This is a genomic window from Yoonia sp. 72 (assembly GCF_034652275.1).
GTDB lineage: Bacteria > Pseudomonadota > Alphaproteobacteria > Rhodobacterales > Rhodobacteraceae > Yoonia.
Map to the genome: position 1 here is coordinate 574,689 of NZ_JAXIWG010000002.1, position 56,520 is coordinate 631,208.

The following is a 56,520-nucleotide window of genomic DNA, read 5'->3' on the forward strand; positions in this document are numbered from 1 at the left end:
CTGTGCGGCATTGATAAAAGCCGCACCCGATACGCCGGGGTCCGGTGCCATGGCGGACTTGCTGGCAGCATAATTCTGGGCGACGAGCGCGCTGAGTTCCATTCTGAATCTCCTTATTTCCGAAGCAGGTCCATCAGGGCCGATGACATCTGTCTGACCTGATCGAACATCTTGAGGTTGGCTTCATAGCTGCGCTGGGCTTCGCGGGCGTCTGCAATTTCCAGCAACAGATTGACGTTGGATCCCTGAAAGTACCCGCTGTCATCCGCAAGCGGATGTGTAGGGTCGTAGATCCGCGCAAGATCGGTCTGGTCGAGCCGCAGCGGGCCGGTCGTGACCGATCCCGTCTGCTGGCCCAAGCGGACCTGTTCCTCGAACGAAATGATCTTGCGGCGAAAACCGGGTGTGTCGGTGTTGGCGATGTTTTCGGACACATGCCGCAAACGGTTCGCCTGTGCCTTCATGCCGCTGGTGGCGACGGACATGGCGTCGGAAAAATCATTCATCTACGTCACCCCCGGCCAAGCGCTGTGCGTAGCACCGTCATGCCGTGCCGATAGATCGCAAGGGCGCGGCTGTGTTCGCGTGCCGCGGCGACCGATGCCAGCAACTCGTCTTCCAGCGACACAGTGTTGCCATTCGGTGATGGCTCACTGTCTGTTGCGACTGGCCGGGCGGCGACTTGTGCCGGGGTTGTTGTCAGATGGCCGGGCCGTGTCTGGCGCAAGGTGGATGCTGGCGCCGAGCCATAAACTTCCTGAAAAGGCGCGATCTGTTGTGCGCGATATCCGGGTGTGTCGGCATGCGCGATATTGCGCGTGACAACGGCCTGCCGCGCCCCTGCGTGGCGGGCCATATCGCCGGCGGTCTGGAACAGCTCCAGTGATTGATACATCGAGGATTCTCCTCTGCTGGTTTCAATCATTGATTAAGGGCGATTCCTTAAGATCAGGTGAGCAGCTCAGCCAAAGGACGCCATTATGCCCCACTCTCTTCTCGATCGGGTCCGCGACGCCGTCCGACGGCTTGATCCGGTTCATGCGGGTGGCCGCGTCTGCGGTGTCGCCGGGGGGAGCGTCCAGATCGGCACCCTGCCGTCACATGTGCAGATCGGCGACCGCGTCCGCATCCTGTCGCGCCAAACCCACGTGACGGGCGAAATTGTGAGGCTTGATCTGCAATCTGCGCATGTCTTGGCCGATGGTGTGGTCGATGGTGTGTCAATCGGTGATCGCGTCATTATCGATCCGCCCACCAGTTTCGCGCCTGATGACAGCTGGGTCGGGCGCGTCATTGACCCAGATGGGCAGCCGCTGGATCAGCGCGCCCTTTTACCGGGGCCCTTGGCGCGGCCGTTGCGGTCTGCACCGCCTGCGCCACACGGTCGCCGTGGGCTTGGGGTGCGTCTGGAAACGGGCCTTGCCGTTTTCAACACGCTTTTGCCAATCGTCAAAGGGCAGCGTATCGGGCTTTTCGCGGGGTCAGGCGTCGGCAAATCGACGCTTTTGGGCGATCTGGCGCGCGGGACTGCGGCGGATGTCATCGTGATCGGCCTTGTGGGCGAACGGGGCCGCGAACTGCGGCATTTCATCGACGATGTTCTGGGCCCTGACGGGATGGCGAAGTCGGTTATCATCGCCGCCACGTCGGACCGCGCGCCCCAAGTGAGGCGCCGCTGTGCATGGGCTGCCATGACGGTGGCAGAGCATTTTCGTGATGCAGGCAAGCAGGTCTTGCTGATCGTTGATTCGGTGACCCGCTTCTGCGAGGCGCATCGCGAAGTCGCCGTCGCCGGAGGCGAACCGGCCACTCTGCGTGGCTATCCGGTATCGACGGGTGCCGCGATCGCCAGTCTTTGCGAACGCGCCGGGCCGGGGGCAGGCGACATGGGCGACATCACCGCAGTGTTTTCGGTGCTGGTCGCCGGATCAGACATGGAAGAACCCGTAGCCGACATGTTGCGGGGGGTCCTTGACGGGCATGTGGTGCTGGACCGCGAAATCGCCGAACGCGGTCGTTTTCCTGCGATTGACGTTCTTCGGTCGGTATCTCGCGCCTTGCCTGCGGCTGCGACGGCGCAGGAAAACACCATGATCGCGCAAGCTCGGTCGCATCTGGCAGTCTACGAACGGTCGGCGCTGATGATCCAGACCGGCCTTTATGCGCAGGGGTCAGACAAATCGATTGATGCCGCGATGGCTTGCTATCCTGCGCTGGATGAATTTCTGACCATTAAGGACCGTCGCGGAACGCTGGCGCATTTTGCGAAACTGCGTCAGGCGATGGCAGGTGGGGTTGGTGAAATGAAGACAACGTTCGTGGATAGTGGCAAACGCGGCTGACGGGTCGATGCATTTTTTCCGTCAGGCGCTGCCCGTCAAAACCACGCCGATGCCGACCCTGCGACCGCTGGCGTACGTCCCTCAGCCCAAGTAATTTATGCCGAACGCCTGGAGTGTGAGTCCTGCACGCAGCCTCGCAATGTAACCTGAGCGGTTTCGCTTGGAAGGGGCGCGCCCTATGCCGCACGTGTGTTTGGTGGCAAAAGTGCGACTGCGCCCCTAACCGAACTGTCGCAGACCCGGCGCAGAAAGAGTATTGGGGCGCGATCCTACACGAGGCGACTCATGCGTGGCATTGACTGCAGCAAGCTTAAGGCTGCGGCAGCGCCTGAGATCGCTACGGATTGTGAAGCCTCGGACCTCACGAGAAACAGGCGTATCAGCTTTTCCTGCTGGGCCGGATCTGCAAAGTCGGCCAACCTGTTCGTCCCGAAAGTGGCCTGCGCTCGCGATTTAAAAATGTCGCGCTGTTTGTCGATGTCGATGCTCGCGATGCTTGCCGGAAGGCCAAGCGCGGTCTCGAAGACTTTGCGCAGGGGCGCATTGCCCATCATCGCAAACCATTGCGCTCCATCGCGCGAATTGCCGGTAAGGACATCCGCTATGCCAGATTGCAAGTTTAAAGCCAGACGCAGATCGTTGTTTTGAACGCCGACCGCTTTTTCGAATTGGCGTTTTTCATAGCGTGCTATCAGGTCCGATGCGAACCCGGTCAAAATGGTCCGGGGAATCGGGCGATCCCCGAAGCCGAAGGCGCGGCTGAATTCGGCATAGCGGTTGTCTGCCAGACGGTTGGCAAGGGCATCGTCGTTGATCGTGCCTTCCTCCAGGATTTTGCGGATGAAGAATCTGTTGTTGATGTCGTCATCCAGGCCAAAGGCGCCAAGAGCGACGGACAAAAGCCTCCGGTCGTTCACAAGGTCGCTTGCTGTCGTGACTTTGCCAATGTTTTCACGGAAATAGTCGGTGGCGCGCTGGACAGGTTGGCTTTTTGCGAATGCTGCCTGTTGCGGCTCCAGCGTGCGTTCGAGAAACCGCCAACCGACATATCCAGCTAATGGAACAATCGGTTGAAAGGTCATTGTGTCGAGGCCGCAAAAAGGCGTGCTTCACGCGGGAGCAAGGTGCGCAGCGACTTGAGGGTGCGATAGAAGTCGTTTTCCATCACCGCGACGGTCGCAGCGTTCAGATTCGCGCGACTGTCATCGTCGCGCAGGGCCTGACTCAGTTGTTCGATCCCTAGAAGTAGTTGCCGTCGCGCATCGGCAGGAGCGGCGTCACCGGACAGCGCGAGTTGTGCGATATAACAAACCCGCCGCACAGGTGTATTGACCTCGTCGGGACGGATCGCATCGCGCAGGCGCAAGATGTTCGCATTTGGCGTCAAAATCGACAAACGCGCCCGCCGATCACCGTTTTCGATCACCGCGCCGTTGACCAGAACCCGTTCGCGCGGACTGAGTTTCAAAACAAGGCCCGACATCAAGGGGCAACCTGACCGTTCAGACCGCGCATCACGGCCGTATTGATATCGACCAGCGCTTGTGCATCTGCAGCCCCGGCCAACACTTTTGCGCTGTGATGATCCGTGAATTCCGCAAGGTAGAATAGTTTTGCCCGTAGATCGTCGGGTAGGTTGTTTTCTTGATCAGCGACACTTGCTGCCAGCGTCGTCCAGATCCGCCGGTTGTCGTGTATGGCAGAGGCAAGTGCGGGAAAGTTGACGACATTTCCGGTCAGGCTGTGGCGCAGCCGGGCAGTCACTTGGCTGAGCAATTGTGATTCGATTGCGCGGTCAGTGCGAATCGCCATCTGGGTCGGGGCATAGGCTTGCCGGGCTTGTTCAATAACATTCACGGGGAGGGTCCTTTCAGGACTTTGTCGAACAATCTGCTGTGGTTAAGCAGTGGCGGGGGTGGCGGTGCCGCTTTCGCAGCACCGCCTTTCGCTCGACCTTACCGGAAGAGTGACAGGATCGTTTGCGGTGCTTGGTTCGCGATCGACAAGGATTGTACGCCAAGCTGCTGCTGGACTTGCAGCGCCTGCAACCGTGCTGACGCCTCTTCCATGTTGGCGTCGACGAGAGCGCCGATCCCGGAGCGGAGCGAATCTGTCAGCTGAGAGATGAAGTTCGACTGGGTTTCGATACGACCCTGGCTTGAACCGAAGGCAGCTGCGGCGTCGATCGATGTGTTGATCATCGTCTCGATATTGGCGAGTGCCGCGGTGACCTGATTTTCGTTCGTGACATCCAGCTTATCCAGTCCGACGAGACCACCTGTCGCCTGACCGCCTGCAGCACCTGCGTCGGTCAGCGTCAGTGCGGCACCATCATTGTCGATCTGGAGCGACCATGCACCGGTTGTCGCGTCTCGGCGCACATTTGTGCTGATGTTTGCAAGACCGGCGCCGTCGATGATCGTCTTGAGGCCGCGCGCCACGTCTTCGAATGTCTCGCCTTTTCCGGCGATGTAGTCGAAGTTCATCCCGCCGACAGTCGCCCGGTAACCGTCGCCTTCGGATACGCCAGCAGTCGTAGAGAACGTCAATTCGGACGCCCGAGCCGCGATGGTCTGCGTGTTCGTCGTCGCGGCTGCTGCTGTGACACCGTTTGCCTGCAAGGCAAATGTCGCCCCGCCGCTGCCGCTTGTGTTGACTGTCACTGCGTCGAATCTCGATGTCGAATTGATCGTGATCACATCGGCCGTGACCTCAGCGCTGATACCTTCGATCCCGGCAGCGTTGATCGCGGCTGTGAGACCACCGGCAAGATCTGCGGCCACGTTGCTGGTCGCTACAAAAGTAGCTGTCCTGCCTGCGATCTGGAATGTATATGTCTCGCCCGCGACGATCGTGCCAGCGACTGTTGCTGCCAACTGGTTCGCACCGTTGGAGAAAGCAGTCCCTGTGGTATCAGTCGGTGCGCGGTTCCCTCCGATGACGGTCGTCACATTGGCGCTGAGGTCGGCACCGGTGCCATAGACGCCGGCATCAAAGCTCAGGTCCTGCCGCGCCACGGTGATATTGTTTGCCGTCACAGTCCCGTCGCTGGCGCGATCAAGCGATGACAGCACATTGACATCCTCGCTGCCCTTCAACAGGTTCAGCCCGTTGAACTGCGCAGCACCGACCACGGATTTGATCTGGTCGGACAGGGCCGAAATATCGGCCTGCAACTTGGTCCGGTCGACGTTCTTTCCTTGGGCCGCGACGATTTTCTCTTTCATGGAAGTGAGCAGGTCGGTGACGGTTTCGGCACCGTTTCGCGCAACGGCCACCGACGACTGGCCCAGCGAGAGGCTTTCGGAAATGGCCTTGAAACCACGCACGTCGGATTCCATCACTTTGGAAATTGCCCAGACGGCGGAATTGTCTTTCGCCGATCCCACCTCTTTACCTGTCGAGATCATCGACTGGGTTTTGGAAAGGTCGTTGTTGATGGATTTGAGAGTTTGCAGCGCGACCATGGCGCCGTTGTTGGTCAGAATACTGGACATGAATGTCGGTCCTTCAGGGGGCGCTTCGCGCCTGATTGGTTCAGAAATCTGCAAGGTGCAGGTTGACGCGCCATTCTGACGTTGATGCGGTCACCGTGGTGGCCCGCCCCTGCCGTTTTGGCAGTGCTTCGACTTAATCGCCGTACCCTGAACAACGGATTAATACGCCAGGGGCCAATTCAGCGAATTTGACACAAATCAGGCTTTCTTGACGAGATCGGGGCGGGTGACTGGCATTGCCGCAAAACGCCCCGATTGGTCATAGACCTGCAATCCGTCACGCACCGCACGCAACGCCTCCAGTCGCACGCGTGCTGCGCTAATGCCCCTGATCGCCGCCGCAAGCATCGCCTGATTTCGTACAAGCAGTTCGGATATTTTGCGAAGATCGTCGGCCGGAGGCGGCACACGTTGCAATGCGCTGAACAGGTCAGCCTTGCGCGCGGCCAGATCGTCGATCACGGTGTATTTCCCTGCGAGAATGGCGTCTGCCTCAGTCTCGAGCAATGCCAGAACATCTGTGACCAAGGATTCACCCATCGACGGTCAGTTTCATCGCGTTGAACAGCGATTCGGCAAGGCCGATGCCGCCTGATCTGGCCATTTCCATCGCTTGGGCATCGCGCAGGAAGGATGAAAACTGATCTTCGCCGATACCACCGCCGAACGCGGAACGGCTTGTTCCCAGACCGGCAGATTTCAGCATTTCCGCCAGAAAAGTCGCTTCCAGTTTCTGTGCGGCCTCGCGCAGACGTGTATCGCTGTTCAGCTGTTCGGGCAAGGCAACCGGCCAACGAGGCGGTGGCAATACAGGTACGATTGTCATGTCAGTCTCCGTCAGGATTTTTTTCATCCTGCCCCAGAGCCGTAAACATTCAGTAAGTTTCTTCTGTCACAAAGCCAGCGTACCGCACTGGACAGGACATTGCATGCTATTGCCGCCTTTAACTGCCGCCTCGGGCGCCCCGCCTTCGCCATCGGCAGGCGCTGTTGTACTGACCGGCCAAGCCGATTTTGGGGTCGCCTATGACGCGTCTGCCGCATTGGCTGCACTGGAACAGGCCAACTGGCCCGAGGTGGCGATTGTTCTTCCTGACATGGCTGATGCGGTGATCCCTGAAATGCCGGCGCCGGCTGCTGTCGAAACGAACGGGGATGAAAAGGTAGCCGTGTCGGGGCTGACCACCCTGGCAGAACCAGTGAGGGTCGTTATTGACCCCGAGCCGAAGGCTGCGCAAGCCGTTCAGCCAGCGGATGATCATCGTCCGCCGCTAAAGTTGGCGCCGCATGTTCTGGTCCAGATGCAGATTGGGAGGCCAGCGGTACCTGCCGGTTGGCCCGTTGCGGATCTTGCCAAGCCGCTGATGCCTGCGCCTGTGCTGCCTGGCCAGCGGGATGGGCTGCCCGGCTTGGTGACCGAACGTGCAACTGTACCTGACCTCACTGGCGGCACCATTTTGCGCGACATAGGGCTGGCCAAGGATGTCCCCCCGTTTGCGCGATCTGACAAAGCTGCGGTCGTGATGCCACCCGTCAGTCAGGTCGCGGTTGCCGCGCCGGTATTGCCCCCTGCGCCGCTATCGGCGGTCGCAATCCCCGCGCCGACACCACCTTCTGTCGCCATGGAACATCCACTGCAACCTTCGACCAGTGCTGCGGTGGCCAAGCGGCCCGAGCTTGTTGTCCCCGCGATCAAATTGCAGGACCCCAAATCTGGCGCCATGGCCGGTGGTGGCCTGCCTGATACGCCAGTCGCCCTGTCGTCGGATACGGCATCTGTCAGCGGAACGTCACGGCCAGCAGATATCCAATCCGCGCCGGGCCTCGCCCGCCATGCAGCCCAGCAGTTGGCCGTCACCGTGACCCAAGCGGCCGGTCAGCCCACCGAAATCGCGCTCAATCCCGAAGAACTGGGGCGCGTCCGGATGAGCATGTCGATGACGGACGGCATCCTGATGCTGCAGATCAATGCCGAACGCCCCGAGACGACCGAGCTTTTGCGCCGCCATATCGACACGCTGGCACAGGAATTCCGCAACCTTGGCTATAGCGACATTTCTTTCGATTTCGGTGAAGGGCGGGCGCAGGACCAGGATGGTCACAAGGCAGGTCCTTTGGCCGACCATATTGATGAAACTGCCGAAAATCACACAACAGACCATGTCGTCGCGCGGTCAGCGCATGGCGGCCTTGACCTGCGCCTGTAAGGAGAGATGATGGATATCGCACAAGCCAACCGTCCTGTTGCATTTGATCTGCCTCCAACGCCGATTGCGCAACCCAGGATCAGTTCCGATTTCGAAACCTTTCTGCGGATGCTGACGGCCCAGATGAAAAATCAGGACCCTCTCAACCCGGTGGAATCGTCCGATTTTGCAACACAGCTTGCGACTTTCTCTGGTGTCGAGCAGGCCGTGCTGACAAATGACCTGCTGCGGGCGCTTTCGGCGCAGATGGGGGTTGCGGGCATGGCCGATCTGGCAAGCTGGGTCGGTAAGGAGGTGCGCGCGCCCGCACCCGCCTACTTTGATGGTGCGCCTGTTACACTGCACCCCAATCCCATGGCGATTGCCAACGCCGGTGAAATCATCGTGCGCGATGCCGGCGGTGCAGTTGTCCAGCGTTTCGCGTCCCCCGCGACGACTGATCCGGTGCAATGGAACGGCATTGGCAGTAACGGAGTAAGGTTGCCGAATGGTGTCTATAGTTTCGCCTTCGCAAGCCTGAACGATGGCCAGCTTTTGGGTGAGGCACCTGTCGAAACATACAACAAGGTGACCGAGGTGCGGTCCGATGCCGGTCAGGCTAGCCTGATCGTCATCGGCGGCATCACCATTCCGGCACGCGACGTCAAAGCGCTGCGAGCCTCGCCATAAGGCTTTGGACGGCAGCACTATGCGCCGAACGGGCCATCGCCTGTTGCGCCCAGACTGAGGCAATGGCGCAGTCAAACCCCTGCCAAAGCGGTTGCCTTTGCTTGACGGTATGCGGTCTTGCGTGCTCGAGGTGGCGCGCGGCCAACTAACCGTGCCACCGCTCAGAAGGAATGTGTCGCGTCACGCAATTCTCGTGACCAGGATGGCGATGTGGTCCGGTGCCGCGCGCACGAAAGGACTGCCTTTCAGAAAGATCCCCGTGACCGCCATGCCGTTTACCCGAAACTCGGGCTGGCAGCAAAACTGGTGCGATCCTGGGGTTACCCGAACTGGCGGCACCGTTTTGCGAAACCTCGGACCACTGCCTTGCTATTTCTCTTCGTGGGCAAAAGGTTGTGGCATCGGGATCAAGCAAGACCACATCGCGGCTGGGCAAGATGCAGGTCGAGCGAACGCCCGCGTCACATGATCTGGCCAAGCCACATCGCGCCGCCAACCAACACTCCTCCCAGCGCCATCCACGACAGGCGTGCGATACGGCGTTGCGGCTTCGGTTCTGGCGGGGGGTTGTTCAGGCGGATCAGTGCCTGTTCGGCAAGGCGCGGCAGTTGGGGACCAAAGCGCGACAGGATCATCGCCGTGCGGCCAAGGTCGCGCAGCAGCGCCTTGGGCCCGATGCTTTGTTTGATGTAATCCTCGACCACAGGCTTCGCGACTTCCCAGATGTTCATGCGCAGGTCCAAAGACCGCGCCACACCTTCGACCACGACCATCGTGCGTTGCAGGTGGATCAGCTCTGTGCGGGTTTCCATGCCGAACCTTTCGGTCACCTCGAACAGATAGGACAAGAGCCGCGCCATCGAAATGCGGCTGGCATCCATGCCAAAAATCGGTTCACCCACCGCGCGCAAGGCGCGGGCGAATTCATCGACATCGCGGTTTGCAGGGACATAGCCCGCCTCGAAATGGACTTCGGCCACACGCTGGTAATCCTTGCGGATGAACCCGAACAGGATCTCGGCATAGACGCGGCGGGTGTATTCGTCGATCCGGCCCATGATTCCGAAATCATAGGCGATGATATCGCCATTCGCGCTGACCTTCAGGTTGCCCTGATGCATGTCGCCGTGGAAATAGCCGTCGCGCAAAGCATGGTTCAGGAACAGTCCCAGCACACGGTTCGCCAGCACGCGCCGGTCGTGGCCTGCGGCATCCAGCGCCGGATTGTCGCCGATGTTGGTGCCTTCGGCCCAATCAAGCGTCATCACCCGCCGCCCCGACAGGTGCCAGCGCACCTGCGGCACGGTAAAACCGGCATCATCCTTTGTGTTGGCGGCGAATTCCGCTGCGGCAGAGCTTTCGAGCCGCAGGTCAAGTTCGCCCATGACCACGCCTTCGAAATGCGCGATCACATCCATCGGGCGCAACCGGCGCGACGATGGCGACAGAACCTCGATCGTGCGGGCGACGAAATAGAAGGCGTCGATGTCGCGGCGAAACGCGCGTTCGATTCCGGGGCGCAGGATCTTGACGGCGACAGCCTCGCCCGTGTCGGCAAGATGCGCTTTGTGGACCTGCGCCAGCGATGCGGCGGCGACAGGGGCGGAAAAGGTGGAAAACAGCTTTTCCACGGGCATTCCCAGCTCTCGCTGGATTTCGGCCTTGGCCTCGGCCATCGAAAAGGGCGGCATCTTGTCCTGCAACACGCGCAGCTGCACGGCCATGTCGTCGCCGACGACATCGGGACGGGTCGACAGGATTTGCCCGAATTTGATGTAGGCGGGGCCAAGGGCCGTCAGCGCGCGGGGCGCGGGCGGCATCAAAGGGTCGCCCTTGTAGCCCAGCCATTGAAACGGCCAGACCAGCGTTCGCAGCGCGATACGTGGCACAGGGCCCACGTCGAAGGCGTCCAAAATCACCTTCATCGCGCCTGTGCGTTCCAGCGTCGCCCCGGTGCGGATCAGCCGGATGATGTTGTGAGGTCCACGCACCCTAGAGTTTCCACCCCGAATGCAGGGCGGCCACACCCATCGTCAGGTTGCGATACTTCGCATTGCCGAAGCCCGCGTCGCGGACCATGCCAAGGAACGTGTCCTGATCGGGGAATTGCCGGATCGATTCGACCAGATATTGGTAACTGTCACGGTCGCCCGCGATGATCTGGCCCATGCGCGGGATCACGTTGAAGGAATAGGCGTCATAGGCGGCCTGCAACATCGGGTTGGGGATCTGGCTGAATTCCAGCACCATCAGCCGCCCGCCGGGTTTGAGCACGCGAAACGCCTCGGCCAATGCGTCCTGCGGGCGGGTCACGTTCCGGATGCCGAAGGAAATTGTGTAGACGTCGAATGTGTTCGCCTCGAACGGCAGCGCCATCGCATCGCCCACCACCCAGTCAAGGCTGTCGGAAAGGCGTGCAGCCTCGGCGCGTTTGCGGCCTTCGACCAGCATGGATTCGGTCAGATCAAGCACGGTCGCATGCCCGCGCCCTGCGCGTTTGAGGAACCGGAACGACACATCGCCGGTCCCGCCTGCGACATCCAGCAACCGCTGGCCGGGCCGCGGGGCCAGCCAGTCCATCATCGCGTCTTTCCAGATCCGGTGAATCCCGCCGGACATCACGTCGTTCATGATGTCGTATTTGCTGGCGACAGAGGAAAACACGCCCTGCACACGGCCTGCCTTTTCATCTTCGCGGACGGTGTCGAAACCGAAATGGGTCGTCTTGTCTGTATCGTCGGTCATCGGGGCTTGTGGTCCTTTGCGCTCGTCCCAACTATAGGGCGCAGAGAGAGGCTTACAACGCCGACCCGCCGATAGAAAGTGCGCCATGCCCGAATTGCCCGAGGTCGAAACCGTCAAGGCCGGAATAGCCCCCGTCATGACAGGGCAGATGATTGCGCTGGCCGAGGTGAACCGGCCCGATCTGCGCTGGCCTTTCCCCGAGAACATGGCAGGCAGGCTGACGGGGCGGCGCGTGCTGGGTCTGCGGCGGCGGTCAAAATACATTCTTGTCGATCTCGACAGCGGCGAGACGTTGCTGATCCATCTGGGCATGTCTGGGCGGATGCTGGTGTCGGGGGCGGCGCAGGGCGCGTTCTATCACCCCCATCCCGCACCCGCGAAACACGACCACGTTGTGTTGCACATGGACGGCGGCGCGCGCATCACCTTCAACGATGCCCGCCGCTTTGGTGCGATGGACCTGATGCCGACGGCGGCGCAGGACGATCACTGGCTGATCCGCGATCTGGGGCCGGAGCCTTTGGGCAATGCGTTCGACGAATCCTACCTGATCGCACGGCTGAAAGGGCGCAATACGCCGATCAAATCGGCCTTGCTCGACCAGCGGATCGTGGCGGGGCTGGGCAATATCTACGTCTGCGAGGTGCTGTTCCGCGCGGGAATCAACCCGCGGCGCAAGGCGGGCCAGATTGCTGCGCGGCGGGTCGCAACGCTTGTGCCGCTGATCCGCGATGTGTTGAACGAGGCGATCGCGGCGGGCGGATCGAGCCTGCGGGACTACCGGCAAAGCGATGGCGAACTGGGCTATTTCCAGCATGGATTTCAAGTCTATGACCGCGAAGGCGCCCCCTGCGTCACCCCCGATTGCGGCCAGCCGATCAGCCGAATCGTGCAGTCAGGCAGGTCATCTTTCTTTTGCGCGCAATGCCAAAGATAACTTGAACCATGCGCTGCCTTTGTTAAGCACTAGGGTCTGACCATCAGCAAAAGGACGGCAGCATGGCATTCGAGAACATCATCGTCGACACCCGCGACGACGTGGCGACCATCACGCTGAACCGGCCCGATGCGCTGAATGCGCTGAACGGCGATCTGCTGCGCGAGCTTTGTACAGCGCTGGAAGAGGCCGACGCCAGCGACAAGGTGCGCTGCATCATCATCACCGGATCGGACAAAGCCTTTGCCGCCGGTGCGGATATCGCTGAAATGGCGGACAAGACCTTTGTCGATCTCTACACTACGCGGTTCTTCGAGAATGAGACCGACCGGTTCAACCGCACACGCAAGCCGATCATCGCTGCTGTTGCGGGCTATGCGCTGGGCGGGGGATGCGAATTGGCGATGATGTGCGATTTCATCATCGCCGCCGATACCGCCAAATTCGGCCAGCCCGAGATCAACCTTGGCGTGATCGCGGGCCTTGGCGGCACGCAGCGCCTGACCCGTTTCGTGGGCAAGGCCAAGTCGATGGACATGCATCTGACAGGCCGTTTCATGGATGCTGCCGAGGCCGAACGCAGCGGGCTGGTCAGCCGCGTTGTCCCTGCCAAGGATCTTCTGGCCGAGGCGCGTAAATCCGCGGGCAAGATCGCCGCAAAATCACAGATTGCGGCGATGGCCGCCAAGGATGCCGTCAACCGCGCCTATGAAACCACGCTGGCCGAAGGGCTGCAGTACGAACGACGTCTGTTCCAGTCCATGTTCGCCACCGACGACCAGACCGAAGGCATGACCGCCTTTCTGGAAAAGCGCGAGGCGCAGTTCCGCGACCGCTAAGATTTCGGGTTTCCTTCGGGGAAAAACTGCACTAAGGCGGACCCCACATGCGCGAGAGGCCCGCCTAGGCCAGAATCACCGGTACTGAACCCGGTCGGGGCTTTTTGCGCTTAACAGATCAATTTGACCCGACGAAGGGAAAGACCCATGGCAAACTCACCACAGTCCAAAAAGCGGGCCCGTCAGAACGACGCCCGTTTCCAGGTTAACAAGATGCGCCGTTCGCGTATCCGCACGTTCCTGCGCAAAGTCGAAGAGGCGATCACCTCTGGCGATCAAGCCGCAGCGATCGCAGCCCTGCGCGCCGCCCAGCCCGAGCTGATGCGCGGCGTGACCAAAGGCGTTGTGCATAAGAACACCGCCGCCCGGAAAATGTCGCGCCTGTCCGCCCGCGTGAAAGCGATCGGCTGAGCCACCGGCGACAACCGGCCGGATTCGACAAAGACGCGTCCTTTTGGGGCGCGTCTTTTTTTGTGCAAGTGTTGCAGCCCTGCCGAGATTTCGGCGCAAAACAAAGGCCCCGAAGATTCTTTTCGGGCAAAGTCAGAGTCAAGCGCGTTGTTGTGTTGAAGCAGCCCCAAACCCCTTGCTAGCTTGATGCTGCGATTCACATCGTTCCGGGGGGACATGGGGGGATCGGTCCGGTTTGACATGTTGAAACCTGCCTTTGCGGGGGACTTGTCGGGCATCACGGGATCGGGCTCCATGCAAATGTGACAGGGAAAACTGCGCAAGCAGGGGCGCCCGACATTTGTGTCTGCTTGGACGCCAAGGTCTGCTCCTTGGTGTCTGTGGCTGTCATGTCACCGTTCGTCTGCCGTTTTGGCCGCGACCTCCTGTCGTTGCCGTGAATGGACCGTAGTTTGGCAAAGCGTCTTCCGGCCGGAGAGGGACACTCCGGGCTGTGTGATCGCTGTTGTCGGGTGCGATGTGTGACCGCGTGAAGGTGTGCGGCTCTGCGGTGGGGTTGTGCGGGGTTTAGGGTAAAGAAGAGAATGACGAACGATATCTGGGCAAAGGTGCTGCTTTCACTGAAAGGGGCCCTTGGGGTCAACAATTTTTCCAACTGGATCGAACCTCTCGAGTTTTCCCGACTGGCGGATGGTGTCGCCGTTTTTCATGTCCCCACCAATTTCATCGGCAACTATGTGTCCCAGAATTTCGGCGACCAGATCATCTATCATCTGGGCCAGCAGGGCGAAGACGTGCAACGCCTGCAGTTCAAGGTGCCTGCCATGGCGCAGGCCGCGCCGAAACCCGCGCCCAAGCCTGCGACGCGGACTGTCGGCGTTGACGAAATCTCCGGCTCTCCGCTGGATGCGCGGTTTACGTTTGACACTTTTGTCGTGGGCAAGCCCAACGAACTGGCTCATGCCGCTGCGCGCCGTGTCGCCGATGGCGGGCCTGTGACCTTTAACCCGCTGTTTCTTTATGGCGGGGTCGGTCTGGGCAAGACGCACCTGATGCACGCGATCGCGCATGAATTGCAGCGCCGGTCGCCGGAACTGAACGTGCTGTATCTGTCCGCCGAACAATTCATGTACCGGTTCATCACCGCGCTGCGCGAACGCAAGATGATGGATTTCAAGCAGTTGTTCCGGTCCGTCGATGTGCTGATGGTCGATGACGTGCAGTTTATCGCGGGCAAAGACAGCACGCAGGAAGAATTCTTCCACACCTTCAACGCGCTGGTGGACGGCCAAAAACAGATTATCATTTCCGCCGACCGCGCCCCGGGCGAGATCAAGGACCTTGAGGACCGTATCCGGTCGCGCCTGCAATGCGGGCTGGTCGTCGACCTGCACCCGACCGATTACGAACTGCGCCTTGGTATCCTGCAGTCCAAGGTCGATGCATTTTCGGCGCAATACCCCGGTCTGGCGGTTGCCCCGGGTGTGCTCGAATTTCTGGCGCATCGCATCTCGACAAACGTCCGTGTTCTTGAGGGCGCGTTGACCCGTCTTTTTGCTTTCGCCTCGCTTGTCGGGCGCGAAATCAATCTGGAACTGACACAGGATTGCCTGTCCGACATTCTCAAGGCGTCGGATCGCAAGGTCACGGTCGAGGAAATCCAGCGCAAGGTGTCCGAACATTACAACATCCGCCTGTCCGACATGATCGGCCCAAAGCGCGTGCGCAACTATGCCCGCCCGCGCCAGATGGCGATGTATCTGGCCAAGCAGATGACCAACCGGTCCCTGCCGGAAATCGGGCGGCGGTTCGGTGGGCGCGACCACACGACGGTCATGCACGGCGTGCGCAAGATCGAGGAACTCAAACAGCTGGACAGCCAGATCGCGGATGATCTGGAGCTGCTGCGCCGCGCACTGGAAGCATAGCCGCGCTTGACGCTGGGCCTTGCATCAGAAACAAAACACTTGAGGCCGCGCCGGAATGCAGTAGATTTCGCGTCCCGGCCACGTCCGGCAACAAGATAGGCGGAGATTGGGACATGAAATTCAGCATCGAACGCGCGGTATTGCTCAAGGCGGTCGCGCAGGCCCAATCCGTCGTGGAACGGCGCAACACGATCCCGATCCTTGCCAACGTCCTGATTGAGGCGCTGGGCGATGAGGTGCATTTCCGCGCCACCGACCTTGATATCGAAATCGTTGACAAGGCTCCCGCCAAGGTTGAACGCGCGGGTGCAACAACCGTGTCGGCCGTGACCCTGAACGAGATCGTGCGCAAACTGCCCGATGGTGCGCTGGTCACCCTGACCGAGGAAAGCGCCACAGGCCGCCTGACGATCGAGGCGGGGCGGTCCAACTTTTCGCTCGCGACGCTGCCCAAGGAAGATTTCCCTGTGATGGCCTCGTCCGATTACGCGGCGAATTTTTCGGCCAAGGCACCCGTGCTGCGGCGTCTGTTCGACAAATCCAAATTCGCGATCTCGACGGAAGAAACGCGGTATTACCTCAACGGCGTCTACATGCACGTTGCCGATGGCGAAAACGGCAAGGTGCTGCGCTGTGTGGCGACAGACGGTCACCGTCTGGCACGGATCGATGCGGAACTGCCGATGGGTGCCGAAAGCATGGCCGGCGTGATCGTGCCGCGCAAGACCGTGGGCGAATTGCGCAAGCTGCTGGACGATGACGACATGAAGATTGCCGTGTCGGTCTCCGAAACCAAGATCCGCTTTGCCACGCCCGATATCACCCTGACGTCCAAGGTGATCGACGGCACCTTCCCCGATTACACCCGCGTTATACCGCAGGGCAACACCCGCAGGCTCGAAGTCGATGCCAGCGAATTCGCCCGCGCCGTGGACCGTGTAGCGACCGTGTCGTCGGAACGGTCGCGCGCCGTGAAGCTGTCGCTGGACGAGGACCGGCTGATCCTGTCGGTCAATTCGCCGGATTCTGGTGCCGCCGAGGAAGAACTGGCCGTCGCCTATTCCGACGAACGGCTGGAAATCGGGTTCAACGCGAAATACCTGCTCGAAATCGCAAGCCAGGTTGACCGCGAGAACGCCGTTTTCATGTTCAATTCCTCGGGCGATCCGACGCTGATGCGCGAAGGCAACGACATGTCGGCGATCTATGTCGTCATGCCGATGCGCGTGTGACGGGGCAAAACACGGCTGGCGGCATGACCCGGCGGTGCCTATGACCGGGCTTGCCCTTTCGCAACTCACCCTGTCGCATTTCCGGTCGCATAAACGGGCGGTGCTGGACCTCGATCCGCGCCCGCTGGCGATCTACGGGCCGAACGGCGCAGGCAAGACCAACATCCTTGAGGCTGTGTCGCTGTTGTCGCCGGGGCGCGGGTTGCGCCGTGCGGGGGCCGACGATCTGGCGCGCCGGCCAGAGGCGCTGGGCTGGAAGATCACCGGCCTCCTGCAATCGCTGTATCAGGTCCATGAAATCGAAACCTGGGCCGAAACAGGCCAGCCGCGCCAGTTGCGCATCGACGGCAAGACAGCGCCACAGGTCGCCTTGGGCCGGATCGCGCGGGTGCTGTGGCTGGTGCCCGCGATGGACCGGCTGTGGATCGAAGGGGCGGACGGGCGGCGGCGCTTTCTTGACCGCGCGACGCTAAGTTTTGAGCCCAGCCATGCCGATTCCGTCCTGACCTATGAAAAGGCGATGCGCGAACGCAACCGCCTGCTCAAAGACATGGTGCGCGACCCGCATTGGTATGCCGCGATCGAAGGCCAGATGGCCGAGGCCGCAAGCCAGATCACCGCGAACCGCACGCAGGCCATTGCGGCGCTGACGGCGGCACAGGCCGAGGCGGTCAGCGCCTTTCCCACCGCGCTGCTGTCACTGACCTATGCGGACCCGCTGCCTGATGATCTGCAATCCGCATTGGCCGATCATCGCAGCCGCGACATGGCGGCGGGGCGCACGTTGCTGGGGCCGCACCGCGCCGATCTTGACGCCGTCTTTGCCGACAAGAACGTGCCCGCCCGCGACTGTTCCACCGGAGAGCAGAAAGCCCTGCTGATTAGCCTGATCCTCGCCAATGCGCGCGCGCTGGCGCAGGATTTCGGCGCGCCGCCGATCCTTTTGCTGGACGAGGTCGCAGCCCATCTTGACGCCACCCGCCGCGCAGCACTTTATGACGAAATCTGCGCGCTGGGCGCACAGGCGTTCATGACAGGCACGGGGCCTGAACTGTTCGCCGAACTGGGGTCCCGCGCGCAATACGCCGAAGTCACCGAAACGCACGGCCAGTCGGCAGTGGAGCGCAAAGACGCAATATGACCGTTACCGCCTCGGGCCTTGTGCTGTATGCCGGTGCCTTGCTGATCCTGTTCGTCACACCCGGTCCGGTCTGGGTCGCGCTGCTGGCGCGGTCGCTATCGGGCGGGTTTCCGGCCGCCTGGCCCTTGGCTGTTGGAGTAGCGTTGGGCGATATCTTCTGGCCGCTTGTCGCAATCCTAGGCGTGACATGGCTGGTCTCTGCCTTTGCCGAGGTCATGCTGGTCATGAAATGGATCGCCGTAGCCGTGTTCATCGTCATGGGGGTCGGGCTGATCCGGTCGGGGGGGCACACGCTGCGCGCGGACAGCCGCCTGACACGTCCGGGGCGCTGGGCGGGGTTTGTTGCAGGCGTCGCGGTGATCCTTGGCAACCCCAAGGCGGTGCTGTTCTACATGGGCGTGCTGCCGGGGTTTTTCGATCTGACGCGGGTCACGGTGGCAGACATCGTCGCGATCTGCACGCTGAGTTTCGTGATCCCGCTTGTCGGCAATCTGCTGCTGGCGGGGTTCATCGGGCGGATGCGCGGCGCGCTGAAATCGCCTGAAACGCTGCGCCGGATCAATCTCGTGGCGGGCTGGCTGTTGATCGCTGTCGGGATCGTTATTGCTGTGACCTGACCGGCCCAAGCCAAGCCACCAGATAGGGCAATAGCCTGTCGGTCGTGGAAACGCTGTTGTGCAAGGCACAAAACCGCAGGGCGATCACCTGAATCATGAATGCCTGTATCCCCTCGGCCAGCAGGCCAGGATCGACATCGCCGCGGATCTGGTCTGGTGGCATCGCGACCAGCCAGCGGGCGTAGAGATGCACTTGCTTTAGAAAATTGACGGAAATCTTCTCTGTTGTTTCGATGGCGGCTGCGCCTGAAAACCGCAGCACTACGTCGAATACGATGCGGTCCTGCCCGATATAATCCATCAGCGGGATGATCGCTTGCGCGAGCTCCGCAATCGTCTGGGGTGGGGGCGCATCGTCAATCTTTTGCAAGACGGCGTCCATTTCCTGCCCGATGAGCAGGGCCATCAAACGGTCCTTGTCTTCGAAATGGGCAAAGAAAGTGCCCTTGGCGACCTTCGCGCGGGCCACGATGTCTTCTACCCGCAACGCGCCAAAGCCGTTCTCAGCCACGATATCGCAGGCCGCAGCGATGAGGCTGTTGCGTGTCACGGTCCGGCGTTTCTGGGGGCTTCGGGTCTGCATGTGCTGAAGATAGCTATTTTTTGACCAAGGTCAAATTCCTGTATTGACCGCGGTCAATTTAGGGGGTTATGAAATTGACTATGGTCATTTTAAGGAGATTCCCGTGAATACGAAACGCATCCTTGTCCTGAACGGGCACCCCGGCGACACGTCGCTGTCCCGCCAATTTGCAGATACCTATGCCAGTGCAGCCCGACGGGCCGGCCACGATGTGCGCATCCACCATCTTCCCGAAATGGGGTTTGATATGGATTTCGGTCGCGGGGATTATCATCAGTTCAAACCGCTGGAGCCAGTGCTCGAAACCTTCCTGTCCGATCTGGAATGGGCCGGTCATTTTGTCATCACCACGCCGATGTGGTGGGGTGGGCTGCCTGCCAAACTGAAGGGGCTGTTCGACCGCGCATTCCTGCCCGGCCGGACCTTTGACACGAAGGTCAAGAAACTGGGGATGCCCGCGCCGATGCTGACCGGCAAGACCGCCCGCGTGATCATGACATCCGACACGCCGATGTGGTTTGAAAGACTGGTCTACAAGCGCGCGTTCATGCACCAGCTCAGCGGTCAGATTCTTGGCTTTGTCGGGATCAAGCCGACGCGCTACAGCTATTTTTCTGGAGCCAGCGACGCCAAGCCAGCAAAGGTGAACCACTGGTTGCGGACGGTCGAAAACATCGGACAAAAGGCGGCATAGGTGCCGTCGCCGTGGGGCAGGCGAAACCCACAAAATATGGTGCCATTCGCGTGACATCCCCGCACATTCCGCATATATTTTGCGGGTAGATGAACAGGACTGACCCAATGGCCGATGACGACAAAAAACAAGAAGAATATGGTGCGGATTCGATCAAGGTTCTCAAAGGGTTAGAGGCTGTTCGCAAGCGTCCCGGCATGTATATCGGTGACACTGACGACGGGTCCGGTCTGCACCACATGGTCTATGAGGTCGTGGACAACGGCATTGACGAGGCTTTGGCCGGTCATGCCGACCATGTCTATGTGCGGATCAACGCCGACAGCTCTGTCACTGTGGGTGATAACGGGCGCGGTATTCCTGTCGGTATCCACGAAGGCGAAGGCGTTTCTGCAGCCGAGGTCATCATGACCCAGCTGCACGCAGGCGGCAAATTCGACAGCAATTCCTACAAGGTCTCGGGCGGTCTGCATGGCGTGGGCGTGTCGGTTGTGAACGCCCTGTCCGATTTTCTGGAACTGCGCATCTGGCGCGAGGGCAAGGAACATTACGCCCGTTTTGAAGGCGGCTTTACAGTGGAATCCCTGCGTGTGGTTGGTGATGCGGGTGGCCGCAAAGGGACAGAGGTGACGTTCCTTGCCGCGTTGGCGACCTTCAGCAACCGCGATTTCGATTTCCACATTCTGGAAAAGCGCCTGCGCGAACTGGCGTTCCTGAACTCCGGCGTGCGGATCATATTGGAAGATTTGCGCCCTGCCGAGCCTTTGCGCAACGAATTGTTCTATGAAGGCGGCGTGCGCGAATTCGTCAAATATCTGGACCGCTCGAAAACCCCGCTGATGGAAACGCCGATCTATGTGGTGGGCGAACGCGACGACATCGGGGTCGAGGTCGCGATGTGGTGGAACGACAGCTATAACGAAATGGTGCTGCCCTTCACCAACAATATCCCCCAGCGCGATGGCGGCACGCATCTGGCGGGTTTCCGTGGTGCGCTGACCCGCGCGATCATCAAATACGCGACCGAAACCGGCATCACCAAAAAGGAAAAGATCGCCCTGACAGGCGACGACGCCCGCGAAGGGCTGACCTGTGTCTTGTCGGTCAAGGTGCCCGATCCGAAGTTTTCCAGCCAGACCAAGGATAAACTGGTCAGCTCCGAAGTGCGCCCTGCCGTCGAAAACCTGATGGGCGAAAAGCTGAACGAATGGTTTGAGGAAAACCCTGCGACCGCGAAATCCATCATCTCCAAGATCGTCGAGGCCGCCGCTGCCCGTGAAGCCGCTCGCAAGGCCCGCGAGATCCGCCGCAAATCGGCGATGGATGTCAATTTCAACGCCTCAAAGCTCAAGGATTGTTCTGAAAAAGACCCGTCCAAGACCGAAGTCTTTTTGGTCGAGGGTGACAGCGCCGGTGGGTCCGCCCAAACAGGCCGCGACCGTGGCACGCAGGCGATCCTGCCGCTGAAGGGCAAGATCCTGAACGTGGAACGCGCGCGGTTTGACCGGATGCTGGGGTCTCAGGAAATCGGCAACCTTGTCATGGCGCTGGGCACCGGCATTGGACGCGATGAATTCAACATCGACAAGCTGCGCTATCACAAAGTCATCATCATGACCGACGCCGACGTCGATGGCGCGCATATCCGTACGCTGTTGCTGACCTTCTTCTTCCGGCAGATGCCCGAACTGATCGAAGGCGGGCATCTCTACATCGCGCAGCCGCCGCTGTATAAGGTCACCCGTGGCCGGTCCGAGGTCTATCTGAAAGATCAGGCCGCGATGGACGAATACCTGATCGAACAGGGGATCGAGGCCGCGATGCTGCGCCAAGGCAATGGCGAGGAAATCGCCGGTGCCGACCTGCGCCGCATCGTCGAAGAAGCCCGCCAGCTCAAACGCGTGCTGGAGGCGTTTCCGACCCATTACCCCCGCCACATCCTTGAACAGGCGGCCATCGCAGGCGCATTTGTGCCCGGCGTTGTGGAAAACGACCTGCAAGGCACCGCAGACCGCGTGGCGCAGCGCCTTGACCTGATTGCGCTGGAATGGGAACGCGGCTGGCAAGGCCGGATCACGCAGGACAAAGGCATGCGTCTGGCCCGTATCCTGCGCGGCGTGGAAGAGGTGCGCACGCTGGATGGCACCATGCTCCGCTCAGGCGAGGCGCGGCGCACAGGGACCTTCACCCAAAGCCTGCAGGATGTGTACAACCTGCCCGCGACGCTGGTCCGCAAGGACCGCAGCCAGCTGATTCATGGCCCGCTGGACCTGTTGCGCGCCATTCTCGAAGAAGGCGAAAAGGGTCTGTCGTTGCAACGCTACAAAGGTTTGGGCGAGATGAACCCCGACCAGTTGTGGGAAACCACGCTCGACCCAGATGCGCGCACGCTGTTGCAGGTCAAGGTCGAGGATGTGGCCGAGGCCGATGATCTGTTCACCAAGCTGATGGGCGATGTGGTCGAACCGCGGCGCGAGTTTATCCAGACCAATGCGCTGAACGTCGAGAATCTGGACTTTTAGTGTGGCGGGGTGAACCCCGCCCTACGGTCTGCACATTGAGGTAGGTCGGGGTTAACCCCGACCCACCGCCTTCAAAGCAAACGCATAGGACCGCGCCGCATCCTCGAGCGCGGCGAACCGCCCCGTCTTGCCGAAATGCCCCGAGGACATGTTGGTTTTCAACAGCAGGATATTGTCATCCGTCTTGGTGATCCGCAGCTTGGCGACCCATTTCGCCGGTTCCCAATAGGTCACGCGCGGGTCGGACACGCCTGCTGTCACCAGCATCGCAGGGTAATTCTGTGCGGTGACATTGTCATAGGGCGAATAGGCGCGGATATCGTCAAAGGCGGTTTTGCTTTCGATCGGATTGCCCCATTGCGACCATTCGCCGGGGGTCAAGGGCAGTGTGTCGTCAAGGATCGTGGTCAGCACATCGACAAAAGGCACGTCGGCGATGATGCCGGCCCAAAGGTCGGGGCGCATGTTGACCACCGCACCGACCAGCAGCCCGCCTGCAGACCCGCCTTGCGCGACGATCCGGCCTTTGCCGGTGTAGCCTTCGGCGATCAACGCCTCGGCGGCACCGATGAAATCGTGGAAGGTGTTGACCTTGCGCCCGAATTTCGCGTCCTCATACCACGCGCGGCCCTTCTCTTCGCCGCCGCGCACATGCGCGATAGCGTAGACGAACCCGCGATCCACCAGCGACAGGCGGTTGGCGGAAAAGCCTGCGGGCATGGAGGCCCCGTAAGAGCCGTAGCCATAAAGCAGGCAAGGTGCTGTGCTATCCAGTTTGGTCGTCGCACGGTGCAGGATTGTGACCGGCACCAGCGCGCCGTCATGCGATCGCGCCATGATCCGGCGGGTGACGTAATCGGCAGGTTCGTGGCCGCTGGGCAGTTCGGTCTGTTTCATCAGAACGCGATTACCTGTGGCCAGATCAAAATCGAACACCTGTGACGGCGTGGTTGGCGATGAGTAGGTAAAGCGGAACATATCCGTTTCATATTCCGCACTCGGGTCGGCCCCCAGCGCATAGGCTTCTTCGTCAAAGGCGATGCTTTGCATAGCACCCGTAGGCCCCTGATAGCAGATGCGCGGCAGCGCGTTTTCGCGTTCCACCCAGATCAGCCAGTCGTGATAAGCGGCCAGCCCGATCACCATGCGCCCCGCGCGGTAGGGCACCAGATCGACCCAATGCGCGCGCTGTGGCGTGGCGATGGGGGCGGTGACAATCTTGAAATCCACCGCGCCGTCGGCGTTGGTCAGGATGACGAAGTGATCGCCCTGATGGTCGATCTCGTATTCCAGACCTTCGGTGCGCGCCTCTATCAGTCGGGGCGCGGCATCTGGCGTGGCAGTGGGGATCACCCAAACCTCGTTCTCGTCGTTCATCCCGGTCGCGATCTGGACATAGGCCCCCGACCGCATCCGGCTGACGCCCACGAAATAGCGGGGGTCTTTTTCTTCATAGACCAGCACGTCATCCGCCGGATCGCTGCCGATGGTGTGGCGGAATACCTTGTTCGGGCGGTGCTGGGCATCAACGCGGACATAGAACAGCGTGCGTTCATCCGCCCATGCAACAGACCCCACATCCGCGATCAGCGTGGCGCTGTCCTGCCCGGTGGCGGTATCGCGCAGGCGCAGGGTAAAGAATTCCGAACCCGTGGTATCGGCCTGCCACGCCAGCAACCCGTGGTCGGGCGAGGATGCGACCGCACCCAGATCAAAGTATTCATGCGCCGCCGCCTCGACGTTCACGTCAAGCAGCACGACCTCGTCGCCGCCATCGCGGGCGGTGCGGATATAGACGGGGTGTTCGGCCCCTTCGCTGTAGCGCCGGACATAGGCATAAGCGCCGTTCTTGCGCGGAACAGACGTGTCGTCTTCCTTGATCCGGCCCCGCATTTCCGCGATCAGCGTGGCTTGCAGGTCGGCAGTGTCGGCCATGGCGGTGTCGTAATAGGCATTCTCGGCGCGCAGGTAATCCGCGATATCGGCGGGCAGTTTCGCGGGATCGCGCATCGCCTCTTGCCAGTTGTCCGCGCGCAGCCATGCGAAATCGTCGTGCAGGGTGACGCCATGCACGGTCGCTGTCGTCGGGCGTTTGTCCGCCAAGGGGGCGTCGGGCAAATGTTTGAACATCAAGGCTTCCAATCAAAGGGTGCGTTTGCGGATCACGGCAAAAACAAGGGGTGCAACAGCGATCACCAGCGTGATGCGGATGACGTGGATGACAGAGACATAGGTCGCATCCTGCCCCATCGCGAGGGTCAGCAGCGACATTTCCGTCAGCCCGCCCGGCGCATAGGCCAGAAACGCCTGCGCCAGCGGCATGCCGTCCGCCAGCACAATCACCTCGGCAAAGGCGACGGCGATGGCCAGCATGATCCCCGAAGACAGCGCCGCGAGCCCCAGTTCGCGCCGCAGATCGGCCAGCTTTGCCCCGACAAAGCGGGTGCCGATCACGGTGCCGATGGTGACTTGGGCCGCGATGACAAACAGGCTGGGCGGCGGCACGGTGACAAGGGCCGTATAATGCGCGATCCCGCTCAGGATCATAGGCCCAAAGACGGGGGCAGCGGGCAGGCGCGCGATCTTGCCCAGCCATGCGCCCGCAACGGCGCAAAGGCCAAGCACGGCGTAATCGCGCAGGGTCAGCGCGTCGAGGGCTGTCCAACTGGTGTCATCCGTGCCACCTGCCGTGACCCCCAGCACCAGCCCGAAAAACAGCGCGACAAAGACGATCACGATCATCACCCGCGCGGCATGGGCAAGGGCGATCTGGCGTTCGCTGCCGCCAGCCTCCCCCCCCAGCAGGATCATCTCGTTCAAACCGCCGGGCATGGCGGCGTAATAGGCGGTGACGGGGTCATAGCCACCGACGCGGCGGTAGATCAGGAACGACACCCCCGCCGCCGCCAGCAGGAACGGCGGCAGCAGAAGCAGCGTGAGCACCCAAGTCGAGATCAGCCCGAACAGCTCTGCCGTGACACCCGACCCGAGCAAAACGCCGATCACCGGCACGACGATATTGCGCAATCCGCTTGGTCCCTTGACCGGCGCGCGCAGCATGGCGGCGGCGACATTGGCGATCATCGGCCCCAGCATCCACGGCAGCGGCAGGCCGATGAAATAGGCCACCACCCCGCCCGCCAGACCGATCAGCAGCGCCAGCGCTGTCTTGCGATCAAAGCCCGCCAATATGCCGGACCCCACGGTCCTTTGCCAAGGCGATTTGCTTTTGCCGTTCGCGGAAACGGGCCTTATCTGCTTCGGTCGTCTCGTCCACGCAGTGATGGCAACTGACGCCTTCTTCATAGGCGGGATGATTGCGGTCCTCGGGCAGCAGCGGGCGGCGGCAGCCGTGGCACAGGATATGCGGCCCCTCGGCCAGCCCGTGCCCGACGCTGACGCGCCCGTCAAAGACGAAACATTCGCCGTCCCATTTACTGGCGTCCTGCGGGACTTCTTCGAGATATTTCAGGATGCCGCCCTTGAGGTGATAGACCTCTTCCACCCCTTGGCCCATCAGATAGTTGGTGGATTTCTCGCAGCGGATGCCGCCGGTGCAGAACATCGCGATCCGCTTGTTGTGGAAACGGTGCTTGTTGGCTTCCCACCAAGCGGGGAATTCGCCGAAACTTTTGGTCTGCGGGTCGATTGCACCGTCGAAAGTGCCGATCGCCACCTCGTAATCGTTGCGCGTGTCGATGACGGCCACATCGGGGGCGCTGATCAGGTCGTTCCAGTCGGCGGGGTCGACGTAGTGGCCCACCCGCGACACGGGGTCGATGTCAGGCTGGCCCATGGTGACGATTTCACGCTTCAGCCGGACTTTCATGCGGTGGAACGGGGCGTCCGCGGCGGTGCTTTCCTTCCATTCCAGATCCGCACAGCCGGGCAAGGCGCGGATATGCGCGAGCACCGCGTCGATGCCCGCGCGGTCGCCGGCGATGGTGCCGTTGATCCCCTCGCCCGCCAGCAGCAGCGTGCCGCTGATCCCGCGCGCGCGGCACAGGTCCAGCAGCGGCCCGCGCAGGGCGGCGGGGTCGGCAAAGCGGGTAAAGTGGTAAAGGGCGGCGACGATGTACATAGGCCTTGGATTACGCCTGCCTGCCAAGGGGTTCAAGAGGGGGGGTTAAGAAGGACCCGCCGCCAGCGCCAGCCCGTCGGCGACGGCGGTAAACGCCTCGCTGCGTTCAAGGGTCGCCTGCGGGAAAAGACGGGTCATCGCGCCTTCGACGCCTTGCAGCAGGCTGGACCCGCCGACAAACACGATCTTGGCGATCCGGTCGGGGGCGATTCCGGCCTGCGCCAGCGTCTCGGCAGCACAGCCCCTGATCGCGGCGATATGGTCGGCAAGGGCTGCGTCCATCGCGGCCTTGGCGGTCGGTACCCAAAGATCGGCGGTGATAAAGCGCAAATCGATGCCGGTCTGGTCCATATCTGCGGCGTTCAGCCTGATCTTGGCAGCTTCCACCGCAAAGGCGATGTCATGGCCCAGTTCCATATCCAGCACGGTCTGCAACCGCGCGAACAGGGCGGGATCGACGCCGAGCTTTGCAAACCCCGCCGCCATGCGCCGGTTTTCGGGCGTATAGACGAAGGGAATCTTCTGCCATGTCGCCAGATCGTTGTAGATCGCATTGGGCGCCACATGCCGCCCGTCGCCGATGGCATTGATGATCTCGGCCCCGCGCCCCAAGAGCGGCATCACTTGCGCCACGGACAGCGCGCGGTCGAAATCGGTGCCGCCGACGCGCACGCCGTGGCTGGCGATGATCTGCGTGGCTGCACCGTCACGCGCGAAGATCGAAAAATCCGACGTACCCCCGCCGATATCGACGACCAGCCCCAATGCACCTTTGTCGAGCGGGCCCGCCGCCAGCGCCGCTGCCTCGGGTTCATACATGAAGGTCACATCGCGGAAACCGGCCAGCAGATAGGCCTCGCGCAGGTCAAGCTCGGCCTGCGTATCGCGGGCGGGGTCGGCGGAGTGAAACCGCACGGGGCGGCCTGACAAGGCGTCGTCATAGGTCTGGCCTGTCTCGGCCTGCGCCCTTTCGCGGATCATCGCCAGAAACCGCGCGACAACCTCCAGCAGGGTCAGGCGTTCATGCGCGATCATGCGCCGTTCGCGCAGCAATGGCGTGCCCAAGACCGATTTCAGCGCCCGCATGAAGCGGCCTTCGCGACCGTCGATCAAGGCGGTGTTGGCGGCGGACCCATAAAGCGTGACCTTGCGATCAGGGTCGAAAAACACCGATGTCGGCAGGGTCGTGCGTCCGGGTTCGACGGCGATCAGATGCGGACGACCCGCCGCCATCACACCCGCCGCTGTGTTCGACGTGCCGAAATCGATCCCGAGCGTTGCCATGCTGCCCCCTGCAAAGACGCTGCCGATAGGAAAATTGCGGCCTGTGCGCAAGCCCTCGGGTTTCGCTCGCAGCGAAACAATGGCAGATTGCGCACGAACCACAGGTTGCAGAGGACCCGCAGCATGACACACGCCCTGATCGTGATCGATGTCCAGAAAGACTTTTGCCCCGGCGGTGCGCTGGCTGTCTCCGGTGGGGACGAGGTGGTCGCAGGCATCAACGCGGCGATGACCGATTTCGACGTAGTCGTGCTGACACAGGATTGGCATCCGGCGGGGCATTCGTCTTTTGCGTCCAGCCATGACGCGGCACCGATGAGCATGATGGACATGCCCTATGGTCCGCAGGTTCTGTGGCCGGACCACTGCATCCAAGGGTCGCTTGGCGCGCAGTTCCATCCCGACCTGACGGTGGACCGCGCCGATCTGATCCTGCGCAAAGGGCACAATCCGGCCATCGACAGCTATTCCGCGTTCTTCGAAAACGACCGGACGACGCCCACGGGGCTGGAAGGTTACTTGCGTACGCGCGGCATCGACCGGATCACGCTGGTGGGGTTGGCCACGGATTTCTGCGTGGCCTATTCCGCGCTTGATGCGGCAAAGCTGGGGTTCGCCGTCACCGTGCGGATGGATCTGTGCCGTGCGATCGATTTCGATGGGTCCTTGGCGCGGGCCAAGGCGGATATGCAGGCCGCGGGCGTCGGTCTGCAATGACGGTCTCGATCATCATCCCGACCTACAACCGCCCCGCCTTGCTGCAGCGGGCGGTCTCATCAGCCTTGACTGCCTGCCCGCAGGATGGCGAGGTGTTCGTCATCGACGACAGGTCCGACACAGCCCAGACAGCCTTGGACGAGGTCACCGACCCGCGTCTGCGGATCACGACGAACACTGGCGACAAAGGTGCCGCAGGCGCGCGCAACCATGGGATCGCGCAGGCCAAGGGCGACATTGTGATGTTCCTTGACGATGACGACGTGATGGTCGCGGACTATCCGGCGCGGGTCGTGGCGGCGGCAAGGCACAGTGGGGCGGCTTGGGGTTTCGCAAGACGGGCCGAGATTGCACGGATCGGACAGGCGTTAGAAACGGCGCGACCTAGTCAGACGCCAGATATTGCGACCGGGATGGTACCGGACAATGTGCCGATCCTCACGCGCTTGCCGGCATTCAGCCAAGGATTCTGGATGCGACGGGAGGTTTTTGATGATCTTGGACCGATCTTTGCCGATCAGACGCTAGACGAGGACTCCGATTATTGCTTTCGACTTTATGGTCAGGGGCGCAGAGCATGGTTCGAGTCAGAGCCCGGTTGTATCTATAGCCGGAATTACCTTGTCCCTGAAAACACCGCGCCGCAACTGACCTGTGGCGGCGCGAAACGGATAGAATCGCAATGCCACTTGCGCACGTTCCAGCGCAACCAGCAGTATTTTGGCACGAGGTCGCCCGAGCGCTGGGCGCTGATCCGGCGCTGTCTGCGCTTTGCGGCATATCACGACGTTAGCGAGACGCCTCCTGAACTTTTGACGGGACTGAAACCCCTCGACTGGCGCATCCGCGCCTGGCTGTTCTGGCAGATGAAGAAGCATGGGAAGAACATCCACCAGCGCCGTGTCTCGCGTAAACTGGCGCGCAGCTAACCCTTGCCCTTGCGCGCCGGCCTTGGTCTAACACCCCAAACCTACAGGGGAACATCATGGTCGATATCGCCACCCGCGTCTGGAACCACAAATGGAAGATCGACCCGATCGTCCGCTCGCTGATCGACACGGATTTCTACAAGCTCTTGATGTGCCAGTCGGTGTTCCGCAACCACCCCGACACGCAGGTCACCTTCAGCCTCATCAACCGGACCAAATCCATCCGGCTGGCCGATCTGGTGGATGAAGGCGAATTGCGCGAACAGCTGGACCATATCCGCTCTCTCCGCCTGACGCGGGGCGAAAGCACGTGGCTGCGCGGCAATACCTTTTACGGCAAACGGCAGATGTTCACCCCCGCCTTCATGGAATGGTTCGAGAACCTGTCGCTGCCGCCCTATCACCTCGAAAAGATCGACGGGCAGTATGAACTGACGTTTGAGGGATCATGGCCCGAGGTCATGCTGTGGGAAATCCCCGCGCTGGCCGTTATCATGGAACTGCGCAGCCGTGCCGTGCTCAAAGGCATGGGGCGGTTCGAGCTGCAGGTGCTTTACGCCCGCGCCATGACGAAGCTGTGGGAAAAGGTCGAGGACCTGCGCCACATCCCCGACTTGCGGCTGGCGGATTTCGGCACGCGGCGGCGGCATTCCTATCTGTGGCAGGACTGGTGCGTGCAGGCGATGATGGAAGGGCTGGGCGACAATTTCACCGGCACCTCCAACTGCCGCATCGCCATGCAGCGCGAGATCGAGGCGATCGGCACCAATGCCCACGAACTGCCCATGGTCTATGCAGCCCTGGCCGACAGCGACGCAGCCCTGCGCCACGCGCCCTATGCGGTGCTGGCCGACTGGCAGGAGGAACACGACGGCAACCTGCGGATCATCCTGCCCGACACCTACGGGACCAAGGGGTTTCTGGACCGCGCCCCCGACTGGCTGGCGGGCTGGACGGGCATCCGCGTGGACAGCGGCGATCCGGCGGCGGGGGCCGAGACGGCGATCGCCTGGTGGCAGTCACGCGGAGAGGACCCGCGCCAGAAACTGGTGATCTTTTCCGATGGGCTGGACGTGGCCAAGATCATCGAACTGCACCAGCAATTCGCCGGACGGGTGCGGGTCAGCTTTGGCTGGGGGACGATGCTGACCAATGATTTCAAAGGCTTGGTGAAGGGCGACGCGCTGGCGCCGTTCAGCCTTGTCTGCAAGGCGGTGAGCGCCAACGGCCGGCCCACGGTCAAGCTGAGCGACAACCCCAACAAGGCGATGGGGCCTCTTGATGAGATCGCACGTTATAAGCGCGTGTTCGGGGTGGGGGAGCAGGAGCGGGTGGAGGTTGTGGTTTAAAGGCGGCAAAACGCTAGTCTTGCCGCCCCCCTTGATTACTCGTCGTCGACGAGGATCGGCCAAGCGCGCTTACCAAAGCGGCTTGCATACACCTTTTCCCCGGTTTTAGGGTCAGTCTTCCACGGACGGAAGATCCAACGCTTACCGGGAGGCGCGGGAGGGAATTTATGCCCCATGCCCGTATCTCCTTGATTCAGGATTATTGTTGATACGAAGCGCGATTTGTGAGAAACATGACTACCACATCAGTTTTCTGCCGCGCTTCGCGATGGATAAGCTACCAAGAAAGCCGATCCGAGAGGATCGGCTTTTTTCGTTCTCCCCTGTTAGCCTGCAATGCAGGGTAGCGTCGCTAACAGGGGCTATCTATTATAACGTTGTAACGCACTTCCATTCTCCTTAAATTAAATCGTCCAGTATATCATGGCTATCGCTGGCGCTGCCTGCGCTCTTACCAAGATACCAAAGGCCGTCCTTCTCGATGTAAAGCCCTTCCTTGAGGCCCTTACGAAGTTCTCCCCGAATGGTGGAGACTGCAATCATTTTTTCGAACTCTGTAACCGCGGCGCTTTCGATGTCCTGCGGTGACGAACCAAAAATCTCGTTTTCGGCTAACACTCGTTGCACGAGTTTGCGCGGTAATCCGCGTGGCGCGCGCTTACGATCATCATTTTCATCATGAGAGGTGTCCACTCTTCCAGATTTCGTAGTATTCCCCGAAAGCAATGACAGCATGTGCGACTTAGCGTGCTCCTCACCAGCTTCAAAGGCAGCCCTTAAGACCGTCTCAAGCCGCTTTTGCTCTGCCTGAATAATGTCCTCAATGCGCGACATGGCGAACCCCAATAACCCGTTATTGCAATAATGCCACAACGGCGAACACCCGTCAAGAGTGTAAGGCCGCGCTTATTTAGCGGCGCGCTAATTTACTTTAGGCGCGAACTTTGGCGGAAATCGGTGATTGCGATCTTATTTCAGCGAATCGCGCGCCTTGAGGTATGGCAGGTCTAGTCGAAGCGCAGATTTCGCACTTTTGCAGCGCAGTCCAAAGCTAACGCCATGCAGAAGAGCGCAAAACGCGTCCCCCCTCACTCATCCACCTTCCCCCGCATCGCCTTCACTTCCCCGCGCACCTTCTTCTCTTTCAGCCGCCGCTTGACCGACCCGTAGGTCGGTTTCGTGGCGACGCGGCGTTTGGGGACCACGGTGGCGGACAGGACCAGCTCGGCCAGCCTCTCGCGGGCGATGTCGCGGTTGCGGGCCTGGCTGCGGGTGTCCTGCACAAAGATCACGATGGCCCCGTCATTCGTCCAGCGCCGCCCCGCCAGCCGCCGCAGCCGCCGTTTCACCGGATCGGGCAGGTTGGGAGACCGTTCCGCCTCGAACCGCAATTCGACCGCGGTGGACACCTTGTTCACGTTCTGCCCGCCCGGACCCGACGCGCGGGCAAAGCTTTCCGTCAGCTCCCAATCGGCGATGGTGATCTGGTCGGTTATGCGCAGGGTCATGACGGGGCTCGTTCTATTTGGGGGTGCGGCCGCATTTGGTTGCGCCAAACGCTTACCCGCAGACGTCGAAAGCTACGCTTTCAACGGAAAAAGGGCTATCCGGTCTGGATAGCCCTTTCCTGAATGTCGGAGGTGGGTCGGTTAGGATCTCCACCTTGGGGTTAACTCAGCCAAGGGCTGCCTTAGCTGCGCGCCCCCCAAGTTGTCCCGCCACACGTCTCCAGAACTTCATGATGCACTGGATCACCTCCTTTCAAATGTTTCGATACTCTGAGGTTCGCACAGATTTGGTATATTTCAAGTAAAAATATACCACAGGTCGCGTTTATATTGACGCCCGCTGCAAACGCCCAACAATCAGGCGGAATGGCAACAGGGCCAGCAGCGCGATGGTCAGCTTGACCCCCCAATCCGCCACGGCGAGCGAGACCCAGAGCGGCACGAGCGGCCCTGCGTTCAGGAACGGCACGGCGTCCTGCGCCCAGATGACTTCATCCGCTGCCGCGGCAGACAGCCCGTTGAACGCCGCCGAAAACGCGATGGAGAAGAAGATCACCGTATCCACGGTGGACCCGACCAGCGTGCTGCCAAGCGGTGCTTTCCACCACGACCCGTCGCGCAGGCGGTTGAACACAGCGATATCCAGCATCTGCGCGACAAGAAAGGCGGTCGCCGACCCGATGGCGATGCGGATGGCGACAGCGGGGTATTCATACCCGTCGCCTTGCAGCATGATCTGGCTGCCGATCAGCGAACAGACGATCCCGACGACCAGCCCTGAAAACACGACCTTGCGCGCGGCTTGCGTGCCGTAGACGCGGTTCATCACATCGGTGACGAGGAAGGCCAGCGGATAGGTGAACGCCCCCCATGTCAGAAGGCCGTCAAGGATCAGGAATTGCACAAGGATGTTAGAGGCCACGACGATGGCGGCCATGGCGAGAACGCCGGGAAGGATGCGTGTCATTTGAATGTTTCCGTTTTGACAAGGGTGCGGCACTTGGCCCCCAAAGGGGACAGCGCGACCTAACGCCCGCCTGTCAGTCCGTCAACCGGTATTCCACGATCTCGGTCCGTTGAAAGGCGCGGAAGTTGTCGTCCGAGATCAGGGTCATCCGCAGGCCCTGATCGTCCTGCCAGATGCTGATCCCTTCGAGGTTGTCATGTGCGCGCACCCGCGTTTGCAGCACCAGCTCTTCATTGCCGCCGGTCATGTCGAACCGCCGCACTCTGCTGCGGAACCCGATGCCAAGGAAATCGCGTTCCAGCACATAAAGCCGCCCGTCCGGCCCGATATCCGCGCCGACCACCAGAAACGCGCCCCGACGGGGTATGTCGAAAGGCTGGTCCCAGAGGCCATCGGCCAGCCGGTAAACAGGGAAAGGCAGCGTCGCGGCGCCCGACCGTTCGGGGATGGTGTAAAGCGCGCCATGGCTGTCGATGGCCAAAGCTTCCAGCGATGCGTTTGCCTGCATCCCGTCAAACGCCGGTGTCGTCATTAGGTCCGACCCCGGCGCATCAATGACGGCAAAGCTGCGGATGCCGTGCATCCATTCAAAGGACACATAGATCGTCCCATCGGGGGCAATGGCTATCCCTTCGCTGTCGCTTTCGGCGCGGGTCAAGGCGCGCCCACCCGGACCTGTCATCGTGACGATGCGCCCCGCCGTGATGCCGGTGATCTGTCCGTCCGTTCGCGCGAAGTTGCCAGTGATGAACACCGCCCGGTCGCTGAGCGCGACAAAGCTTGCCCCGTCGTCGGACACCTCTATCGCGGAAAAGCCGCCAAAGCGCGGATCGTCCAGCGTCCAGTGATGGCTGCCGATCAACACTGCCTCTGACCGGGCAGGCAGGGCCAGCCAGAGGGCAGCCAGAAGATAAGTCAGGCGCAAGGCGGGATCATTTCACTGTGGCCGGCATAGCACCGACCATAGGTTTACAGGGTTAAGATCGCTTTACTGCAATCACTCGGCGTTCAAAACAGCCAGACACTGACCGGGCAAGCTCGCCATCGTCAGTTCGCCGCGGGGCGTGACGGGAGGGGCATTGGGATCGCGCGGGCGCGGCGGGGGCGGGTTGATGATGTTGTTCACCCATTCCTGCGCTTCGGCGCAGCCGTCACCGGGCGGTGGCGGGGCCTGATCGACGCAGGTCGCATCCCCTGCTGGGCAGTTCAGCCGGACGTGGAAATGATAGTGATGCCCGTACCAAGGCCGGACCTTGTTCAGCCAGCTGCGGTCGCCGGTGGCGTTGTTGCACATTTCGACCTTGGCCCCCGGAAACACGAAAATCCGTGCGGTGCGCGGGTCAGAGGCCGCGGCGCGGATCAGCGCCTCGTGCTGCGGGGTCCAGTCGCTGTTGACATAGGCACCATTGGCCCGCCGCATCGAGATCGACGAAATCGCCTCGCGCTCGGCGCGGGTCAGGTCCAGCCGCGTGGCGGGCAGCATCCAGATATCGGCATCAAGGCCGGTCTGGTGGCTGGCGTGGCCTGTCAGCATCGGCCCGCCGCGCGGCTGGCTGAGATCGCCGACATAAAGGCCGTTCCAGCCCGGCAAGGTCGCCGCAAACCGGCTGAGGTCCTGCACATAATCCACGGTGATCGGCTGCGCCCAGTTGCGGTTGCGCGACAGGCGCATCGCCTGCCATGTCGGGCCGGTTTCGGGCAGGGCGACCGCACCGGCCTGACAGCCTTGCGAATAGCCGCCCAAGGCTGCGGGCGATTGCGCGGTGGGGCGCGGGGCTGCGCCGAACAGCGCTTTTGCCACGCGGGTGTCACCTGCGTTCTGCATCACCTCGACCCGTGGTGCGGGGGTTTCATCCGGCTGGCAGGCGGCCAGCCCCATGCTCAGGATGAGTGCTGCGGCAATGCGGACCATGCGTCACGATCTCCGTTCTTGTTGACATAGCGTAGCAAGAAAAGCCCGATCATGAAAAGGAAGATTATCGGCAAAAAGCCCAATTGGTTGCTGCCCGTGATGATCGTGAAGATCGTGATCAGCGCGGGCGCAAGGAATGCTGTGGCCTTGCCGGTCAGGGCGAAGAGGCCGAATGCCTCGGCCGGATGGTCGGGATGGGTATGCCGCACCATCATCGAGCGCGATGAGGCATAAAGCGCACCACCCGCCCCGCCGATGCAGACGCCGCAGAAATAGAACACCAGATCGGGGATGGGGGACCCTTCGGGCAGCGGGATGCCAAAGATCGCCTCGCGCGACATGCCGACGATGATGACCGACACGCCGATCAGCACCCAGACGCAGGCTTTGATCACGGGTTTCGGGCCATAGCGTGCATCGCCCAAGCCGCCAAGCCATGTCACGATAGCCGCCGCGATGGCCGCGATGATGCCAAACACGCCGATCTGGATCGTCTGCCATTGCAGCACCAGTGCCGCATAGACCCCGCCAAATGCATAGACCGCGTTCAGCGCGTCGCGATAGAACATCGACCCCAGCAGGAAATTCAGCAGGCTTTTGCGCTTCACGACGGATCGCAGCGTATCCATCAGCTCGCCCGCGACGGCGCGCATGTCGGTGGATTGGCGCACGGCATTGGGATCGTCGCGGACATAAAGAAAGAACGGGATGATAAAGATCACATACCAGATCGCGATGAACGGCCCGACCGACCGCGTGCCTTCGCGCAGCTCAGGGTCCAGCCCGAACAGCGGCGCATTGCCAAGCAGGGTGACGCCCTGATCGTTTTCCGCCAGCAACAGCAGCATCAGGAACAGCGACACCACCCCGCCCCAATAGCCGAACGCAGCACCCGACCCCGAGATGCGCCCGACCTCGCGGTCATTGCCCAAGGACGGCAGGATCGCGTTGACGAAGTTCAAGGCACTTTCTGCGGCGATAAAGCCCACATAGAACAGGATCAGGATCAGGATCAGCGACGCGCCATCCGGCGTCAGCCCCCACAGCATCCAAGTCGCCACCACGTAAACGACCGAGAAAAAGGCGATCCACGGGATCTTGCGCCCTGACCGGTCGGCAAAGGCCCCAAGAAACGGCGCACTGAAGGCGATGAGCAGCCCTGCGACGGTCTGGCCTGCGGACCAGATCCATTGCGCGCGGGCGTTGGCGGCGGATTCCTCCAGCCCTGTGCCCAGATAATACTGTGCGGCGACGACCGCGAAATAGGGGCCGAAGATAAAGGTTAGCCCAAGCGTGTAAAAGGGCTGCGACGCCCAATCGAACGCCATCCATCCCCAGATCCGTTTCTTGCTGACCATGACCTGCCCCTGCATCCCTTTTCAGGGACTAGACACTGCAAATCATGTCGCTGGCAAGACAAGGTTTAGGGATGCGCGCCGTGATCGACAGGGGGCCATGGGCGTGTGCGGTCGGCGTCGATCCAGCCTTGCACCCAGTCGGGCAGGCGCGGTTGCGGATCGCTCATGCCCATTTCCGCCAGCAGCCGTTCCGGTTTGACGATCCCGTTCCTGTCCGTCGCCGCAGAGCGGTAAAGGATCTGTACCGCGCACTCCTGTCCGATCCAGATCGACTGGTCGAGATACATGAATTTGTCATCCCAGCCGATGCATTTGCTGACCATGCGGAACCGTGTGAAGGGCCTGATCCGCTTGCGATAGCGCACTGACGCACCTGCCATCGTCAGCCCCCAGCCATTGCGCTGCAAAGCGGCTACAAGCCCGGTGCGGATACCCAGCCCCGTGCGGCCCAGATCCATGATCGTCAGGATGCGCCCGTTGTTCATCTCGAGATAAACATCGATATCCTGCGGCCAGCAGCGGTGCCACGACACATGCGCGTCCATCGGCCCAAGCGCGGGCCTGCGCCGGTTGACGAACAGTTCTTTCATGGTGCGGATGACGGGATACATGCAATGCCTCTCTGGATGCTCCCGAGATGGGCATAGCTGACGTAAACGTCAACTTTGACCTTGGGGCAACCATGGGCTTGCCGGACAAGGCCAGAACGCTTAGGTCAGTGCCACACATTCCAAAGGGCGTTTCTTCCATGCTTACCATCATCCAGGCATTGCTTTTGATCATCGGCGTCGTGCGATTTTTTGTCATCGCCCATTTCATCATGAGCTGGCTGATCCGGTTCGAGGTGCTGAACGTCCGCCAGCAATTTGTAGGGCAGGTGTGGTACACGCTGGAACGCGTGCTGGAGCCGATCTATGGCCCGATCCGGCGGATGCTGCCCAACATGGGCGGGATCGACCTGTCGCCCATCGTGGTGTTGGTGGGTCTGGAGATCCTGCGCATCTTCCTGATCAACAACATGAGCATGTTCCTCTGACCTGTGAAAGCGTTGCAGGACATGGTTGCGCGCTGGCCGGTTTTGCTGGAAACTCCGGTGATGATTGCAATCAAGGAGCAGTGACGATGGGTGTTTTCGACCTTTCCCGCAAAAGTTTGGCCATCCTGCTGTCGGCCCAACTGCTGTTGGCCACGCAGACTGCGACGCTGGCGCAGGCGCAGATGCTGGGGACCGAAGATGCGATCGCCCGTTATGCCGCGATGGCCGACCGCGACCTGCTGCTTGGTGAACTGCAGCGCGCCGAGGTCCGCGACCAGATCATCGACCTTGGTATCGACCCCGCCGAGGCAGAGGCGCGTCTGGCCGCATTGTCCGACGCAGAGATTGCGACGATCCTGACGCAGATGGAAAACGACAGCGCGGGTGCCGATATCGTGGGCACGTTGTTCACCGTCTTCATCATCCTGCTGGTCACCGATTTCCTGTGCTTCACAAGGGTGTTCAGCTTTACCCGTTGCGTCCGCTAACGGCCTTTCTGGCAGGCGCGCTGGCCTTTCTGGCCGCCTGCGCCGCACCCTTCGACCCTGACGCGCGGCTGACGGTCGATGTCCCGACCCGTGCAGAGATCGCAGGCGTGCCCTTGATCCGGCAAGAGGCGTTTTTTTGCGGACCCGCCTCTATCGCGATGGTGATGCAATGGGCGGGCTCGGATGTGACGCAAGAACAGGTTGCGGCGCTTGCCTTCAGCCCCGGTGCGGGTGGTACTTATACCGCAGACATGATCGGCAGCAGCCGCAGGCTGGGGCAACTCGCCGTCGAGATCCGCACATTCGATCAATTACTGGCCGAGGTTGCCGCTGGTCATCCGGTGATCGTATTCCAGAACCTTGGCCTCGGGGTCGCCCCTGTTTGGCACTATGGCGTTGTGACGGGCTATGATTTCGACCGTGACGAGGTCTATCTGAACTCCGGCCAAGCGGACCTAATGGTCATGCCTTTCGCCGTGTTCGAACGGACGTGGCGGCGCGGTGACTATTGGGGGCTGGTCGTTTTGCCGCCGGATCGCCTGCCTGTCAGCGTGGGGCAGACGGCGGTCTTGTCGGCGGCGGCGGCGCTGGAGCGGGCCGGTCAGCCAGAGGCCGCAGAAACTTTGTATCATACGGGTGCGGACCGCTGGCCCGACAACTGGCTGTGGCTTTTCGGCTTGGGCAACGCGCGTTATGCGCAAGGCGATCTGCGCGGCGCCCGCAGCGCCTTGCGGCAGGCGCAGGCACTGGCCCCCGGTATTCCCGAAATCCGCGCCAATCTGGCGACCGTCACGACCGCGCTGGGCCGCTAGGCGAAACGGCTGTCGCCTATCGGAACGGCGCATGGCGCAAAAGCACCGCTGGCGGTCGCGCCTGACCTTTCCGTGCGGCAAAGCCCGTGGTCTATTCTGCCAAAGCGCAGCGGAGATGCCTGATGTCCGACCCGATCACCTTTACCCTTGATGGCGCAACCGTCACCGCCGCCCCCGGCCAGACGATCTGGGAGGTGGCGAACGGGCGCGGTCTGGTGATCCCGCATCTTTGCCACAAACCCGCCCCCGGCTATCGGTCCGACGGTAACTGCCGCGCCTGCATGGTCGCCATCGAAGGTGAACGCACGCTGGCCGCATCCTGCATCCGCGAACCGCGCGACGGCATGGTCGTGACCACCAACCAACCGCGCGAGGTGCAGGCGCGGCGCATGGTGATGGAACTGCTGGTCGCCGACCAGCCAGCGCAGGCTGTGGCGCATGACCGGTCCAGCCATCTGTGGGACATGGCCGACGCGCAAGGTGTGGCTGTCAGCCGCTTTCCCGCCAAGGCCGAGCATATTCCGCTGCTGGATGACAGCCATGTCGCGATGTCGGTGAACCTTGATGCCTGTATCCAATGCGGGCTTTGCGTGCGGGCCTGCCGCGAAGTGCAGGTCAATGATGTGATCGGCATGGCGGGGCGCGGTGGCACCGCCTATCCGGTGTTCGACATGGATGACCCGATGGGGGGATCGTCCTGCGTAGCCTGCGGCGAATGTGTGCAGGCCTGCCCGACAGGGGCGCTGCTGCCCGCGACGGTGACCGATGAAAACCAGCAGGGCGATACCCGCGATTTTGACCGCGAGGTCGCCAGTGTCTGCCCGTTCTGCGGTGTGGGGTGTCAGGTCAGCCTCAAGATCAAGGACAATAAGGTCAAGTTCGTCGAAGGCATCAACGGCCCTGCGAACGAAGGGCGGCTATGCGTCAAGGGGCGGTTCGGGTTCGACTATATCCATCATCCGCACCGCCTGACCAAACCGCTGATCCGCCGCGCCGATGCGCCCGCCAAGGGGCTGAACGTCGATCCCGGCAACTGGCAGACCCATTTCCGCGAGGCGACATGGGACGAAGCACTGGATGCCGCGGCCAACGGCCTGAGCGCGATTGGCGGCAAGGGCGTGGCGGGCTTCGGCTCGGCCAAATGCACCAATGAAGAGGCCTATCTGTTCCAGAAACTGATCCGGCAGGGGTTCGGCCACAACAACGTCGACCACTGCACGCGGCTTTGCCATGCGTCATCGGTGGCGGCCTTGATGGAAAATGTCGGCTCCGGTGCCGTGACCGCGACCTTCAACCAGATTGAACATTCCGATGTCGCCATCGTCATCGGCGCCAACCCGATCGAAAACCACCCCGTTGCCGCGACCTATTTCAAGCAATTCGCCAAACGCGGCGGCAAGCTGATCGTGATGGACCCGCGCGGGCAGGCGTTGAAACGGCATGCCTCGCATATGCTGCAATTCCGTCCCGGTGCCGATGTGTCGATGCTGAACGCGATCATGCATGTGATCGTCGAGGAACAGCTTTACGACCAGCAATATATCGCCGCCTATACCGAGAATTGGGAAGCCGAGAAGGCGCATCTGGCCGATTTCAGCCCAGAAAAGATGGCCGGCATCTGCGGGATCGATGCCGAAACGCTCCGCGATGTGGCGCGCACCTTTGCCGGTGCGAAGGCTGCGATGATTTTCTGGGGCATGGGCGTCAGCCAGCATATCCACGGCACCGACAACGCGCGCTGCCTGATTTCGCTGGCGCTGATGACAGGGCAGGTAGGACGTCCGGGGTCCGGCTTGCATCCGCTTCGCGGGCAGAACAACGTGCAGGGCGCGTCGGATGCAGGCATGATCCCGATGTTTTTGCCCGATTACCAGCCCGTCGGCGACCAGGGCGTGCGCACCGCGTTTCAGGAGGTGTGGCAGCACGGCGAGATCGACGCCACCAAGGGCCTGACCGTGACCGAGATTCTGGATGCCGTGCATGATGGCGACATCCACGGTATGTATATCCTCGGCGAAAACCCCGCCATGTCGGACCCCGATGTGGATCATGCACGTGCGGCCCTTGCCAAGCTGTCGCATCTGGTCGTGCAGGACATCTTCATCACCGAAACCGCCAATTTCGCCGATGTGATCCTGCCCGCCAGCGCCTTTGCCGAAAAGACCGGCACGGTGACCAACACCAACCGGCAGGTCCAGATGGGCCGCCCCGCCGTGCCGCCCCCCGGCCACGCGCGCGAGGATTGGTGGATCACCGTGGAACTGGCCAAACGGCTGGGCCTGCCATGGACCTATGCGCATCCGTCCGAGGTGTTCGGCGAAATGACCCAAGTTATGGCGTCGCTCAACAATATCACTTGGGACCGGCTCGAAGCGCAAAGTGCGGTGACCTATCCGTCGCTCACGCCCGATGATCCGGGCCAGCCGATTGTCTTTGCCGATGGTTTCCCGCGCGAGAATGGCCGCGCCAAATTCACCCCCGCCAGCGTGATCGCGCCGGACGAGACGCCTGATGCCGACTACCCGATGATCATGACCACGGGACGCCAGCTCGAACATTGGCACACCGGCTCGATGACACGGCGGTCGCGCGTGCTGGACGCGGTCGAACCCGAGGCGAATTGTTCGCTGCATCCCGCGACCCTGCGCAGGCTGGGCGTGGAGCCGGGCGGGATGGTGCGCCTGACGACACGGCGCGGCAGCATCGACATCATGGCGCGGTCCGACCGCGCGGTCGCCCCCGACATGGTCTTTGTCCCCTTTGCCTATGTCGAGGCGGCAGCGAATATCCTGACCAATCCCGCGATCGACCCCTATGGTAAGATCCCCGAATTCAAGTTTGCCGCCGTCAGGGTGGAGAAAGCGCAAAGCGAGGTCGCGGCGGAGTAGCGGTCAGCCGGAGTAGCCCTGCAAGGTGATTGCCGGAGGTTGGATGTCAGCTATGCGGGACTTTCCCGACCTTCATTGAAATTCAGATAAGGACCGCTTTGAGAGCAAACTGCCCAGCTAGATGTGTGCCAAACTGACTAAATCATAGCCCCATAAAGTGTTCAAATTGAGTAAGATCATGTAATATTTCACCGCTGTCAGCGCTGACATTGAAAAAACCGACACCGGTCGTCAAAGCTGTATTGAACACGCGGTTGTAAGCCAGATCTGAGACCGACCAAGCAAACGCAATGTAGATGGCATTACCCGCGATGCAATAATCAGTGACTAAGGCTTCATTGAACGCTGGTGGAGGAGAAGAACTCAGAGCTTTTGAGCCGAATATTTTTGACAAAAAGCCCTTCGGCTTGGATTCCAGAAGTGGCGGGCTTGGTTGATCAAAATCATAGGCGTCAGGACCATTCATCGGTGGAAATTCTTTACGCATCACTTCATAGAATTCACGCAGATTGCCCGTTACGCCCACCGGTGAGTTGTAGTCTCTGTCCTCATTCCACTTTACGAGCTGATTATACCAAATCATAAATTCTGTCCGCCCACGTGGTGCCACTGCTGGGTCAAAAACCAATAGGTCGTAGCTCATGTTCGCGTCCTTCAATAACAACTGAACCACAAAGGCTGGCGGCTCTTTCATAGATTTTCAAACACTCGTGCAATGTGCAGCATCCGTCAAGTTGGGCTCGAAGCTGTCACTTGTAGTTGACATGCCGCGCGTTGCAGTTGGTGGTCGCTAGCGGCGCCAAACCATTAACTGAACGCCCGTTCAAAAAATGATTTGACGGATGGTCCTGCGGCCCGCAAGATCAACCCCAAGGCAGCGCGTTGCGAGGAGGCGACTCGCTGCCATGGGCGGGAAAACCGCCCAAAGGGAGGATCATCAAGATGCATGCACCCGCTGACGGCGGCCCTGTGACTATTCCTGACCTTCTGGCCCGCAACGTGGCGCGCCATGGGACAAAGCCCGCGTATCGCGAAAAGGAATTCGGCATCTGGCAAAGCTGGACTTGGGCGCAGGCGGCCGAACAGATTGACGCGCTGGCGATGGGCTTGCTGAGCTTGGGCGCGGATGTGGGCGACCATGTCGCGGTTTCGGGGCGCAACCGTCCCGCGCTCTATTGGGCGATGGTCGCGGCACAGCGGATCGGCTGCATCCCCGTCCCGCTTTACGCCGAAGCCGCGGCCGAGGAGATCGCCTATGCGCTCGACCATTGCGGCGCGCGCTTTGCGGTGGTGGGTGATCAGGAGCAGGTGGACAAGATCGCCGATGTCCGCGACGGGCTGACCCAGCTTGAGCATGTGATCTATCTCGACGGGCGGGGTTTGCGCAAATACGACCATGCCGCGATGACCAGCTATGCCGATGTGCAAAAGGCGGGGCGCGCGTCGGGTCTGCTGGATCAGGTCAACGCGCGCAGCGCCGCGCGGACCTATGACGACACCTGCGTGATGCTTTATACGTCAGGAACGACGGGGCGGCCCAAAGGCGTGGTGCTGTCGAACCGCAATGTCATCGAGACCTCCAAGAACTCTGCCGAATTCGACCATTTGCGTGCCGATGACGAGGTGCTGGCCTATCTGCCGATGGCTTGGGTCGGGGATTTCATCTTTTCGGTGGGGCAGGCGATGTGGACCGGATTCTGCGTCAATTGCCCCGAAAGTGCCGATACGATGCAGCTGGACCTGCGCGAGATCGGGCCGACCTATTTCTTCGCCCCGCCGCGCGTGTTCGAACAGCAACTGACCAATGTGATGATCCGCATGGAAGATGCGGGGCGATTCAAGAAATGGTTGTTCCACCGTTATATGGCCGTGGGGCGCAGGGTCGGCCCACTTTTGCTGGATGGCAAGCCGGTCAGCGCCTTTGACCGGTTGAACTACATACTCGCAAAGCTTCTGGTGATCGGGCCGCTGAAGAACACGCTCGGCCTCAGTCGCGTGCGTGTGGGCTATACCGCGGGCGAGGCGATCGGGCCCGAGATTTTCGATTTCTACCGCGCGCTGGGTATCAACCTCAAACAGCTTTACGGCCAGACCGAAGCGACCGTGTTCATCACCCAGCAACCCGATGGCGAAGTGCGGTCCGATACCGTGGGTGTCCCCAGCCCCGGCGTGGAACTGCGCATCGCCGAGAATGGTGAAGTGTTCTATCGCAGCCCCGGCGTGTTCGTCGAGTATTACAAGAACCCCGAAAGTACCGCATCGACCAAGGATGCCGAAGGCTGGGTCGCCACAGGCGATGCGGGGTTCATCGAGGATGGCACCGGCCATCTGCGGATCATCGACCGTGCCAAGGATGTGGGGAAAATGGCGGACGGGCGGCTATTCGCGCCCAAATACGTCGAGAACAAGCTGAAGTTCTATCCCAATATCCTCGAAGCCGTCGTATTCGGCGCAAACCGCGACTATTGCACCGCTTTCATCAACATCGACCTGACGGCGGTGGGCAATTGGGCGGAACGCAACAACATAGCCTATTCCAGCTATCAGGAATTGTCGCAGCACAGCCGCGTGCTCGACATGATCCTTGGCCATGTGTCCGAGGTGAACCGCTCTGTCGCTGCCGACCCGATGCTGGCGGGCTGTCAGGTGCATCGCTTTCTGGTGCTGCACAAGGAACTGGATGCGGACGACGGCGAGATGACCCGCACCCGCAAGGTCCGCCGCCGGATCGTGGAGGAAAAATTCCACGACCTGATCGCAGCGCTCTATGGCGGGGTGCCCGAAATCTACACCGAAACCGAAGTCACCTATGAGGATGGCCGCAAAGGCAAGATCAAGGCGACGCTGGTGATCTGCGACGCAGAGGTCGCGGCGGAACAACACAAGGTGGCGGCAGAATGATGGACGGTGTTGCACCCTATGTGACTGCGGATGGCCGCCAGATCGGTGGCGTGCTGATGGACATGCGCGGCATCACCCTGCGGTTTGGCGGGGTAGAGGCGATCAAGAACATCTCTTTCGACATCCGCGAGGGCGAAATCCGCGCGATCATCGGGCCGAATGGCGCGGGCAAATCCTCGATGCTGAACGTGATCTCGGGGTTCTATCACCCGCAGGACGGCGAGGTCTGGTTTCGCGGCGAAAAGCGCAAGCCGATGAAACCCTATCAGGTGGCCCGCCTTGGCATCGCGCGCACGTTCCAGAACATCGCGCTGTTCGAGGGGATGAGCGTGCTCGACAACATCATGACCGGACGGCTGACGCATATGAAAACCGGACTGCTGGCGCAGGCGATCTGGAAAGGCCGCGCTGAGGCTGAAGAGGTCGCCAATCGGGAAGTCGTGGAAAAGATCATCGACTTTCTGGAGATTCAGGCGATCCGCAAGACCCCCGTGGGCCGTCTGCCTTACGGGTTGAAAAAACGGGTGGAACTGGCGCGTGCGCTGGCGGCTGAACCCAAACTTTTGCTTCTGGATGAACCCATGGCCGGCATGAACGTCGAGGAGAAAGAGGACATGAGCCGCTTTATTCTGGATGTGAACGACGAATTCGGCACGACGATTGCGCTGATCGAACATGACATGGGCGTGGTCATGGACCTGTCCGACCGCGTGGTCGTGATGGATTACGGCCGCAAGATCGGCGACGGCACCCCCGACGAGGTGCGCAACAATCAAGAGGTGATCGACGCCTATCTGGGGGTGGCGCATGAGTGATTTTGCACAGCGAAATCATCCCGGACATGATCCGGGATCTGTGCTGCCGGTCGCCGTCCCGGACTTGATCCGGGACCTCGACCATCATTTGCAAGAGGCCCCGGGTCAGGCCCGGGGCGGGGAGGCACGCCATGTCCGCTGATTTTCTTTATGGCATCGAAGTCGTCATCAACGGGCTGATGGCGGGCGTGCTTTATGCGCTGGTAGCGCTGGGCTTCGTGCTGATCTTCAAGGCCTCGGGCATCTTCAACTTTGCCCAAGGGGTGATGGCGCTGTTTGCCGCACTGACGCTGGTCGGGATCATGGAAGGGCAGGTGCCTTTCGCGCATCTGATCAACGCGGTCTTCGGCACGAATATCCACCATTTCGGCTGGCAGGTGCCCGCGATCCTTGCGATTTTCATGACCGTGCTGGTCATGATCGCCTTTGCCTGGGCGGTGCAGCATTTCGTGTTCCGCCATCTGGTCGGGCAAGAGCCGATCATCCTGTTCATGGCGACCATCGGCCTCGCCTATTTCCTTGAAGGTGTGGGCGATCTGATGTGGGGGTCGAGCATCCGCACATTGGCGCTGGGCCTGCCGCAGGGTGGGTCGATCTGGGTCGAGGAGATGACGAGCGGGCTGGGCGGCGACGACTTCTACGGCTTCTTCATCGACAAGCTGGATATGGTCGCAACCCTTGTGGCGTTGGTGCTGGTGGCGGGGCTGGTCGCCTTTGCGCAATATACCAAGCAGGGCCGCGCGATGCGGGCAGTCGCGGATGATCATCAGGCAGCGCTGAGCGTCGGCATTTCACTGAGCTATATCTGGGTGCTGGTCTGGTCGCTGGCAGGGATCGTCGCGCTTGTTGCGGGGATCATGTGGGGTGCGAAATCGGGCGTGCAGTTTTCGCTGTCGTTGATCGCGCTCAAGGCTCTGCCGGTGCTGATGTTGGGCGGGTTCACATCGATCCCGGGGGCCATCGTGGGTGGCATGATCATCGGGGTCGGGGAAAAGCTGTTCGAATACACCATTGGTGCGCCTTATCTGGGCGGCGCCACGGAAAACTGGTTCGCCTATATGTTGGCGCTGGTTTTCCTCGTGTTCCGCCCACAGGGGCTGTTTGGCGAAAGGATCATCGAACGTGTGTGATGCAGCCAGCGTTTCAAAAGAACTTTTTGGCCTCCGGCGGGGATATTTGGGCTCGAACGATGAAAAGGGGATGATCCATGCTTTATCGTGAGGCAGGCGATTTCAAGACATCCTATCAGGCGGACAGCCAGACCTTTCCCATCGCCTTTGACCGCTGGCGGTATTGGGCCGTGCTGGTCATTGCCTTTTGCGTGGTGCCGTTTTTCGTCAATGCCTATTGGGCGAATGCCATTCTGGTGCCGTTCCTGATCTATGCGATTGCCGCGATCGGCCTGAATATCCTGACAGGCTATTGCGGGCAGGTCAGTCTGGGCACGGGCGGGTTCATGGCTGTGGGGGCCTATGCCTGCTACAAGCTGATGACCTCCTTTCCCGATGTGTCCATCGTCATTCACATCATTCTGGCGGGCGGGATCACGGCCGCGGTCGGCGCGGCCTTTGGCCTGCCCAGCCTGCGGATCAAGGGGTTCTATCTGGCGGTGGCGACGCTGGCGGCGCAGTTTTTCCTTGTCTGGATGTTCAACAAGGTCAGCTGGTTTTACAATTATTCGGCATCGGGCCAGATCACGGCACCCGAACGCTTTGTCGCGGGTGTGGCGGTGACGGGGCCGCATACGGCACCTTGGGCGCAGTATATGATCTGTCTGGTGTTCCTGACGGTCTGCGCGCTCATCGCGCGCAACCTGACGCGCGGCACGATCGGGCGGTCATGGATGGCGATCCGCGACATGGATATCGCGGCCGAGATCATCGGGGTGAACCCGCTGAAAGCCAAGCTGACGGCCTTTGCGGTATCGTCGTTCTTTATCGGCATATCCGGCGCGCTGTTCTTTGCCGTCTATCTGGGCGCGGTCGAGGTGGGCGAGGCGTTCGGTATCCAGAAATCCTTCCTTGTGCTGTTCATGATCATCATCGGCGGGCTGGGGTCGCTGTTCGGCAGTTTCGCGGGGGCGGCGTTTCTGGTGCTGCTGCCTGTTGCGCTGAAGGTGATCGGGGTCGATCTGCTGGGCTGGCCCACCGATCTGGTCGCCCATCTGCAACTGGTGATCGTGGGCGCGCTCATCATGTTCTTTCTGATCAAGGAACCGCACGGCCTTGCCCAGTTGTGGCGGCTTGCCAAGGAGAAGCTGCGGCTTTGGCCGTTCCCCTATTAACAACACGGATCGGGGCACACCCCGGCATCAGCAATCTTAACCATTGGGAGGAGAAACCGATGAAGATGAAGACACTGGCCGCCATGGCACTTGCCGGATCGATGACCGCAGGGACCGCTATGGCCGATCTGGTCATTCCGGATCTGAGCTATCGCACCGGCCCTTATGCGGCGGGCGGCGTGCCGTTTTCGGACGGGTATCAGGACTACTTTGCGCTGCTTAACGCCCGTGACGGCGGCATCGGCGGAGAGGCTGTCCGCGTGATCGAATGCGAAACCGCCTATAACACCGAACGCGGTGTGGAATGCTATGAGGCAACCAAGGGCGAAGGCGCGTTGATCTATCAACCTTTGTCTACGGGCATCACCTATCAGTTGATCCCGCGCACCACGGCCGACAATATCCCGCTGCACACGATGGGCTATGGCCGCACATCCGCCGCCAATGGCGAGGTGTTCAACTGGGTGTTCAACTATCCTGCGAACTATTGGGATGCCGCGTCAGTTGCCGTGAACTATCTGCTGGATGAAAACGGCGGGTCGCTGGACGGCAAGACCATCGCGCTGGTTTACCACAACTCCGCCTACGGCAAGGAACCGATCCGCACGCTCGAGGAACTGTCGGCGATGCACGGGTTCACCCTGACGCAACTGGCCGTGGACCATCCCGGACAGGAGCAGAAATCGCAATGGCTGCAAATCAGGCGCGAACGGCCCGATTATGTCCTGATGTGGGGCTGGGGCGTGATGAACCAGGTCGCTGTGCAGGAAGCCGCGAATATCGGTTTCCCGATGGAAAACTTCATCGGCAACTGGTGGGCGGGTGCCGAACATGACGTGACGCCTGCGGGCATGGCGGCGAACGGCTATAAATCGCTGAACATGAACCCTGTGATCGACTATCCGGTGCTGGCGGAAATCCAGAGCCTTGTGCATGACGCAGGCAATGCGGCCGGTGACGGATCGCATCTGGGGTCCGTGCTTTACGTGCGGGGCATGTATGCCGCGATGCTGGCCGCCGAAGCCATCGCCAAGGCGCAGGAAATCCACGGTGTCGCCGATGTGACACCCGCGATGGTGCGTGACGGGATGGAAGCGCTGGAGATCACCGCCGCCCGCATGACCGAACTGGGCATGGAAGGCATCGGGCCGGAATTTGCGGTCACCTGCCAGAACCATGGCGGCACAGGGCAGGGCCTTGTGCAGCAGTGGAATGCCTCTGCCGGTGTTTGGGAGCCGCTGACCGGGTTCATCTCGCCTGACACATCGGTCATCGCGCCACTGGTGGCCGAGGATTCCGCCGCCTTCGCCGCCGAAAGCGGGATCACCCCCGGCTGTCTGTAAACACATCACCACGGACGGCCTTTGGGCCGTCCGTTTCACATGGAGACAGCGATGGCCGACACCAAAGAGACCCTGCTTGAGGTCAACAATATCGAGGTGATCTACAATCACGTCATTCTGGTGCTGAAGGGCGTCTCGCTGAATGTGCCCAAAGGTGGGATCACCGCGCTTTTGGGTGGCAATGGTGCGGGCAAGACGACCACGCTCAAGGCGATATCCAACCTTTTGCATTCCGAACGCGGCGAGGTGACGAAAGGATCAGTCATCTATCGCGGCGAGCCTGTGCATCACCTGTCACCCGAGGCCTTGGTCAAGAAGGGTGTCGTGCAGGTCATGGAAGGCCGGCATTGTTTCGAACATCTGACGGTCGAGGAAAACCTGCTGACCGGCGCCTATACCCGCCGCGACGGCGGGGCGGCGGTCGCGGCTGATCTTGACATGGTCTATACCTATTTTCCGCGCCTGAAAGAGCGGCGCAAAAGTCAGGCGGGCTATACCTCCGGCGGTGAACAGCAGATGTGCGCCATCGGGCGCGCGCTGATGTCGCGGCCCGAGACGATCCTGCTGGACGAGCCGTCGATGGGTCTTGCGCCGCAGCTGGTGGAGGAGATTTTCACCATCGTGAAGAACCTTAACGAGCGCGAAGGCGTGTCCTTTCTGCTTGCCGAACAGAATACCAACGTCGCCCTGCGGTTCGCGCATCAGGGCTATATCCTTGAAAGCGGGCGCGTCGTGATGGAAGGCCCCGCCGCCGAATTGCGCGAAAACCCCGATGTGAAGGAATTCTATCTGGGCATGTCGGATGAGGGGCGCAAATCCTTTCGCGACGTGCGCAGCTACCGGCGGCGCAAGCGCTGGTTGGCATGATGCCCGCGCCCGTCTGATGGGGCGCTATTGAATAGCAGTGCGTGCAGGGTCAGACCTGCCCCTATCCACGTCGCTGCATGGATGTGGACAGGAGACACTGATGACGACCTATTTCGACGATCTGGAAACACGCACGCCTCAGGCCCGCGCTGCAGCCCAGCTTGACGCTTTGCGCGCGCAGATTGCGCGGGTGCGCGCGATGCCGGGGGCCTGCCTGCCCGATGTCGTGGTCACGTCGATGACGGATCTGGCAAAGTTTCCGGTCCTGCGCAAATCCGACCTTGGCAATTGGCAAAAGGCGCAGCCGCCCTTTGGCGGGCTGCACGTGTCCAACATGACCCATGTGTTCCAGTCGCCCGGCCCGATCTATGAACCGGGCGGGTCGTCGCATGACTGGTGGCGCTTCGGCCGGTTCCTGCATGCCTGCGGGATCGGTGCGGGCGATATCGTGCAGAACTGTTTTGGCTATCACCTGACCCCTGCGGGCACGATGTTCGAGAATGGCGCGCGCGCCGTGGGTGCCGCGATCTTGCCTGCGGGCACCGGCCAGACCGAATTACAGGTCCGTGCTGCTGCAGATATCGGCACCACCGCCTATGCCGGCACGCCCGATTACCTCAAGGTGATCCTCGAGAAGGCGGACGAGATGGGTGTCGCGCTCAAGATCACCAAGGCCGCTGTCTCGGGCGGTGCGCTGTTTCCGCAGCTGCGCCAGTATTACGCCGACCGTGGCATCGCCTGTATGCAATGCTATGCCACCGCCGATCTGGGCCATATCGCCTATGAAACGGCTGCGGCCGAAGGCATGATCGTTGATGAAGGCGTGATCGTTGAAATCGTCACCCCCGGCACCGGCGATCCCGTCGCCCCCGGCGATGTGGGCGAGGTCGTGGTTACATCGCTGAACCCCGATTACCCGCTGATCCGTTTCGCCACCGGCGACATGAGCGCCGCGATGCCCGGCACCAGCCCCTGCGGGCGCACCAATATGCGCATCAAAGGCTGGATGGGCCGCGCCGACCAGACGGCCAAGATCAAGGGCATGTTCGTGCGTCCCGAACAGGTGGCCGCCCTTGTGGCCAAGGTGGGGGCCGCACGCGCCCGCGTGATTGCCGACCGGAGTGGCGATGCCGATACGATGCAGGTCCATGTCGAAGGCGAAGGGCTTGATCCTGCCGCTATCGCCACGGCTGTTGTCGATATTCTGAAACTGAAAGGCGACGTGATCTGTTGCGCCCCTGGCACCCTGCCGCGCGACGGGCTCGTGATCGAGGATCGCCGCACCTATGAAACCTGACGACAAGGAATACCCCCCATGCGCCGATTGATGCTTTCCACTGCGTTTGCCCTTTGTGCGGCCCCGCTTTTGGCCGATGATGCCGCCCTGTTGATGGGCGTGGACCGCTATGAGGAATTCCGCCGCGTCGCGGGTGGCACCGATATCGTCGTGGGGATCAGCGCGCTGCGCAACGCGGGTTATGCGGTCAGTTCGCTGGAAAACGGGGCTGCTGCCGATATGCGCCGCCTGCTTGATCGGCTGGCTGCTGACGCGGCTGATGCGGACAGGCTGGTCGTGGGACTGTCGGGGCGGTTCGTGACTGATGGACAGCGGACATGGCTGCTGGCGTCTGATGCACCGGCGCAGCCCAGCCTGTTCACGCTCGACAACGCGGTGTCGATCGATTCGGTGATGGCCGTGCTGGCCCGGACACCGGGGCGCGCGGTGCTGGTACTGGGGCTGGATATCAGTGACACCAGCCAGATCGACCCCTATCTGCGGCAGGGTCTGGGTAGTCTGGACGTGCCGCAGGGTGTGACCGTTCTTTATGGCCCACCAAATGTCGCCGATAACATCGTGACCGATGCGGTGGCGGTGCAGGGGGCGGATGTGATGGAATTCGCGCGCAACACCCGCGCGGTGCAGGTGCTGGGCTATCAGCCCCGCAGCCTTGTGATGCAGGCGGATGTGGCTGTCGTGGCCCCAACCACGCGTCCCAACGACACCTCACTGCCGTTCTGGGAGGATGCGCAGATAGCGAATACTGCGGATGCCTACCGCGTGTTCCTGCTTGGCTTTCCTGACAGCCCCTATGCCGCCGAGGCGCGCCGCCGCTTGGACCAGATCGAAAACGACCCGATCCTTCTTGCCGAACAAACCGAAACGGCGCTGGCCCTGACCCGTGACCAGCGCCGCGCGATCCAAAGCAACCTGACCTTGCTGGACTATGACACGCGCGGGGTGGACGGGATTTTTGGCCAAGGCACCCGCCGTGCGATCCGCAACTGGCAACAGATCAATGGTTTTGCGCAAACCTCCTATCTGACCACCGAACAGATCAGCCGGATCGACGCGCAAGCCAGCCGCCGTCAAGCGGAACGTGACGCCGCCGATGCGCAGGCCCGCGCCGAAGCCGAACGGCTTGATCGCGCCTATTGGGAAGAAACCGGCGCGCGCGGCACACCGGCCGGATACCGTGCCTATCTGAACCGCTATCCCGAAGGGTTGTTTGCCGATCAGGCCAATGCTGCGCTGGCGCGGGAAGCCGATAGCGACGACGCCCGTGACGATGCAGGCAATGACGAGGCCCGCGCACGTGAGGCGGCGTTGAACATCAATCCCGTGATGGGGCGGCTGATCGAAAGCAGGCTGGACCAGATGGGGTTTGACCCCGGCGCTGTCGATGGCCGTTTTGACCGGGACACGCGCAGCGCAATCGGTCGCTATCAGGCCCGCAGCGGGCTGCCAGCGACCGGCTATCTGGATCAGCCGACGCTGGCACGCCTGTTGGCGGATACGTTCGGGCGCTGACGCCCGAACGGTTTACTGGGCTGGCACGTAGCGTTCGATCAGCAGACGGATCAGGCCCAGACCTTCGCCGTATTTCCAGACGCCGATGACATAGGTTCCGGCATCCACCCGTGCCGCGATCAGGCTGTCGAGCCCGTTGCCATAATCGTCGTTCCGGCCAACCTCGCGGCCAAGATCGTCATAGATCACGAGAACGGGGTCGGCGCTGGCATTGCCGATGGCTTCCAGCATCAGCAGGCCGGGCGCGTCGACATCGACCGTGAACCAAGATGCGCTTGAACTGGCGCTGACATCCTGCCGGATGCGGGTGCCGATCGTTCCAAGGTCGGTCACAGGCACGGTGCCGTCAAGCGGCGGCGCGGCCTCTCCGCGGTTGTAGATGGCCAGCAGGGCGGCCTGCGGGTCGTACGCGCTGACGGTCAAGGTAATGGGCAACGTGTCATCGGACAAGGCGGTGACGTTGATGCAATAGGTTCCCGCGGCCAGCGGTTGCGTCATGTCGATGCGCGAATTCAACCCGTCGTAATCGTCATTTTCGGCAATGTAATTTTCGGCAGCATCATACAACGTGATCACCGGATCGGCAGATTCGTTCACAGCGGTGATGGTGATCGCGGTGGGTTCGTCCAGCGTGAAGCTCCAGTAAGGATCGTCGAAGGCGGACCCACTGACGCTGGTTCCCAAGGGGCCAATCGGCACCGCCTCGGAACAGCTGCCACTGATGCCGGGATCACCCATGATGTTGATCCCCGTGGTCAGCGCTTCGTGTTCCTGCCGCCCGATACGGACAAATGCGGTCATCGGCCCGCCGTCATAGCTGCGCATCGCCATGCAATAGGTGCCCGCAGCAAGGGTCGTCTCGGCGCGCGATGCGGCATTGCCGCCGGAATCGTCGTCCGACAAGATCAGCGCCCCGTCCGCACCCAGCAGGTCGATCATCGGATCACCCGCCCCGCGCCCCGCGGCCTCGAGCCGGACATCGGTGGTTTCGGACAGGCTGAACAGGGCGACGTAATCATTGCCGCCCAGCACCAGCGCCATCTGTTCGCGGAAATTGTCGGCAGCGGAAATATCCGATGACGCTTCGTTCCCGCCGATCCACTGACCGCCGGTGCCTGCACCGCCGCAGATATCCTGCGCGAACGCAGGTGCGGCAATGCCCAGCAAGACCACGGACATTGCTGTTGTTTTCATGAGAGATTTACGCGCCATGTGATTTCCTATGCGACAATCAGACCAAAACTGCCGCGACGTTAATGCACATTTCCCATACTTGACCAGTGTTCATGAATGCAGGGCCGCACTTTTTTCTGGCAATTCGGCAAAGAAAAAGGCCGCACCCCGAAGGATACGACCTTTTTCGATCTGCTGCTGTCGCAGGTCTTAGCCCTGACGGGCCTTGAACCGGCGTTGCGTCTTGTTGATCACATAGACGCGGCCCTTGCGGCGCACGACGCGGCAATCGCGATGGCGCTGCTTGAGCGAGCGGAGGGAGTTACGGACCTTCATGGTGCGTGTCCTTCATGTCGCGGCGCGCGGATTGCGCCTTGGGTTGCATTGAGGCCGGAATGGCCCGCGAAATCATGGTGGACGATACTGGGATCGAACCAGTGACCCCTTCGATGTCAACGAAGTGCTCTACCGCTGAGCTAATCATCCATGCCGTCGGCGGTCTGATGCGTCCTACAAAGTAATAGGACGCGGCCATGAACCGCGTCAGTCGTGCGGTCTATAAAAGGAGTCGGAACGGGGATCAAGGGCTTTTGCTCATTTCCATAAATGCGCTAGCTTGGTCTTGTGAAGGAGTGTTTCATTGCTGCCAGCGCCTTATCAACTTGCCCTGCCAGAGGGCCGCACGACCAGTGTCGTTTTCGCCTCGCCGCACAGCGGGCGCGACTATCCTGCGGCATTTCTGCGCCGTGCAGTGCTGGATGCACAGGAAATCCGGTCGTCCGAGGACGCGTTCGTCGATCTGTTGTTCGATACTGTGCCATTGCATGGCGCGCCTTTTCTGACCGCGACCGCGCCGCGCGCGTTTCTCGATCTGAACCGCGGGCCGGATGAATTCGACCCTGCGCTGATCGAAGGGGCGCGCCGCAATGCGCACAACCCGCGCATCGCAAGCGGTCTGGGCGTGATTCCGCGCGTGGTGGCGAATGGCCGGCAGATCTATCACGGCAAACTGACGCTGGCCGAGGCGCATCTGCGGGTCACACAATACTGGCGGCCCTATCATGACCGTTTGCAGACATTGCTGGATGAGAGCATCACCACCTTTGGCGAGGCGATCCTGATCGACTGCCATTCCATGCCGCACGAGGCGCTGGAAAACATGGGTCCGGCCGGTGCAGGCCGCCCCGATGTCGTGCTGGGGGACCGGTTCGGTGCCACAGCCTCGGGCGCGGTTGTTGATCAGGTCGAGGCGGCCTTTGTCGCGGCGGGGCTGAAAGTGGCGCGCAACATGCCTTTTGCGGGGGCCTATATCACGCAGCATTATGGCCGCCCGTCGCGCAACCAGCACGCCATTCAGGTCGAGATCGACCGCGCGCTCTACATGGATGAAAAGTCCCTGACGCCAAGTGCGGGCTTTGACGCGTTCCGCGACTTGCTGGCAGCCGTGATTGCCGATCTGGCCAATATCGGACGGGTTCACGATCTGCAGGTCGCGGCCGAGTGATCCGCACTATTGGTTCATCTGGCTGAGCAGGAATGGTTCGGCGTCATCCACCTCGACCAGCCGCTTGCCGATGATCTGCCAGAACCTGTTGCCGACGTTGCGCAAAAAGCTGCGATCATGGCTGACCAGCAGACATGTCGCCCCATGGGCAGTCAGTTCCTCCTCCAGTGCTTCTTGGCCTTCGATATCAAGATGGTTGGTGGGTTCGTCCAACAGATAGAAGTTGGGCTGTCGCAACCGAAGCATCAGCATGGCAAGCCGCGCCTTCTGACCGCCAGACAAGGCACTGATCGGCGTGTCCTGCATCTGGATAGTGACACCTGCACCCGCCAGCAGACCGCGCGCGCGTTGGTCGCCGATGTCGAACCTGCCCGCGACGGCCTTTAGCGGCGTGTCGCTGTCATCCAGTTGGCCAAGATGCTGGTCGGAATATCCTGTCACAACGCTTGGCGCGCATCTGACCGGCACATCATCGCCCGAAAGCGCGCGATGTATCAGGCGGATCAGTTGTGTCTTGCCGGTGCCGTTGGTGCCCAACAATACGATCCGGTCGCCTTGCGTGATCCATTTTTGCCCTGTCCGGTAGAGCAGGCGCCCGTCCGGCGTTTCCACAGCGATATCGTTCAGCGTCACAAGCGCCTTGGCATGTGTGCCGCTGTTCGACAGGCGAATGTCCCCCGCACCCGTTTCGTGGTGCGCGGGCCTTGCGGCGGCTTCCATCTTGTCGGCGCGTTCGGTCAACTGTTTGGTTTTGGTGACCAAAAGGTCGGACCCCGAGTTGATCCCGATGTTTTTCAGTTTGGCCGCCTGTTTGCGCAGCTGCTGCGCCTTGCCCAGATCATTTGTGAACCTGCGTTCGTCAGCCGCGTCCGCCTCGGAGAGCGCTTGGCGCGCCGGGCTGAACGGCAGTGCGAAGATGCGACTGTCCGCACCCCGCAAGAACAGCGTCCGGCTGGTGACGGCGTCAAGAAAGGCACGGTCATGGCTGATGACAACAACGGCTGTGGCGCGGGGCAACGCGCCGAGCCAATGCTGCAACTGTCCAATGCGGCCAAGGTCCAGATGGTTGGTCGGTTCGTCCAGCAGCAACAGGTCCGGTTGCGTGACCCACGCCGCCGCCAGAAGCGCCGT

Annotated in this window: 55 protein-coding genes and 1 tRNA gene (2 of these 56 running past the window's edge); 28 read left to right on the forward strand and 28 right to left on the reverse strand. The window is 61.2% G+C overall.

The annotated features are described in order from the left end of the window. The 3 genes in view from fliE to VCK47_RS11320 are tightly spaced (at most 11 nt apart) and all read right to left on the reverse strand, a layout consistent with a single transcriptional unit that may run on beyond the window. On the reverse strand, window positions 1–102 hold the beginning of the coding sequence (gene fliE / locus VCK47_RS11310) for a flagellar hook-basal body complex protein FliE (RefSeq protein ID WP_322891200.1). 180 nt of this gene lie to the left of the window's left edge; only the first 102 of its 282 coding nucleotides appear in the window; it begins with the start codon at window positions 100–102; its stop codon lies off the left edge, out of view. 11 nt (window positions 103–113) lie between these two features. After that, window positions 114–506: a flagellar basal body rod protein FlgC gene (flgC, locus tag VCK47_RS11315; protein ID WP_322891201.1), complete on the reverse strand. Its 393-nt coding sequence runs from the start codon at window positions 504–506 to the stop codon at window positions 114–116. Window positions 507–511: 5 nt separating this feature from the next. Continuing rightward, on the reverse strand, window positions 512–895 hold the full coding sequence (locus VCK47_RS11320) for a FlgB family protein (RefSeq protein ID WP_322891202.1): 384 nt from the start codon (window positions 893–895) through the stop codon (window positions 512–514). Between the two features lie 85 nt (window positions 896–980). Between VCK47_RS11320 and VCK47_RS11325 the strand changes: the two genes are divergently transcribed. Continuing rightward, a complete protein-coding gene (locus VCK47_RS11325; protein WP_322891203.1) occupies window positions 981–2,342 on the forward strand; it encodes a FliI/YscN family ATPase in 1,362 nt (453 codons plus the stop codon). Window positions 2,343–2,611: 269 nt separating this feature from the next. On the opposite strand, the gene VCK47_RS11330 is transcribed toward VCK47_RS11325, so the two are convergent. From VCK47_RS11330 to VCK47_RS11355, 6 genes are all read right to left on the reverse strand, one after another. After that, on the reverse strand, window positions 2,612–3,424 hold the full coding sequence (locus tag VCK47_RS11330) for a DUF1217 domain-containing protein (protein WP_322891204.1): 813 nt from the start codon (window positions 3,422–3,424) through the stop codon (window positions 2,612–2,614). Continuing rightward, window positions 3,421–3,825 (reverse strand): flagellar biosynthesis repressor FlbT, encoded by a 405-nt coding sequence (gene flbT / locus VCK47_RS11335; RefSeq protein ID WP_322891205.1) that lies wholly within the window; start codon window positions 3,823–3,825, stop codon window positions 3,421–3,423. Before flbT ends, VCK47_RS11330 begins: the two co-directional genes overlap by 4 nt. Next, window positions 3,825–4,199, reverse strand: coding sequence for a flagellar biosynthesis regulator FlaF (gene flaF, locus VCK47_RS11340; RefSeq protein ID WP_322891206.1), 375 nt, complete (start codon window positions 4,197–4,199; stop codon window positions 3,825–3,827). Before flaF ends, flbT begins: the two co-directional genes overlap by 1 nt. Before the next feature lie 98 nt (window positions 4,200–4,297). Then, window positions 4,298–5,839: a flagellin gene (locus VCK47_RS11345; RefSeq protein WP_322891207.1), complete on the reverse strand. Its 1,542-nt coding sequence runs from the start codon at window positions 5,837–5,839 to the stop codon at window positions 4,298–4,300. 198 nt (window positions 5,840–6,037) lie between these two features. After that, window positions 6,038–6,379, reverse strand: a complete 342-nt coding sequence (locus VCK47_RS11350) for a flagellar protein FlgN (protein ID WP_322891208.1) — start codon at window positions 6,377–6,379, stop codon at window positions 6,038–6,040. Then, window positions 6,372–6,665, reverse strand: a complete 294-nt coding sequence (locus VCK47_RS11355; RefSeq protein ID WP_322891209.1) for a rod-binding protein — start codon at window positions 6,663–6,665, stop codon at window positions 6,372–6,374. The genes VCK47_RS11350 and VCK47_RS11355 overlap by 8 nt, the downstream gene beginning before the upstream one ends. A 103-nt stretch (window positions 6,666–6,768) precedes the next feature. On the opposite strand from VCK47_RS11355, the gene VCK47_RS11360 reads away from it, so the two are divergent. Together VCK47_RS11360 and VCK47_RS11365 are read left to right on the forward strand one after the other, a co-directional pair. Next, entirely contained in the window at window positions 6,769–8,046 is a 1,278-nt protein-coding gene (locus tag VCK47_RS11360) for a flagellar hook-length control protein FliK (protein WP_322891210.1), read from the forward strand. Window positions 8,047–8,055: 9 nt separating this feature from the next. Beyond that, window positions 8,056–8,715: a flagellar hook capping FlgD N-terminal domain-containing protein gene (locus VCK47_RS11365; RefSeq protein ID WP_322891211.1), complete on the forward strand. Its 660-nt coding sequence runs from the start codon at window positions 8,056–8,058 to the stop codon at window positions 8,713–8,715. 461 nt (window positions 8,716–9,176) lie between these two features. Here the strand turns inward: VCK47_RS11365 and ubiB are convergent, their stop codons facing one another. Both ubiB and ubiE read right to left on the reverse strand, forming a co-directional pair. After that, window positions 9,177–10,706, reverse strand: coding sequence for a 2-polyprenylphenol 6-hydroxylase (ubiB, locus tag VCK47_RS11370; RefSeq protein ID WP_322891212.1), 1,530 nt, complete (start codon window positions 10,704–10,706; stop codon window positions 9,177–9,179). Between the two features lies 1 nt (window position 10,707). Further along, complete coding sequence (gene ubiE, locus VCK47_RS11375; RefSeq protein ID WP_322891213.1) at window positions 10,708–11,460, reverse strand: bifunctional demethylmenaquinone methyltransferase/2-methoxy-6-polyprenyl-1,4-benzoquinol methylase UbiE; 753 nt, start codon at window positions 11,458–11,460, stop codon at window positions 10,708–10,710. An 85-nt stretch (window positions 11,461–11,545) separates the two neighbouring features. Here ubiE and mutM point away from each other — a divergent pair, with 85 nt between their 5' ends. The 7 genes from mutM (at window position 11,546) to VCK47_RS11410 (ending at window position 18,565) form a co-directional block, all read left to right on the forward strand. Then, window positions 11,546–12,397 (forward strand): bifunctional DNA-formamidopyrimidine glycosylase/DNA-(apurinic or apyrimidinic site) lyase, encoded by an 852-nt coding sequence (gene mutM / locus VCK47_RS11380; RefSeq protein ID WP_322891214.1) that lies wholly within the window; start codon window positions 11,546–11,548, stop codon window positions 12,395–12,397. Between the two features lie 62 nt (window positions 12,398–12,459). Further along, window positions 12,460–13,236 carry an enoyl-CoA hydratase gene (locus tag VCK47_RS11385; RefSeq protein ID WP_322891215.1) on the forward strand — a complete coding sequence of 259 codons (777 nt, stop codon included), beginning with the start codon at window positions 12,460–12,462 and terminating at the stop codon, window positions 13,234–13,236. Between the two features lie 147 nt (window positions 13,237–13,383). Then, window positions 13,384–13,647, forward strand: a complete 264-nt coding sequence (gene rpsT, locus VCK47_RS11390) for a 30S ribosomal protein S20 (protein WP_019955565.1) — start codon at window positions 13,384–13,386, stop codon at window positions 13,645–13,647. 584 nt (window positions 13,648–14,231) lie between these two features. Further along, entirely contained in the window at window positions 14,232–15,575 is a 1,344-nt protein-coding gene (gene dnaA, locus VCK47_RS11395; protein ID WP_322891216.1) for a chromosomal replication initiator protein DnaA, read from the forward strand. Window positions 15,576–15,688: 113 nt separating this feature from the next. Then, window positions 15,689–16,807, forward strand: a complete 1,119-nt coding sequence (gene dnaN, locus VCK47_RS11400) for a DNA polymerase III subunit beta (protein WP_322891217.1) — start codon at window positions 15,689–15,691, stop codon at window positions 16,805–16,807. Between the two features lie 40 nt (window positions 16,808–16,847). Then, a complete protein-coding gene (gene recF, locus VCK47_RS11405) occupies window positions 16,848–17,948 on the forward strand; it encodes a DNA replication/repair protein RecF (RefSeq protein ID WP_322891218.1) in 1,101 nt (366 codons plus the stop codon). Further along, entirely contained in the window at window positions 17,945–18,565 is a 621-nt protein-coding gene (locus VCK47_RS11410) for a LysE family translocator (protein WP_322891219.1), read from the forward strand. Before recF ends, VCK47_RS11410 begins: the two co-directional genes overlap by 4 nt. On the opposite strand, the gene VCK47_RS11415 is transcribed toward VCK47_RS11410, so the two are convergent. Beyond that, on the reverse strand, window positions 18,549–19,115 hold the full coding sequence (locus tag VCK47_RS11415) for a TetR/AcrR family transcriptional regulator (RefSeq protein WP_322891220.1): 567 nt from the start codon (window positions 19,113–19,115) through the stop codon (window positions 18,549–18,551). The two genes, VCK47_RS11410 and VCK47_RS11415, sit on opposite strands and share 17 nt — an antisense overlap. A 136-nt stretch (window positions 19,116–19,251) precedes the next feature. Between VCK47_RS11415 and VCK47_RS11420 the strand changes: the two genes are divergently transcribed. Then, window positions 19,252–19,842, forward strand: coding sequence for an NAD(P)H-dependent oxidoreductase (locus VCK47_RS11420; RefSeq protein ID WP_322891221.1), 591 nt, complete (start codon window positions 19,252–19,254; stop codon window positions 19,840–19,842). Between the two features lie 107 nt (window positions 19,843–19,949). Next, the gene (gene gyrB, locus VCK47_RS11425; RefSeq protein WP_322891222.1) at window positions 19,950–22,364 is read left to right on the forward strand and encodes a DNA topoisomerase (ATP-hydrolyzing) subunit B; all 2,415 of its coding nucleotides are present in this window, start codon (window positions 19,950–19,952) and stop codon (window positions 22,362–22,364) included. A gap of 51 nt (window positions 22,365–22,415) precedes the next feature. On the opposite strand, the gene VCK47_RS11430 is transcribed toward gyrB, so the two are convergent. From VCK47_RS11430 to VCK47_RS11445, 4 genes are read right to left on the reverse strand one after another with little or no spacing between them, the layout of a single operon-like run. Beyond that, the gene (locus VCK47_RS11430; protein ID WP_322891223.1) at window positions 22,416–24,494 is read right to left on the reverse strand and encodes a S9 family peptidase; all 2,079 of its coding nucleotides are present in this window, start codon (window positions 24,492–24,494) and stop codon (window positions 22,416–22,418) included. Window positions 24,495–24,506: 12 nt separating this feature from the next. Continuing rightward, window positions 24,507–25,568: an AbrB family transcriptional regulator gene (locus tag VCK47_RS11435; protein WP_322891224.1), complete on the reverse strand. Its 1,062-nt coding sequence runs from the start codon at window positions 25,566–25,568 to the stop codon at window positions 24,507–24,509. Beyond that, window positions 25,540–26,445: a rhodanese-related sulfurtransferase gene (locus VCK47_RS11440; RefSeq protein ID WP_322891225.1), complete on the reverse strand. Its 906-nt coding sequence runs from the start codon at window positions 26,443–26,445 to the stop codon at window positions 25,540–25,542. Before VCK47_RS11440 ends, VCK47_RS11435 begins: the two co-directional genes overlap by 29 nt. A gap of 45 nt (window positions 26,446–26,490) precedes the next feature. Beyond that, window positions 26,491–27,729, reverse strand: a complete 1,239-nt coding sequence (locus VCK47_RS11445; RefSeq protein ID WP_322891226.1) for an Hsp70 family protein — start codon at window positions 27,727–27,729, stop codon at window positions 26,491–26,493. A 123-nt stretch (window positions 27,730–27,852) separates the two neighbouring features. Between VCK47_RS11445 and pncA the strand changes: the two genes are divergently transcribed. From pncA to pncB, 3 genes are read left to right on the forward strand one after another with little or no spacing between them, the layout of a single operon-like run. Next, the gene (gene pncA, locus VCK47_RS11450; protein ID WP_322891227.1) at window positions 27,853–28,446 is read left to right on the forward strand and encodes a bifunctional nicotinamidase/pyrazinamidase; all 594 of its coding nucleotides are present in this window, start codon (window positions 27,853–27,855) and stop codon (window positions 28,444–28,446) included. Continuing rightward, window positions 28,443–29,375 (forward strand): glycosyltransferase family 2 protein, encoded by a 933-nt coding sequence (locus VCK47_RS11455; RefSeq protein ID WP_322891228.1) that lies wholly within the window; start codon window positions 28,443–28,445, stop codon window positions 29,373–29,375. The genes pncA and VCK47_RS11455 overlap by 4 nt, the downstream gene beginning before the upstream one ends. A gap of 56 nt (window positions 29,376–29,431) precedes the next feature. After that, window positions 29,432–30,724 (forward strand): nicotinate phosphoribosyltransferase, encoded by a 1,293-nt coding sequence (gene pncB, locus VCK47_RS11460; protein WP_322891229.1) that lies wholly within the window; start codon window positions 29,432–29,434, stop codon window positions 30,722–30,724. A 399-nt stretch (window positions 30,725–31,123) separates the two neighbouring features. Here pncB and VCK47_RS11465 read toward each other — a convergent pair whose 3' ends face one another. The 7 genes from VCK47_RS11465 to VCK47_RS11495 form a co-directional block, all read right to left on the reverse strand. Next, on the reverse strand, window positions 31,124–31,558 hold the full coding sequence (locus tag VCK47_RS11465) for a hypothetical protein (protein WP_322891230.1): 435 nt from the start codon (window positions 31,556–31,558) through the stop codon (window positions 31,124–31,126). 254 nt (window positions 31,559–31,812) lie between these two features. Beyond that, window positions 31,813–32,232 (reverse strand): alternative ribosome rescue aminoacyl-tRNA hydrolase ArfB, encoded by a 420-nt coding sequence (gene arfB / locus VCK47_RS11470; RefSeq protein ID WP_322891231.1) that lies wholly within the window; start codon window positions 32,230–32,232, stop codon window positions 31,813–31,815. 325 nt (window positions 32,233–32,557) lie between these two features. Then, entirely contained in the window at window positions 32,558–33,199 is a 642-nt protein-coding gene (locus VCK47_RS11475; protein ID WP_322891232.1) for a queuosine precursor transporter, read from the reverse strand. 73 nt (window positions 33,200–33,272) lie between these two features. After that, on the reverse strand, window positions 33,273–34,124 hold the full coding sequence (locus tag VCK47_RS11480; RefSeq protein ID WP_322891233.1) for an esterase-like activity of phytase family protein: 852 nt from the start codon (window positions 34,122–34,124) through the stop codon (window positions 33,273–33,275). Window positions 34,125–34,196: 72 nt separating this feature from the next. Continuing rightward, window positions 34,197–35,111 (reverse strand): penicillin-insensitive murein endopeptidase, encoded by a 915-nt coding sequence (gene mepA / locus VCK47_RS11485; protein WP_322891234.1) that lies wholly within the window; start codon window positions 35,109–35,111, stop codon window positions 34,197–34,199. Then, on the reverse strand, window positions 35,081–36,469 hold the full coding sequence (locus VCK47_RS11490; RefSeq protein WP_322891235.1) for an MFS transporter: 1,389 nt from the start codon (window positions 36,467–36,469) through the stop codon (window positions 35,081–35,083). Before VCK47_RS11490 ends, mepA begins: the two co-directional genes overlap by 31 nt. A 65-nt stretch (window positions 36,470–36,534) precedes the next feature. Next, window positions 36,535–37,080, reverse strand: a complete 546-nt coding sequence (locus VCK47_RS11495; RefSeq protein ID WP_322891236.1) for an acyl-CoA thioesterase — start codon at window positions 37,078–37,080, stop codon at window positions 36,535–36,537. 137 nt (window positions 37,081–37,217) lie between these two features. Between VCK47_RS11495 and VCK47_RS11500 the strand changes: the two genes are divergently transcribed. The 4 genes from VCK47_RS11500 (at window position 37,218) to fdhF (ending at window position 41,693) form a co-directional block, all read left to right on the forward strand. Beyond that, entirely contained in the window at window positions 37,218–37,505 is a 288-nt protein-coding gene (locus VCK47_RS11500; RefSeq protein WP_322891237.1) for a YggT family protein, read from the forward strand. A gap of 86 nt (window positions 37,506–37,591) precedes the next feature. After that, window positions 37,592–37,993, forward strand: a complete 402-nt coding sequence (locus VCK47_RS11505) for a PA2779 family protein (protein ID WP_322891238.1) — start codon at window positions 37,592–37,594, stop codon at window positions 37,991–37,993. Next, the gene (locus VCK47_RS11510) at window positions 37,981–38,805 is read left to right on the forward strand and encodes a PA2778 family cysteine peptidase (RefSeq protein ID WP_322891239.1); all 825 of its coding nucleotides are present in this window, start codon (window positions 37,981–37,983) and stop codon (window positions 38,803–38,805) included. The genes VCK47_RS11505 and VCK47_RS11510 overlap by 13 nt, the downstream gene beginning before the upstream one ends. Before the next feature lie 122 nt (window positions 38,806–38,927). Further along, window positions 38,928–41,693 (forward strand): formate dehydrogenase subunit alpha, encoded by a 2,766-nt coding sequence (gene fdhF / locus VCK47_RS11515; RefSeq protein WP_322891240.1) that lies wholly within the window; start codon window positions 38,928–38,930, stop codon window positions 41,691–41,693. Between the two features lie 142 nt (window positions 41,694–41,835). Here fdhF and VCK47_RS11520 read toward each other — a convergent pair whose 3' ends face one another. After that, window positions 41,836–42,336, reverse strand: a complete 501-nt coding sequence (locus tag VCK47_RS11520; RefSeq protein ID WP_322891241.1) for a hypothetical protein — start codon at window positions 42,334–42,336, stop codon at window positions 41,836–41,838. Between the two features lie 299 nt (window positions 42,337–42,635). On the opposite strand from VCK47_RS11520, the gene VCK47_RS11525 reads away from it, so the two are divergent. The 8 genes from VCK47_RS11525 to VCK47_RS11560 all read left to right on the forward strand — a co-directional run bounded on the left by VCK47_RS11525 (window position 42,636) and on the right by VCK47_RS11560 (window position 52,712). Continuing rightward, the gene (locus tag VCK47_RS11525) at window positions 42,636–44,594 is read left to right on the forward strand and encodes an AMP-binding protein (RefSeq protein ID WP_322891242.1); all 1,959 of its coding nucleotides are present in this window, start codon (window positions 42,636–42,638) and stop codon (window positions 44,592–44,594) included. Continuing rightward, window positions 44,591–45,409, forward strand: a complete 819-nt coding sequence (locus tag VCK47_RS11530) for an ABC transporter ATP-binding protein (RefSeq protein ID WP_322891243.1) — start codon at window positions 44,591–44,593, stop codon at window positions 45,407–45,409. The genes VCK47_RS11525 and VCK47_RS11530 overlap by 4 nt, the downstream gene beginning before the upstream one ends. 131 nt (window positions 45,410–45,540) lie before the next feature. Then, a complete protein-coding gene (locus VCK47_RS11535) occupies window positions 45,541–46,539 on the forward strand; it encodes a branched-chain amino acid ABC transporter permease (RefSeq protein WP_322891244.1) in 999 nt (332 codons plus the stop codon). A gap of 77 nt (window positions 46,540–46,616) precedes the next feature. After that, window positions 46,617–47,693 carry a branched-chain amino acid ABC transporter permease gene (locus VCK47_RS11540; RefSeq protein ID WP_322891245.1) on the forward strand — a complete coding sequence of 359 codons (1,077 nt, stop codon included), beginning with the start codon at window positions 46,617–46,619 and terminating at the stop codon, window positions 47,691–47,693. A 59-nt stretch (window positions 47,694–47,752) separates the two neighbouring features. Next, window positions 47,753–49,036: an ABC transporter substrate-binding protein gene (locus VCK47_RS11545; protein ID WP_322891246.1), complete on the forward strand. Its 1,284-nt coding sequence runs from the start codon at window positions 47,753–47,755 to the stop codon at window positions 49,034–49,036. Window positions 49,037–49,087: 51 nt separating this feature from the next. Then, window positions 49,088–49,903 (forward strand): ABC transporter ATP-binding protein, encoded by an 816-nt coding sequence (locus VCK47_RS11550; RefSeq protein WP_322891247.1) that lies wholly within the window; start codon window positions 49,088–49,090, stop codon window positions 49,901–49,903. A 100-nt stretch (window positions 49,904–50,003) separates the two neighbouring features. Continuing rightward, window positions 50,004–51,200, forward strand: coding sequence for a phenylacetate--CoA ligase family protein (locus tag VCK47_RS11555; protein ID WP_322891248.1), 1,197 nt, complete (start codon window positions 50,004–50,006; stop codon window positions 51,198–51,200). Window positions 51,201–51,218: 18 nt separating this feature from the next. Continuing rightward, the gene (locus VCK47_RS11560) at window positions 51,219–52,712 is read left to right on the forward strand and encodes a peptidoglycan-binding domain-containing protein (protein ID WP_322891249.1); all 1,494 of its coding nucleotides are present in this window, start codon (window positions 51,219–51,221) and stop codon (window positions 52,710–52,712) included. Between the two features lie 12 nt (window positions 52,713–52,724). Here VCK47_RS11560 and VCK47_RS11565 read toward each other — a convergent pair whose 3' ends face one another. The 3 genes from VCK47_RS11565 to VCK47_RS11575 all read right to left on the reverse strand — a co-directional run bounded on the left by VCK47_RS11565 (window position 52,725) and on the right by VCK47_RS11575 (window position 54,371). Then, window positions 52,725–53,924 (reverse strand): PPC domain-containing protein, encoded by a 1,200-nt coding sequence (locus tag VCK47_RS11565; RefSeq protein WP_322891250.1) that lies wholly within the window; start codon window positions 53,922–53,924, stop codon window positions 52,725–52,727. Between the two features lie 171 nt (window positions 53,925–54,095). Next, window positions 54,096–54,221, reverse strand: a complete 126-nt coding sequence (ykgO, locus tag VCK47_RS11570; RefSeq protein WP_010141322.1) for a type B 50S ribosomal protein L36 — start codon at window positions 54,219–54,221, stop codon at window positions 54,096–54,098. Between the two features lie 75 nt (window positions 54,222–54,296). Next, window positions 54,297–54,371: transfer RNA gene (locus tag VCK47_RS11575), tRNA-Val, on the reverse strand. A 154-nt stretch (window positions 54,372–54,525) separates the two neighbouring features. Here VCK47_RS11575 and VCK47_RS11580 point away from each other — a divergent pair. Next, window positions 54,526–55,389 carry an N-formylglutamate amidohydrolase gene (locus VCK47_RS11580; RefSeq protein ID WP_322891251.1) on the forward strand — a complete coding sequence of 288 codons (864 nt, stop codon included), beginning with the start codon at window positions 54,526–54,528 and terminating at the stop codon, window positions 55,387–55,389. Window positions 55,390–55,395: 6 nt separating this feature from the next. Here the strand turns inward: VCK47_RS11580 and VCK47_RS11585 are convergent, their stop codons facing one another. Then, window positions 55,396–56,520 carry the 3' portion of an ABC-F family ATP-binding cassette domain-containing protein gene (locus VCK47_RS11585; protein WP_322891252.1) on the reverse strand. Its footprint extends 390 nt past the window's final position, so the window shows 1,125 of its 1,515 coding nt (coding positions 391–1,515); its start codon lies beyond the right edge, outside the window; its stop codon occupies window positions 55,396–55,398.

Bases quoted from the DNA above. Each gene is read 5' to 3' on its own strand.
- flgC (WP_322891201.1), bottom strand. From the start codon at position 506: ATGAATGATTTTTCCGACGCCATGTCCGTCGCCACCAGCGGCATGAAG.
- VCK47_RS11320 (WP_322891202.1), bottom strand. From the start codon at position 895: ATGTATCAATCACTGGAGCTGTTCCAGACCGCCGGCGATATGGCCCGC.
- VCK47_RS11325 (WP_322891203.1), top strand. From the start codon at position 981: ATGCCCCACTCTCTTCTCGATCGGGTCCGCGACGCCGTCCGACGGCTT.
- VCK47_RS11330 (WP_322891204.1), bottom strand. From the start codon at position 3,424: ATGACCTTTCAACCGATTGTTCCATTAGCTGGATATGTCGGTTGGCGG.
- flbT (WP_322891205.1), bottom strand. From the start codon at position 3,825: ATGTCGGGCCTTGTTTTGAAACTCAGTCCGCGCGAACGGGTTCTGGTC.
- VCK47_RS11345 (WP_322891207.1), bottom strand. From the start codon at position 5,839: ATGTCCAGTATTCTGACCAACAACGGCGCCATGGTCGCGCTGCAAACT.
- VCK47_RS11350 (WP_322891208.1), bottom strand. From the start codon at position 6,379: ATGGGTGAATCCTTGGTCACAGATGTTCTGGCATTGCTCGAGACTGAG.
- VCK47_RS11355 (WP_322891209.1), bottom strand. From the start codon at position 6,665: ATGACAATCGTACCTGTATTGCCACCGCCTCGTTGGCCGGTTGCCTTG.
- VCK47_RS11360 (WP_322891210.1), top strand. From the start codon at position 6,769: ATGCTATTGCCGCCTTTAACTGCCGCCTCGGGCGCCCCGCCTTCGCCA.
- VCK47_RS11365 (WP_322891211.1), top strand. From the start codon at position 8,056: ATGGATATCGCACAAGCCAACCGTCCTGTTGCATTTGATCTGCCTCCA.
- ubiE (WP_322891213.1), bottom strand. From the start codon at position 11,460: ATGACCGACGATACAGACAAGACGACCCATTTCGGTTTCGACACCGTC.
- mutM (WP_322891214.1), top strand. From the start codon at position 11,546: ATGCCCGAATTGCCCGAGGTCGAAACCGTCAAGGCCGGAATAGCCCCC.
- VCK47_RS11385 (WP_322891215.1), top strand. From the start codon at position 12,460: ATGGCATTCGAGAACATCATCGTCGACACCCGCGACGACGTGGCGACC.
- rpsT (WP_019955565.1), top strand. From the start codon at position 13,384: ATGGCAAACTCACCACAGTCCAAAAAGCGGGCCCGTCAGAACGACGCC.
- dnaA (WP_322891216.1), top strand. From the start codon at position 14,232: ATGACGAACGATATCTGGGCAAAGGTGCTGCTTTCACTGAAAGGGGCC.
- dnaN (WP_322891217.1), top strand. From the start codon at position 15,689: ATGAAATTCAGCATCGAACGCGCGGTATTGCTCAAGGCGGTCGCGCAG.
- recF (WP_322891218.1), top strand. From the start codon at position 16,848: ATGACCGGGCTTGCCCTTTCGCAACTCACCCTGTCGCATTTCCGGTCG.
- VCK47_RS11410 (WP_322891219.1), top strand. From the start codon at position 17,945: ATGACCGTTACCGCCTCGGGCCTTGTGCTGTATGCCGGTGCCTTGCTG.
- gyrB (WP_322891222.1), top strand. From the start codon at position 19,950: ATGGCCGATGACGACAAAAAACAAGAAGAATATGGTGCGGATTCGATC.
- VCK47_RS11430 (WP_322891223.1), bottom strand. From the start codon at position 24,494: ATGTTCAAACATTTGCCCGACGCCCCCTTGGCGGACAAACGCCCGACG.
- VCK47_RS11440 (WP_322891225.1), bottom strand. From the start codon at position 26,445: ATGTACATCGTCGCCGCCCTTTACCACTTTACCCGCTTTGCCGACCCC.
- VCK47_RS11445 (WP_322891226.1), bottom strand. From the start codon at position 27,729: ATGGCAACGCTCGGGATCGATTTCGGCACGTCGAACACAGCGGCGGGT.
- pncA (WP_322891227.1), top strand. From the start codon at position 27,853: ATGACACACGCCCTGATCGTGATCGATGTCCAGAAAGACTTTTGCCCC.
- VCK47_RS11455 (WP_322891228.1), top strand. From the start codon at position 28,443: ATGACGGTCTCGATCATCATCCCGACCTACAACCGCCCCGCCTTGCTG.
- pncB (WP_322891229.1), top strand. From the start codon at position 29,432: ATGGTCGATATCGCCACCCGCGTCTGGAACCACAAATGGAAGATCGAC.
- VCK47_RS11465 (WP_322891230.1), bottom strand. From the start codon at position 31,558: ATGTCGCGCATTGAGGACATTATTCAGGCAGAGCAAAAGCGGCTTGAG.
- arfB (WP_322891231.1), bottom strand. From the start codon at position 32,232: ATGACCCTGCGCATAACCGACCAGATCACCATCGCCGATTGGGAGCTG.
- VCK47_RS11475 (WP_322891232.1), bottom strand. From the start codon at position 33,199: ATGACACGCATCCTTCCCGGCGTTCTCGCCATGGCCGCCATCGTCGTG.
- mepA (WP_322891234.1), bottom strand. From the start codon at position 35,111: ATGGTCCGCATTGCCGCAGCACTCATCCTGAGCATGGGGCTGGCCGCC.
- VCK47_RS11490 (WP_322891235.1), bottom strand. From the start codon at position 36,469: ATGGTCAGCAAGAAACGGATCTGGGGATGGATGGCGTTCGATTGGGCG.
- VCK47_RS11495 (WP_322891236.1), bottom strand. From the start codon at position 37,080: ATGTATCCCGTCATCCGCACCATGAAAGAACTGTTCGTCAACCGGCGC.
- VCK47_RS11500 (WP_322891237.1), top strand. From the start codon at position 37,218: ATGCTTACCATCATCCAGGCATTGCTTTTGATCATCGGCGTCGTGCGA.
- VCK47_RS11505 (WP_322891238.1), top strand. From the start codon at position 37,592: ATGGGTGTTTTCGACCTTTCCCGCAAAAGTTTGGCCATCCTGCTGTCG.
- fdhF (WP_322891240.1), top strand. From the start codon at position 38,928: ATGTCCGACCCGATCACCTTTACCCTTGATGGCGCAACCGTCACCGCC.
- VCK47_RS11520 (WP_322891241.1), bottom strand. From the start codon at position 42,336: ATGAGCTACGACCTATTGGTTTTTGACCCAGCAGTGGCACCACGTGGG.
- VCK47_RS11525 (WP_322891242.1), top strand. From the start codon at position 42,636: ATGCATGCACCCGCTGACGGCGGCCCTGTGACTATTCCTGACCTTCTG.
- VCK47_RS11530 (WP_322891243.1), top strand. From the start codon at position 44,591: ATGATGGACGGTGTTGCACCCTATGTGACTGCGGATGGCCGCCAGATC.
- VCK47_RS11535 (WP_322891244.1), top strand. From the start codon at position 45,541: ATGTCCGCTGATTTTCTTTATGGCATCGAAGTCGTCATCAACGGGCTG.
- VCK47_RS11540 (WP_322891245.1), top strand. From the start codon at position 46,617: ATGCTTTATCGTGAGGCAGGCGATTTCAAGACATCCTATCAGGCGGAC.
- VCK47_RS11545 (WP_322891246.1), top strand. From the start codon at position 47,753: ATGAAGATGAAGACACTGGCCGCCATGGCACTTGCCGGATCGATGACC.
- VCK47_RS11550 (WP_322891247.1), top strand. From the start codon at position 49,088: ATGGCCGACACCAAAGAGACCCTGCTTGAGGTCAACAATATCGAGGTG.
- VCK47_RS11555 (WP_322891248.1), top strand. From the start codon at position 50,004: ATGACGACCTATTTCGACGATCTGGAAACACGCACGCCTCAGGCCCGC.
- VCK47_RS11560 (WP_322891249.1), top strand. From the start codon at position 51,219: ATGCGCCGATTGATGCTTTCCACTGCGTTTGCCCTTTGTGCGGCCCCG.
- VCK47_RS11565 (WP_322891250.1), bottom strand. From the start codon at position 53,924: ATGGCGCGTAAATCTCTCATGAAAACAACAGCAATGTCCGTGGTCTTG.
- ykgO (WP_010141322.1), bottom strand. From the start codon at position 54,221: ATGAAGGTCCGTAACTCCCTCCGCTCGCTCAAGCAGCGCCATCGCGAT.